Raw genomic sequence first — 49,192 nt, forward strand, 5'->3', positions numbered from 1 at the left:
CCCATCTGGGGCATCACGACTTCAACCTTTGCCATGTTGATTTTTACTTAATTTCTGATTGTGAATATGTTTTTTACGCAATAAAATTACGACCTGAAAGATCAGAATAATCACTATCAGATCAAAATTGAGACCGTAACTTCTGTCAGTTTTATTCTCCGGAAAAACGCTTTTTTAAAAAGTATCTCCGCGATTATTAAATTCTCGGTTGCAATAAGAGTTATGACATCAATCCGGTTATTTCGGTTTATCCTGCAAACTCCTATACTCCAACGTTGCATATTCTAACCCGATCTGTTTACATGCTGCCATTTTTTATCATCTTTGCTATTACCTGGTTTTTAAATCTTTTCTTTCCCTGGTGGATTGGAGTTGCACCGGCGCTCATTATTGGAGCCCTCATGCTGGATCGATGGGTCCACGCATTTCTGATCGGTTTTGCCGGAGTAGGCTCAGCCTGGTTTGTTCAGGCATTCTATATCCATGTATTAAATGAGGGAATACTTACCGGCCGAATTGCTGAGATGCTGCAGGTTCACACTTCAGAAAATGTCTTAATCCTCACATTTGTGATTGGGGGACTGATGGGTGCCGTAGCAGCCACTACGGGATATTTTTTCAAATCAGCCTTCAAACCTGATTTAATTCTCGGCACAAAACATGCCAAACATTTGAAATAAAAAGCCTTTCAATTTTATGAGTGAATATCCAAAAACTGATGATCCCAATGTGCCTGAGCAGGGCACCGAGAAAAAGTCGTTATTCACAAGGTTTCTCGATTTTGTAGAGTGGCTTGGAAACCTGCTGCCTCACCCTGTAACACTTTTCGCTCTTTTTGCTTTTGGTGTAGTGTTACTCAGCGGATTTGCAGAATGGATGGAATGGAGTGCTGCCGATCCACGACCCGAAGGTTCCGGCGGAAGAGCTCCGGACGGCATCATCCGGCCGGTTAGCCTGCTAAATGCGGAAGGACTTCGAATGATTGTCACAAATATGGTCTCCAACTTCACCGGTTTTGCACCGCTCGGGGTGGTTCTGGTAGCCTTGCTGGGTGTGGGTGTTGCTGAGCATTCAGGCTTGATCAGTGCCGTTATACGGGGCATTGTGTTGAAAGCAGCAGCATTCAAACCTGAAGGTGAAATCGGATCAGGAATTACAGCTATACCAAAAAAGATTTTCCGGTTCATTGTAACCCCCAAAAACCTGGTTACCATTGCGATCTGTTTTTCGGCGGTCATTTCAAACACGGCCTCAGAGATGGGATATGTTGTGCTCGTTCCTCTCTCCGCAGTTATTTTTCACTCTATGGGGCGCCACCCGATGGCGGGTCTTGCGTGTGCTTTTGCCTGTGTTTCAGGTGGATATAGCGCCAATCTTCTATTGGGAACCATCGATCCGCTGCTGGCCGGACTTACCCAGGAAGCAGCCAACCTGATCGATCCCGACTATGTAGTAGTTGCCACCGCAAACTACTACTTCATGTTTGTAAGCACCTTTATGATTACAGCTCTCGGCGCGTTTGTTACACTCCGTATTGTTGAGCCAAAACTTGGAGAATATGACGAAAGCATGGCGATGGAAGATCTTTCTGAGGAAGCTTCTATGGATCCGTTGACTGAAAAGGAGATCCGGGCGCTTAAATGGACCGGCGTCTCCATCGTTATTATGTTTGGAATTTTAGCACTCACAATTGTTCCTGAAAACGGAATTTTAAGAAACCCCGAAACCGGCGACTGGAAAGATTCCCCATTCCTTCGCGGCGTGGTGACATTTATTTTCATCTGCTTCCTTATACCCGGATTTGTCTACGGAAAACTTGTGGGCACCATGGAGTCGGACCGCGACATCATTAAGGGAATGTCGAATGCGATGTCTACACTCGGCCTTTATATTGTGATTGTTTTCTTTGCTGCACAGTTTGTCGCCTATTTTGGATGGAGTAATCTAGGGCAGATTTTTGCTGTAAAGGGGGCTGAATTCCTGCAGAGTATGGGAGCCACAGGGCCCATTATTTTCATCGGATTTATTCTGGTCTCGGGTTCCGTGAACCTGATGCTCGGTTCCGCCTCTGCTCAGTGGGCCGTTACCGCACCCATCTTCGTCCCCATGCTGATGCTGATCGGATACACGCCCGAAGTGATTCAGGCTGCCTATCGAATTGGCGACTCTGTAACAAACATCATCACCCCGATGATGAGCTACTTCGGTTTGATCCTCGCTTTTGCCAATAAGTACGACAAAGACCTGGGAATCGGAACCATTATCGCGATGATGCTTCCATACAGTATTTTCTTCCTCATAGGATGGATTATTCTATTTTATATCATGGTCTTTGGCCTGGGAATTCCTGTCGGGCCGGGAGAGGAGATCTACTACATGATTGATGGAGCTTCAGGAGGAAATTGAGACGAGCAGCTCAAATCAAATTTATTAAAATCTCAATGAACGTTGAATCGAAACTCTCGACTGCTTATCTTTGTCAAACTTCAAAAAAGCTCGTAGAAAAATCTTTCAGACAGCAATCCATAGATTAGAAACTTTGCCAACGCACACCCAAAAATGGAGGTCGTGCAATTAATGGCATTCCTCATAGTTAATACAGTTTCATTAATCCGACGCGGTTTCCGTAGTCGGATTTTTTTTGAGCAAAATTTTGAAGTTACAGCTCTAAAATCCTTCCAACCTACCACACAAAAACCCAGAAACAGAACTGATTCATGTCTCTAAATCCAAGAAAAAAAGCCATATTAGCACTTAGCGACGGAACTGTTGTTCACGGCCGGGCCATTGGCCATGACGGCATCACCGGTGGCGAACTCTGCTTTAACACGAGTATGACCGGCTACCAGGAAATTTTCACCGACCCCAGCTATTTCGGGCAGCTGATGATGATGACCTACCCGCACATTGGAAACTACGGAACCCAGCCACGCGACGATGAAGCCCGAAAAGTGATGGTGGCAGGAGTCATCTGCCGAGCTTTTTCTGATGAGTATAGCAACCCGATGGCTGACCGAAGTCTTCAGGAGTATCTTGAGGACAATGAAATTACGGGTATCTCCGGGGTTGATACACGAATGCTGGTTCGTCACATCCGCGAACAGGGAGTGATGAATGCAGTCATATCCAGTACAGAGCTCGACGAGAAAAAGCTTGTTGAAATGGCCAAAAACTGGGACGACATGGAGGGGCTTGAGCTCGCCACGAAAGTAACTCGTTCCGAAGCCCAAACCGTAAATGGAAAGGACGAATTTCGCGTAGCTGCATTTGACTACGGCATTAAGCAAAACATCATCAACAACTTGAACAAACGCGGATGCACACTCCGGATCTTTCCGGCCAAAACATCAGCAGATGAGATCAAAGAGTGGGAAGCCGACGGCTACTTTTTCAGCAACGGCCCGGGCGACCCCACAGCAACGGCAGAATATGCCCTTGAAGCTGTGAATTATGCAAAAAGTACCGGCAAGCCGATGTTCGGGATCTGCCTCGGCCATCAGTTAATGGCGCTCAGCGAAGGACTCAAAACCACCAAGATGTTTGTTGGTCACCGCGGAGCCAATCAACCCGTAAAAAATTTGGCTACCGGTCTGGTGGAAATTTCTACACAAAACCACGGATTTGCCGTGGATGAGGATTCGCTGGATGAAAAGATCGCCGATGTGACTCACATCAACCTGAACGACGGCACGATTGAAGGATTAAAGTTTAAGAACTTTCCGGGCTTTTCGGTGCAATATCACCCCGAAGCTTCTCCCGGCCCGCATGATTCAGCGTACCTGTTCGATCAGTTTATCGACATGATGAAGGAGCAAAAATAGATGTAAGATTTGAGTCTTGAGATTTAAAGGCTCTTTACAGCTATACAAACAACGATCCAACTTTTTAAAACGACTACAAAAAACCTCGAAAAATGCCCAGACGCGACGATATCAACAAAATTTTGATCATTGGTTCAGGACCTATTGTAATTGGCCAGGCTTGCGAATTTGACTACTCCGGCTCTCAGGCTTGCCGATCCCTGCAGGAGGAGGGATATAAGATTGTGCTCATCAACTCGAACCCGGCAACAATTATGACGGATCCGATTATGGCCGATGCCGTTTATATGCTTCCTATGACCACCGATTCCATCCGGGAAATTGTAGCGAAAGAAAAACCGGATGCCGTGCTTCCAACCATGGGCGGACAAACCGGTTTAAATCTCTGCCGAGATCTCGAGAAAGAGAATTTCTGGAAAGAAAATGATATTAAGATCATCGGGGTAGATATAGACGCTGTTGAACTGACTGAAGATCGACAGCTATTCCGAGATAAGATGGAGGAGATTGGGATCGAGCAGTGTAAAAGCCGCACTGCCCAATCGCTGCTTGACGCCAAAGAGATTAAGGAAGAGCTGGGCGGCTTACCGATTGTTATACGTCCGTCATTTACAATGGGCGGAGCCGGCGGCGGTATCGTATGGAACGAAGATGAATTTGAACGAAAAGTACTCCGTGGGCTGGAACTGAGTCCCGTTCACCAGGTACTAATCGAGGAGTCTATTTTTGGATGGAAAGAGTACGAGCTGGAGCTTCTGCGGGATGCAAACGACAATGTGATCATCATCTGCTCCATCGAAAATATGGATCCGATGGGGGTTCACACCGGGGATTCGGTAACCGTAGCACCAACACAAACGCTGTCTGACAAACAGTTGCAACACATGCGTGATGCAGCGATCAAGATGATGCGGAGTATCGGAACCTTTGCGGGTGGCTGTAATGTGCAGTTTGCCATGGAACCGGGAAGTGACCGATTAGTAGCCATCGAAATCAACCCGCGGGTGAGCCGCTCTTCAGCACTTGCCTCCAAAGCTACCGGCTACCCAATCGCGAAAGTGGCCACGAAGCTGGCCGTTGGTTACACACTGGATGAACTCAAAAATCAGATTACCGGAACCACATCGGCCTGCTTTGAGCCAAGTATCGATTATGTAGTCTGCAAAATTCCGAGATTTAACTTCGACAAATTCCCCGGCGTGGATGAAGAGCTGACTACACAGATGAAAGCGGTGGGAGAGGTGATGTCGATCGGGCGAAACTTCCCCGAAGCCTTAAACAAAGCGTGGCAGTCACTGGAAGTTGGCCGCGATGGCTTAGGAGCCGATGGCTACGAAGAGTTCGACCGAAAGACAGTGCGCGATCGACTCCTTAAGCCCTATTGGGATCGCTCCATGCAAATCCGAAATGCATTCAAACTGGGCGCTTCCGTCGAAGAAATTGCCGACATCACCAAAGTAGATCCTTGGTTTTTGCAACAGATCCGATACATGGTCTCGTTGGAAAACCGGACTGAAGGTCAAACTCTCAAAGAGATCTCCAAAGACGATTTCTTTGAGCTGAAACAGGCCGGTTTTTCTGATTCACAGATCGCGTATTTACTGAGCAAGAGCGGTGAAAAAGTGGACGACAAGAAAGTCCGTGACCGACGAAAAGAACTTGGCCTCACCCCATCCTTCAAGATGGTGGATACTTGTGCTGCGGAATTCCCGGCGCAAACCCCATACTACTATTCTGCTTACGAAGGGGAAAACGAAAGTGAAATGACTGACAAGAAGAAAGTCCTGATTCTGGGAAGCGGCCCGAACCGAATTGGACAGGGAATTGAATTTGATTATTCCTGCACGCACGCCGTTTTGGCTGCCAAGGAAATGGGATACGAGGCTATCATGGTGAACTGTAATCCCGAAACGGTATCCACCGACTTCGATTTTGCTGACAAGCTTTACTTTGAGCCGGTATACTGGGAGCGGGTTTTGGATATCATCGACCACGAAAAACCGGAAGGAGTCATTCTTCAGGTGGGGGGACAAACGGCCCTTAAGCTTGGCAAGCGATTTGTGGAAGAAGGCATCAAGATCTTTGGAACTGATTTTGCCATGATAGATTTTGCCGAAGACCGGGGCGAGTTCTCCAAATTCCTCAAGAAGCTGGACATCCCATTCCCGGAGTATGGAACCGCAAGAGAAGTGGAAGAGGCGGTTAAAATTGCCGGCAGAATTGGGTATCCGGTTCTCATCCGCCCAAGTTATGTACTCGGCGGACAGGGAATGCGAATCGCGGTAAAAGAAGAAGAGCTACGAAAATATGTTGCAAACATCCTGAAAACCCATCCCGAAAATGCCTTCCTGATCGATAAATACCTGGAGCACGCCATTGAGGTGGATGTAGATTCGGTATATGATGGCGGTCAGCTACACATTGCAGGCATCATGCAGCATATTGAGCCGGCCGGGGTTCACTCCGGAGATTCGACAGCAGTCGTACCACCATACTCGCTAAGCGATGAGGTCATTAAAACGATTGAGGAGTACCAGAAGAAAATTGCTGAAAATATGGAGATCCTCGGATTCCTGAATGTGCAGTATGCGGTCAAGGATGAGAAAGTATATGTATTGGAAGCCAATCCCCGAACCACCCGAACCATCCCGTTCCTGGCCAAAGCCACACAGCGACCGGAAGCCGCGATTGGGGTGAAGGTGATGCTTGGTGCTAAACTCAAAGAGTTTGATCTGGAATCGAAGCTGGTGAACTGGGCAATTAAAGAGCCGGTGTTCCCATTTGATAAATTCCCGGAAGTGAAGAAGGAGCTGGGTCCCGAGATGAAATCAACCGGAGAAAGTATTTACTTCGCAAAGGATTTCAATGATGAACACTTTAAGAAGCCGTATGAGTTTAAGAGCTTGTACCTCTCAAAATAGAATCATCACGGCTCAAGCTTAAGGGACTGAATAGTTCATCATAGTTGTGCGGTTGTGGATAGTTCAGGATTGGGACTCCATCGAATGATTATTCTGTCAATTAAAAGGTGAACTTTGTATCATCAAATAAATTGACAAGACTCTATGATGGAAAAAAATCTCATTGTTGCTTTCGGCGGCGCCTCCCCGGAACACGAAGTATCCGTTCTGACAGCCATGCAGGCTATTCATGCCCTTGAAGGTTCAGATTATAATATTATCCCGCTCTACATTGCAAAGAGCGGAAAGTGGTTTACCGGAGCTCCTCTGCTCGATTTAAAACAGTATGAGGATCTCGGTAAACTGACTGAAAACGCGACCCCTTGCCATTTTACTCATAATGAACTGGGGCAAACCGTTCTTGAGGAAAAGAAGGGAGGACTCTTTTCGAGAGCCGCTCAGCATATCGTGTATGCAGTACTGACGTCATTTCACGGTTCTGCAGGCGAAAACGGCTCATTTCAAGGCGTTTGCGAACAGTTTAACATTCCATACACAGGCAGCGGTGTAATGGGTTCGGCCGTTGGCATGGATAAAGTCACGGCTAAGTCTCTCTGCAGATCTGCCGGAATTCCTGTTGTGGAAGGCATTCATTTTACTGAATCGAACTGGATAGAAAATCAGGGAAAGATTTTAAATAAAGTTGAAACGCTGAACTATCCGTGTGTGGTGAAGCCTGTTCACCTAGGCAGCAGTATCGGGGTTGAAGTTGTAAACGACAAAGAAAAATTGATTGAAGCTGTTGAAACAGCTTTTCGATATGATAATCACTTATTGATAGAAAAGGCTATATCTCCACTAACAGAAATTAATTGTTCTGTAAAGGGCACGGCCGAAAAACCGGTTGCAAGCGTATGTGAACGTCCGCTCGGTACCGAAGAACTGCTTTCTTTTGCAGATAAATATATGAGAGATGATGCTTCAAAAGGGATGGCATCCGCTGATCGTGAAATTCCTGCAAACATTTCCGAATCTCTCTCAAATTCAATTCAGGAAACATCTAAAAAAATCTTCCGGTTATTTAACTGCAGCGGGCTGGCACGTCTCGACTTTCTGGTAGAGTCAGAAACCGAAAATTTCTACTTTAACGAAATTAACACCATACCCGGTTCTTTTTCGTTCTACCTTTGGAAAGAGTCAGGAATCGGGTTCGACAGCCTGCTCACTGAAATGATCGATATTGCCGTTACAAACCATCAGAAAAAAAATGGCAGGGTTTTAACATACGACACAAACTTACTGAGCCAAAAAGCTGTTAAAGGCATCAAAGGTCTAAAAGGGAATAAATAAGCTATGATCTCACGAACATTTACCTCATACTTGCTGCTCATTTCGTTGTTTTTAATCCTTCAAAGTTGCGGCACTACAGACACTGTCACAGTTGTCGACCGATCGCCTGAAAGTGCAGCGGACACAACGGACCAAGAAGCTGTTTTGCAACCTCAGGATGAATTTATGCAGCTGAGCATTGGTTTACTTGAACCGGTTACCAATCTGGATCCGCTTTTTGCTGAAAATTTAAGCTCATTGCGGGTTATTTCACTCATTTATGACGGTCTCTTTGAATTAAATGATAACGGTGAACCGGAGCCAAAACTGGTCACAAATACCGAAGTATCCGAAGACGGCAGACAGTATCTCCTTACAATCAATCGTGACCTCTATTTTCACGACAGTAATGTTTTCAGTGCAGGTGTAGGCCGGAGAATTCAAGCTCAAGATGTAAAATGGGCATTTGAACGAACAGCAAGAAATGGAGTACCACACACAGCTGCACAGCTTTTGATGAATGTTCGGGGATTTGAAAACTACTATTTGGAGCAACGGAATGTATATGATCCGGATCAACGGGTAATTTCTGGAGTATCAGGGATTGAAGTTATCAACAACGCAACAATTCGTTTTACACTAAAACATCCTGACGACCAGTTTTTACACAAACTCGCATCACCCTACCTCTCAATTTATCCGAGAGAAGCAGTTGAAAATCGTGAGCCGGGTTTAAAAAATCAGCCGGTTGGTACCGGACCGTATATATTAAACGAGAAAAGTGAAAACGCAGTCATACTGGCTCGAAATCCATCCCCGCGTTTTACCGAGCAGGTTGGAAGCTATCCAATCAACAGAATTAATTTCAGTTTTTTCAGCAGCGAGTCTGAAATTTTTCAACAGTTTGCCCGTCAAAATATCGATTGGATTCCTGAAATGAGTCCGCTAATTCAGCAGCAAGTCGTAAACACAGAAGGTCAAATCACGAGCTCTTACAGTGGACAGTTTCAGCTGATCGAGCATTCTGCTCAAAGACTTACCAACGTTTATTTGAATGGGAATAGTGAGCAGAATCTGGATGCATTTAAATATCGATTAAACAATTTAGAAAGAGATCAGCTATCACTGAGTGGAGATATCCGTTTTCAGAAGTATGAAACTCTCGATAACGAAGAAAACGAAGTGAACAGCGGTGAGTTTTATATCGTGTTTACTGACAATCCATTTGCACGAATCATTTTCAACGATCTAAATAACTCACTTTTTGGAGGTGACTCATCACTCACTTTCCTTGATATCCGGACTCCAACTCCCGAAACAATCCTGTATAGCCGCTCAGCAGATCATATTCACAATGAATTTCTAGGTTTTTCTAAAGAAAATCTTTGGCTCACCGCCAAAACCACGATTTTTGGAATCCATCACAACTATGTAAAAGGCTTGAGTTCTACTGCAGTACCTTGGAAACTGTCGGTTGAAAATGTAGAGGTTGATGAATCTGACAGGGACGATTCATGAAATTTTCCATTTTAGCAAATCCAGACAAATACTCAGTACAGGAACCGATAGATCAGATTTTTAAGTGGTGCGAAGAGAATAACCATTCACTTTATGTGCCTCTTTCTCTCAAATCACACTTTCCCGATCTGGACTCCTCCAAAAGCGCCACGGCTCTAAAATCTGAGACAGATGCTGTACAAGAGAGTGATATCGTCATTGCGGTTGGAGGGGACGGAACGCTTCTTCACACGGCACATCTAATTAAAAATGATAACCGGCCTGTACTTGGCATCAACTCCGGCAAGCTTGGTTTCATGGCCAACATTCAGCCTGATATGATTGATCATACACTGGAACAGGTTGTTGCCGAAAATTATAAAATAGATGAGCGGAGAATGCTCAAAGCCACATCTTCGGGTGGCAACTCCTATTATGCCCTGAACGAGTTTCTATTTACAAAGAAAGAAACTTCTTCAATGATAACCCTCCAAGCAGATTATGATGGTGAGTTCATCAACAGTTACTGGGCCGATGGGCTTTTAGTTTCCACGCCAACCGGTTCTACGGCTTATAATCTATCAGCCGGAGGCTCTATTGTTATGCCATCCACACCGGTAATGCTACTCACCCCCATCAACCCTCACACGCTCACAACCCGCCCCCTGGTTCTGCCCGATAACAAGACATTGACTATTCGAAGTGCTGAGAGCGGTAAAAATACACTTTTTGCCTATGACGGAATTATACAACCCAGCGAATCAGAGTTTGAGGTAAACATTGTGCGAAGTGATTTTTCCATTCGCTTAATTCAGCTTCCCGATCAAAATTATTTTGAAACCCTGCGAAATAAGTTAATGTGGGGAATGGATCGTAGAAAAGGATAAAACTCTCCAAAATCACTTCAATTACACTCATATTTCCGTTATTTTATAAGGAGCAATCTTCAGGGGACCAAACTTGAAATGCATTAACGTCTGCCAAAAAGTTTATTTCTAACTAAAAAACAGAAAATCATGAAAGTAACAGTAGTAGGAGCCGGTGGAAATGTTGGCTCAACCGTAGCATTTAGCATTGCAGAGCGCGATTTCGCCAAAGAAGTTGTGATGCTCGACATCGAGAAGAAAGACGGCGACAAAACGTTTTACCCTTCCAAAGGACGGGCGCTCGATCAGTGGGAAACAGCGCCCATTTCCGGTTTTGACACACGCCTGACCGGAACCGTTGATTACAAAGACACCAAAGATTCTGATGTTTGTGTGATTACGGCCGGTGTTCCGCGTCGTCCGGGAATGAGCCGGGATGACTTGCTCGAAATTAACAGTAAAATTGTAAAAGGAGTAACCGAAGAGCTGGTGAAATATTCACCGGACACCATTATTATCGTGGTTTCAAACCCGCTGGACGTGATGACCTATGTGGCACACACCGCCAGCGGCCTCGATAAAAATAAAGTAATGGGTATGGCCGGTATTCTGGACACCGCCCGATACCGCGCATTCCTGGCAAGCGAATTGGATGTATCACCTAAAGATATTCAGGCACTGCTGATGGGCGGTCATGGCGACACCATGGTTCCGCTGCCTCGTTACACAACCGTTTCGGGTATTCCGGTTACACAGTTGATCGACAATGACAAACTGGACGCCATTGTTGAGCGAACCAAGAAAGGCGGCGGCGAAATTGTTGGCCTGATGGGGACATCCGCATGGTACGCACCCGGTGCAGCGGCTGCTCAAATGGTTGAGGCAATAATGCTCGATCAAAATCGTATATTCCCATGTGCCGTGTTGCTCGAAGGCGAGTACGACATTAAAGATATCTTCCTGGGCGTACCCGTTAAACTGGGTCATGGCGGTATCAAGGAGATTATTGAGGTTGATTTAGACGAATCAGAAACCGAACTTTTAAGAGCATCAGAAAAAGCAGTCCGCTCCACGTTGGATGACTTCAAAAAGCTGATGGACAAATAAACAAACCGCAAATAAAAGAAGACTTGGCTCTTCACTACTTGCATTTAAGCCCTGATATGGCCCCGCCGTATTGGGGTTTTTTAATTACAGAAGCCTCGAATTAAGAAAACTGTAACAAAATCCGTTAGTTATTCTCTTTATACTATAGCTGGTAGGTCAGCTCGTAGAAGCTTCATGAGTTACCTACATAACTGAATACAAATTCCATTCACCATTAGGCTAGATATATGATCGGCTACAGTGAAGTTTTACAAACCATGGCAGCGATGATCATCTTTTCGGTGATTATGATGAACGCCAACCGAATGATTCACCGGAATACGGTGATGCAAATTGACGGTGAATTGGAACAGCAAGTAATTTCGATCGGTCAGGAGATTATTGAGGAGGCCAGAACCAAAGCTTACGACAGGGTAACCTACAATAGCTCTACACCGCCTACAATGATCCCAGAAGGCTTTACTCCTTCATCCGACTTTCCAAACAATAAAGAGCGCCATCAATTTATCGCTTTTGAAGATTACCATGGTTATACAGATACCATTCAAACCTCACACGGTGATTTTATCATTGATGTAGAAGTCTTCTATGTAGATGATGTTAACTACGAAGAAATTCCAAATCAGTCTACGTTTAAAAAAATTGAAGTTAATATTACAAGTGACTTTTTAAGAAGCGGTGAACAACCTCGAGGTTACAAATTGGAATTTATACGGAATTATTATGCAGAATAACATTTCAATTGTGGAGACTCTGATATGAATCTCAGCATGGTTACAAGTTTTATCATTGCCGGCATGATTATGCTGGGCATTGTGATGGTCAACATTAATGTGAGCAATAGTACTGCAGAGCTAACAATTGCGCAGATTACAAGAAGTCATGTTTCCAGTATTACAGATATGATCAATGATGATTTCTCAAATATGGGTTATGATGTCAACCAAACGACCCAGGAAACAATGGGTGCCATATTAAACTGTAAATTGGCTAACCGAATCAGTTTTTATCGAAACATACATGACGACTCAACAGTAACCCCAAAACTGATTGAATGGGAGTTTAAGAAAACTGAGGATGTACCCGGCACAAGTAATGATGATCACAGGCCGTTGGTTCGTACAGTCTATAATGATGATGGTTCTATTTTAGATCAAACAGATATCCTGCTGGGAGTAACCCGTTTCGAACTGACTTACTTTGATGACACCAATTATGGTAAGCCAAAAAGTGAAGGAACGTCTGTTGCCACCGGCTGCTCAGACATCTCTAATGTAAAGCAAATCCATGTTGAACTGGAGGTGCAAAGTGCAGAAAAAATGTATAAGCGATCAACCGGAGATGGAAGATATGTTTCTTCGGTATGGGATAAGAGATTCACTCCGATAAATTTAAATCTCGATTAAAACCAATCCACTATGGGACGAGCAATGTTAATTATCTGTGCGGGCGTTTTGATGTCAATCGGTATTATATCGATGGGAACAAACAGCACAGCACGTATGATCACTCAGCAAAATGTAGATTATGCCGAATACACGATGGCTAAAAACGCTGCTCACACGGCAGTACAAATGGCTATGCAGGAGATCAACAAAGATGACGACTGGCCAAATTCTTACAGTGAAACATCTCCCTGGGTAACCGAAGTACAGGGGTTGGAAGTCAGGTTGCATACCGTTTACGAACAAAACGACTATTGGACATCCGGAGATCATGATAATATCTGGTTCTACTCCAAAGCACAGCTCGGTAAAGAGTTTGGTAACCGTTTCGTGGAAGTTCGTAGTCGCTACGAAAAGCGACCGTTTTTTGAACTGGTACCTGATTTTACCGGAGCACTTCAATTACCCACCGACGTAGGTAACTTTAACGTTGATGGTGCAGCACATGAGATTAATGGGGTCAATTCTTCTTGCCCGGAAAACAAACCACCTATTACCACACAATCCCAAACTACCAAAGACAAATTGCTTCTTGAACCCTTGAAGAAGGATGGCGGAGATCTATTAGACGGTGACATCGTAGTCGATTCTGAACTGAATTACGAGCCGACCGATGAGCTTATTGAGCGCTTATTAAATTCCGGATATGCAGAGACTATTTATGGTGATAAATCTCAGTACGGAACTGCGACCACTCCCGGAGTTTTTCTTGTGGAGGATCAGGTTAAACTCAAAGGGAATACGGAAGGCTATGGTATTTTAATTATTCGAGATAACGGAAATATGGAAATGGAAAGTGACCCAGAACTAAGTGTTGCCGGTAACTTTACATTTAACGGTTTGGTTATTTTTGAAAATGCCAAGCTATTTGACGGCAAGGGTACACCCACAATCAATGGCTCTGTTCTAATTGGAAATACAGGGGATAATTTATTGGATCCCATCGACATTGATTTGGGTGGAAATATTGAAATCAATTACGATTGTAAGGGCGAGAACTATGCAAAAATGGCTGCTGCCAATGCTGTTGAGCAGAATAAATACACGATTTTGGTTGCAACAGAAAATATCCGCCGAAACTAATATAATCCCTGATTGAGTCAAATTAAATTGATATCAATCCCCAACCCATCAATTTCTATACCAAAACTCCGCAAGCTAATTGCGGAGTTTTGTAGTTTTTGGCCGGTGTTATCACCATTCGGACCATAAATCGGATCATCAAAAATTGGATATCCGACGTGTTTCAGGTGTAAACGTATCTGATGGGTTCTGCCGGTCACCGGCTCACACCGTACTACGGTTTTTCCGTCATTAATCTCTTCAGGAAAAAATTTCGTAACTGCAGATTTAGCTCCTGTCAGTCCTTCACCGCACTCAAACACAAATCCTCTTTTCCTTCGGATGGGCGCCTGAACGGTAACCGGCTCCGACATCTCTCCGTGCACAACCGCGTGATATACTTTCCGAACAGTGCCAGACTCAAACGCAACTCTCAATGTTTTGGCTGACTCTTTATGTTTGGCCAGCAGAACCACGCCTGAGGTCACGGCATCCAATCTATGAACCATTTTCAGGTTTTTGTAACCCACCTCATCAAGCATGTAGAGTAGCGTGTTTTTGTAGTATCGTCCGCCCTGGTGCATAGGCAGGGGCGCCGGCTTATAGACTGCCAGCCAGTCATCGGTCTCATCCAAAATACGGACATCCGAAGCCACTGCCGGCTCTTTAACTTTCGGAGAGTAGTGATGCAGCCTGAGGTGAGGTTTTACGGTAAAGTCAGCAGCAACAGGTTGATTCTCCCTCAAAACCCACCCTCTATGGATACGGTCTGCCCAATGATCCCGACCCAAATACGGAAACCGCTCATCAAAAAAGTCGAGAACAGTTTTTCCGGAATCAGCGGGTTTAACGCGAATGGTGCGGGTCAGCTCATACGGAGCAACCACCCGAACCGGGCACGCTGACTTCTCTCTCTTTAAACTCATCATCAAAGTAGTTGTACCATTTTCTGAACGGACGAAATGCATTGTCGGGATCGAAAGGGCGCTTGAATTCACTCTGCTTACACTCTTCACTACAGCAACCTTCCATCAATCTTGCACCCTCTTCGGAGCAGACAAACAGTTTATTGCACTCCATATTTGCGCAGTTGATGTAATTATCCGCCGGTTTCCCGGTAATTTCGCAGTGCGCCACCGGCTCCAGGTTGTCCTTATTGACCGGAACCACAAGGCGGTCATCAAACACAAAGCACTTCCCCTTAAAGTGTTCGCCTCCCTCTTCCTTGGCGTAGTTCAAAATTCCGCCATGCAGCTGATTCACATCTTCCCAGCCCTTCTTCTTCATCAGAACGGAAAACTTCTCGCAACGGATGCCGCCGGTGCAGTACATCAGCACTTTTTTATCTTTCGGAATCTCCTGCTCTTTTTCTTCAAGCCACTTTGGGAAATCGAAAAAATTTTCAACTTGAGGTTTTACGGCTCCCTCAAAATGGCCCACTTTTGATTCGTAGTCGTTCCGAACGTCGATCATCACATAATCCTCGCCGGACTCCATTGTCTTTCTCCACTCATTCGGAGGCATATGATATCCGCCATCCTCGGGGTTCACCCCGTCCATATGCAGAGCTACAATCTCTTCACGGACCTTGCACTTCAGCTTGGCGAAAGGTATGGTATCGTGCATGTCTGTTTTAAACTCCGTGTCTTCAAATCCAGGCAGATTCCAAACATACTCTTTATACGCCTGCATCTGCTCAGGCGTACCGCCAAGAGTTCCATTAAGGCCCTCATCACTAATATACACGCGGCCTTTTACCCCAAGATCTTTTAAAAAGGCTTTATGATCCTCACAAAACTGTTCCGGATTTTCGATATGTTTGAAGTTGTAATAGAGAATCACTTCGTACTTCATGGAAATAGACGTTTTATTAGCGTAGGTCGTTGTACTTCTGTTTATGTGATGACTCCTTGGAGCCGATGAATATTTTGAGTTTGATTCTCAAAAATGAATGAAAAAGTCTCCCCTAATAAGGGGAGATTTAGAGGGGTGTTCATTAAATTTTATAATTATATGATGAACATTCCCCTTACTCCCCCTTTTTTAAGGGGAATTTTACCAATCAAACCCAAACTACCACCTGTTTTTTCACAACCTTAAAATTACGAAATTTTTGACACTATATTATCCTGTAACAACAAAAAATGTCGCTCTCTAAATACCTGACTATACTTATTCTGATGATTGCTCTCCTGTTCTCAGGAAAAATCGCCTATGCTCAGACGGTTCAGAATCCGGTGTTCAGAGAACTGGATGAAGCTCTTAGCCGGGGAGAAATATCTAGAGAAAAAGCACTGATCGAAAAGATTCGGGTAAGCTACAATTCAAGAGTATCTCAATTAGATTCAGATAATGATGTGGCCGGGCACGCAGTCATCAAATGCACTGTACCTCTTCATGCTGAATTTCTGCATCTCAAAGATCAGCTTCCGGCAAGCTCCGTTGCTGAAATTGAACCCTATTTTGAGCGGCCTGAAAGTTCGCACCTTGAACAGTATCTATCCGATTCAGGCAATTTTATGCTCTTTTACGAGACTGAAGGACAAAATGCAGTTCCTTCAGAGAGTACCATCGAACCGGGAATACCGGATTATATTTATCTGGCTGCCCAGGCTGCAGATTCATCCTACAGATATCAAGTTGAGCAATTAGGGTTTGTCGATTTTCTTCGTGGTGAACCGTACGAGATCTACTTTGAGGATATCATTTTCTATGGAACCACTACTTCATCCGGTTCTTCCTCCTACATCACCATCAACAATAATTTTTCTGGATTTCCGGAAAATTCACACCCTGACGGAGATGTAATTGGAGCCCTCTATGTAACCATCGCCCATGAAATTAAACACGCCATTCAGTATGCAACCAACCGATGGGACGGAAGCGCCGGGAGCTTTGACTGGATTGAGATGGATGCCACCCTGATGGAAGAGATCGTCTATCCGGATGTGAATGACTATTATAACTACATCAAAGAGGATTTTGACTCCACCATCCCAAGCAGTCAATCCATCTTCGGGTCGCCCGGCACGCCTACTCCCGGAGCCTATTCGCACATCACCTGGATGCTCTATTTTGCCGAACAGTATGGAATGGAGTTCTGGGTAGATGTTTGGGAGCAGTTTATTGAAAACCGAACCAAACCCTTTTTTAATGCCGTCCAGCAATCGCTTACACAGCGCGACCGAAACCTTGAACGGGAGCATTTAAACAATCTGCTCTGGCATATTGCATCCGGGCCGATCTACTCCGGATACTCCTTCGGTTTTGAAGATCGGGAGAACTATCCAACACCGAATTTCACCAACAATCTTGGGCTTGTCCCCGGGCAGACCAACGGTTTTATTCTTCGCCCCATGGCCGCTCACTTTATTGAGGCATCCCCCTCAAATGTTGCTCTGGGACAACCGCTATTTACACTTGAGTCTGACCGGGAAGGCATTGGACTTGGAGTGATCGGCTATTTCAGTGACGGTTCGACAGATATTCAGCTTGCCCTTAACAGTTCGTCAGAAATCCAATCACTTCAAACCTCCTGGGATTGGAGTGAATTGACCGATTTAGCCATCGCCGTGGTAAACACCAACCGATCGGGAAATGCAAACTACTTGCTCGTTGTTTCGTCAGCGCTGCCCGAAGAAGATTTGATTGCACAGAATTATCCCAATCCATTTAATCCGAGCACAAAAATTGAATATGCCATCACAGAGACTCAACCTGTAAAAATTGAGGTTTTTGATGCCATCGGCCGCAAAATTCAAACCTTGGTGGATGGGGACCATTCAGCCGGCTTTTACTCGGTCGATTTTGATGGAGCCGGTCTCGCTTCCGGACTCTATATTTACAGAATTACGACCAATCAAACGGTAATGGACAAAAAAATGCTATTGATTAAATAGTCCCGTCAGGCCGTTCTGGCCAATCAGACGGGGTAAGTGTTCAAAACACTCGTGGCACGACTTTGAGGCGTGCCACGAGTACACCTTTGCAATAACCATTGGTACAATTACCGCCTCTATTTCGCCATGAGATCCAAACCACACTCTCTATTCGGCGGGAATTTGGTTACAACTTTTAATTCTATAAACAGGCCACTCCTCCGGAGTGACTCCCAGATTAAACATTCATTATTAAATCCGCCTACATGCTGGCGGGTTCTACTGAGTGTAATTAAACCGTTCAAATCATTCGATTCAAACCCGTCTGACCGCTTGAAGCGTTTTGACGGGGAAGTGTTCAAAACACTCGTGGCACGACTTTGAGGCGTGCCACAAGTACTCCTTCCCAATAATCCACCTGATCGACTTTAGCGGTCTGATGAGGATCAATAATTTTCCTTGATAAACTCCAGGACGTTCTGCATTTCCAGCCTCATCCGGTTGTTGCTGATCACATAATTGTTATTCAAAAAACTGAAATTTAATCTACGTCCTGAGTCGGTGTAGATATATCCGCTGAGTGCCGTGGTATTGCTGAGCGTTCCGGTTTTGGCATAGACGTATGGATCTTCACCCTCCGGTGCACGATACAGCCCGCTGATGGTTCCACTCACACCACCGACCGGGAAGTAGCCGAGCGTTCGCTCTTCCCCGAATTCATCGATCAGTTTTTCCAGCAAAATCACCAGGGAATGAGGAGTAACCAGATTGTATTTCGTCAGTCCGGAACCGTCCCGCCAATTTGGCCGCTGAGGCAAATCTCCAAAATACTCGTCCAGCACATGATTGATTGCCCGTGATGTATTCATCTCTCCAAACTCCTGCTCAGAGATCATCAGCATAAGCTGCTCGGCAATAAAATTGTCGCTAACCACCATAAACCGCTCATACAGAGAGTCGGCCGGTGAGCCATAGAACGTCTCATCAAATTCCAGATCAATGGATTCAGCATAGTGTACATTTCGGCCAAGTGTATCGGAGAGCATTTCAACCAAGAGCTCGCTGTCATACACAAAGGGTACATTGCGTTCCTGCCTTGCCGTGTCAGCCTTTGGTGTATAAAGCATATCGTTTGATCGGTGTGACCGTTTCACCAGCTGAATCTCCTCACCGTTCCACTCATCCCGTTCGATGTAGCGTTCAAAAAATCCGGGCTTAACAGGAGTCTCCTCATTCAGCTGAACCAATGCGACCTGCTCGGTCTGAAGCCTCATCATGTTGCCATAAATTGGGAGCGGAGATTTTTCAGGAGCGTAGGCAGCCGGATACCAATCCCACGCCCAGCCTGAGCCAAAGTGTTCGTCCGTATAGTTTTGATCCGTAAAGACAAGCACCTCATCCCTCTCGGACAGAAAATTATACGTTTCGGTAAAATCGAAGTTAGGGTTCAGAAAACCCGGATCACCCGTTCCCTGAAAATAGAGAGTATCATTCTGAACCGTATATCGGAGAGAAGGAAGCGTTTCCGGCAGGCTTTTCAAAGATGCATATAACGTCAGAATTTTGGTGTTGGACGCCGGCACATAATAGCGATCGGAATCTCGTTCATAAATCATCACTTCCGCCTCCGGATCATACAGTGCAAAACCTGTCATACTTTGTGAGAATGCATCAGATTGCTCAAAAAGATCGTGAATGGCCGGGGAATCAGCAGGGGGGATATCGCCGTTAATTGTAGTTTCTGAAGTTTGACATGACAGAACAATCAGTGGAATCAGAACGAGGACAAAAAGCTTTGGGAAGATCGAATGCTTCATTAAAAAGTTAATTAATAAGGTTAGAGTGAGTTAAAAAAGCACGCTCCATGCGGAACAAAACTAAAACAAAAATTTGTAAAAAAATCACTCAATACAAATCGTTAAGTTTTCAAACTCACACAATGAATAGATGTGTATGTTATTCAAACACAACATCTTAACCCTATATTTGATGTAGAATTAAAGTCACAAATACCGTTTAAGCCATAACTATTTCTCAGGCAAAAAAAAGCGCTTTTTCCATTGAATCTTAATGAGATAATGGTGAATATTCAGGGTGTTATTTTCAGTAAAAACCCAACCTTACTGAATTTGCTCAAAAAATGGTGGGATCCAATCGGGATGATAGCTCAATACCGGGTATCGGATCTCATCCATCAACCAAATCTTAATATTAAGAAGGAGAATTATGCAAAAAGTGCTACGATTTAGATTACTCTCTTTGCTTGGTTTTATGCTTCTGTTCGGTACTGCTCAGGCCTTTGCACAAGGTTCTGTATCAGGTACTGTTACGGACGCTGAAACCGGTGAAGAACTGATTGGTGTGAATGTGGTAATACCCGCACTCAGCATCGGCGACGCAACAGGCCCTGACGGAACCTATTTGCTGTCTAATGTACCGGAAGGTGAATATCGTATTGAAGCCCGTTATGTTGGATTCAATACCGCCCGCCGCACAATCACCGTAGAAGACGGACAGGAAACCATTGTTAATTTTGAAATGAATCCGGCAGTTGATGAGCTTGGTGAAGTTGTCGTAACAGCATTTGGTGTGGAGAGAGAAAGCCGGTCTATTGGTTACTCAATCCAGGATGTAAGTGCCGAGGATATTGGACGAGCAGGTTCAAATAATTTACTTGGAGCCCTGCAAGGACAAGTTTCAGGAGTTCAAATTAACCAAGGTGGCGGTGGAGCCGGCCAGGGGATGCAAATCTTTATTCGAGGTTTCAACTCACTGGATCCCGGGGCTGATAACCAGCCACTATTTGTTGTAGATGGTGTACCTATCGACAACTCCACAAATGAAGCAGCTATTGGTGTTCGTGGTATGTCGAACAGAGCGATGGACCTTAATCCTAACGACATAGAATCAATTTCAATTCTGAAAAGTGCTCCCGCTACTGCGCTTTATGGTGTAAGAGCTGCGAATGGCGCTGTCATTATCACAACTAAGAAAGGACAAGCCGGAGATCTACAAATTGATTTTGCTCACAGTATTAGTAGAGAGGATGTAATTAATCGTCCCGATTATCAGGATGTATATGGTCCGGGTTTTGGTTTTAATTCAGATCCTGATGGGTTTTGGCCTTCCTGGGGAGCACCTTACAGTGAAACTCCCGACTTGACTTACTATAACAACTGGGAAAACTCCATGAGAACTGGGATTGGTATTAACAACTCGGTCAGCGTTTCGGGAGGCACAGATAATGTTACATTCTTTACCTCTGTATCAAATTCTAATAACAGGGGAATTCTTCCGAATAATGATTGGGACCGAACTTCTATCCGAGTTTCAGGTGAACTCTTTCAGGGGCCATTGACCGTTGCTGCAAGTGCCAACTATATCAACTCAGGCGGTAGCCGTGTGCCATTTATTAACTTTATGGCACGACTCGCATACTGGAATACAAGCGCTGATGTAACCGATTGGAGACATGAAGACGGCACCATGAAATCTGACAGTCGAGACGGTAGGGGTTCAGGACGTAATCCTATCTACGATGCTGAAGTTAACACTTACGAAGATGACGTAAACCGTTTGATTGGTAACCTCAGAACTTCTTATGAGTTTGCAGATTGGATTACCCTTGAGTATATGCTAGGCCTTGACACATATACCGATGAACGAACTGACATTGAGCCCGGACCACGTGGGTTGGAGAATGAGTTTGTCTGGAGTAGTGTTGGAGGGTATAGACAGGAAGAACGAATTTCCAGAACGGATTTAACTTCCAACCTTGCTTTAAGCATCAATGCTGACCTGAGTCAGGATATCGGGATGAACTTGCGCGTAGGTAATGACATCTTTGATCGATCATCCAACACTGTGCGTGCCTACGGATCAGGATTTGTCGTTCCTGAATTCAACCACTTTAGTAATGCAACGAATGTGGATATCTATCAGAGACTTTCTGAAAGACGCCTCATTGGTGTGTATGGTGACCTGAATCTTGACTGGAATGACATCCTATACCTGAATGTAACCGGTCGGAATGACTGGACATCCACACTTCCTGAAGACAACCGTTCTTTCTTCTATCCTTCTGTTAGTTTAGGATATGTTTTCAGCGACATGTTTGAGATGCCTGAATGGATGACATACGGTAAATTCCGTGCTTCTTATGCAGAGGTGGGTAAAGATGCCCCTCCTTACTCCACTCAGAGTGTTTTCATATCGCCTTCGATATTCCCACTCGGCGGTCAAACAGGATTCACACGTGGAGCAACCATTGCCTCCAACGACTTGAGGCCTGAGCGAACAGAGTCCATCGAATTCGGACTGGATATGCGTTTTCTGAATAACCGTTTAGGATTCGATCTTACATGGTATAAGGCGAACAGTAAGGACATGATTATTCCCGTACCTGTTTCAAACGCTACCGGATCATCCAGGTTTATCACCAATGCCGGAGAAATTGAAAACAGAGGTATTGAGCTTACTGCCCGAGCAACTCCTGTAACAACCCAGGATTTTCAGTGGAATATTACTTCCAATTTCACTCGAAACAGAAACGAGGTAGTTGGTATTCGGGACGGTGTAGATGCGATTTTCTTAGGTGATATCGCAGCTTATGTTTATCGTCCGTTTATGCAACTAATCCCGGGTGAGTCCTATGGAGCCATTTGGGGCAGCAGTTATGCCCGATATGGAGCCGATCCTGAATCGAATAAAATCGATACCAGTCTCCCGATTATTATCGGCGATGACGGTTTCCCGGTTGTAAATAACGATCCGAAGATTGTAGGAGATGCAACACCGGACTGGACCATGAATGTGTTTAACCAGTTCAACTATAAGTCTTGGGATTTTTCTTTCAACATCGATGTTGTTTACGGAGTTGACAAGTACAACAAACTGGACAACTGGGATGCTGCTTTTGGTCATACCACCAAAACACTGAACAGAGAAGATTATGTTGTGTTTGAAGGCGTACTGGCTGACGGATCTCAGAATACTCAGGAAGTATGGTTAGGACAGGGTTATGACCCGGTTACTGACAGGAATTACGGAGCAGGTTACCACAGAAACACCTATCGAGGTGTTGTAGAAGAGTCAGTTGAAGATGCTTCTTACATCAAACTTCGAAGTGTAGCACTCGGGTACTCCTTGCCTCAATCAATTCTTGAGCAAGTACCTTTTACAAGAGTTCGTGCAGGGGTGAATGCCAACAACATTCTGCTTTGGACGCCCTTCTCGCAATATGATCCAGAGGCTTTTGTGAGTTCCGGAAGTAACCTGATCGGCCTGGTTGACCTGGCTTATCCCGGTACGCGCAGCCTTACGTTCTCTCTTAATTTCTCCTTTTAATCCATGAGGTCTTACACAATGAAACAATCAATAAAACTACTTTCTGTATTTGTATTGACTACGCTCATGGCATTAGGGTGTAGTGACTACTTAGATATTAACGAAGACCCGAACAATCCTACATCTGCTCCTATTGAGGGTTTGATGTATCAGACAACGTTCGAAACCACTCGTAACACACAGCGAGTCGGATCTACTACTTCATTCTTTGTACAGCACTTTGCTTCGCCGAATACTGCCACAAGTACGGATATTCACGAACCTGTATCGTATGGTGGAACATGGTCTAACCTTTATTTTAACATAGGTGATCTTGTTACACTTATAGGGCAGGCCGATGAAATTGGCGCACCGCACTATTCAGGTGTTGCTAAAGTACTCAAGGCATACAACCTTAGTCTCTTGGTAAACATGTTCGGTGATGTTCCTTATTCAGAAGCATTCAATTCAGAAACATTGCAACCTGCATATGATAGTTCAGAAAGCATCTATAATGTTATCCTTCAGGATATCAACGATGCAATTACTGAGTTGGGAGCCGCTGAATCTGCTGCATCTCCTGCCGGAGACGACATGATTTTCGGTGGTGATCTTGCAGCATGGACTCGCACAGCTTATTCACTTCAAGCTCGTTTTCTGAATCACTACAGTAAACTCGGCAACTATGATCCAGGAGCGGTATTAGACGCAGTGGACAACGGGTTTACCAGTAATGACGATGACTTTGAGATGGGCTTTTTTGACGAAAGCAATGCCAGCAACAATCCATGGTATCGTGTTGCCGTAAATAACGCCGGCCTGTTACTGGGCGGATGGTTGTCTGAGCAAACAGTCAATCAGCTGAATGGAGACACCTACGGAGTATTTGACCCGCGAATCGAGTTCATAACCGAGCCGGTATCCGATGAGGATGATCCACGATTTGGTGAGTATGTTGGAACCAGAAACGGTGCCGGACGTGGCGATGATCCTGAACAGGGAGTCAGAGCGGTACTTGCTGTAGGTTCATACTATGCATCAGGACCTACCGATCCGCTTGAAAATATGACCTACGCAGAACTGAAGTTCATCGAAGCTGAAGCTGCATTAGCAGACAACCAACCAGTTCGTGCCTATGAAGCATACGAAGAAGGCATCCGTTCACATATGGAAAAACTTGGTGTAGACCAGGCTGCCATTGATGATTACTGGAATGAGCCCGAAGTATCTGACGTAACTCAGTTCGGAATCGACAAAATCATGAAGGAAAAGTACATTGCTACTTTTCTCAACCCTGAAACATGGAATGATGCGCGCCGTTACGACTACCAATATGCTGATTTCGAAGCACCTGTTAACTCAGCATTGGGCGGAGAAATGATCCGATTGGTACGCTACCCTGACTCTGAACTACAGAGAAACGAAGCCAACGTGCCAAACCGATCTATGACAGATCGAGTATTCTGGGATGCTCAATGAACCATTGAGTAATACTTAGCTTATTAAATTAAATGCCCGGCATCTTCACTGAAGCCGGGCATTTTTTATTTTATTCGACTTTAGAAAACTCTATTCAATCAAAGTCCTCAACAATTTCGAAGACAAGTTTTTTGCAACTCTCTCTTTTTCAATATTCACAAAAAGCTACTTTTATTAATCCTTAAAAAGCGTTCTTAACTCAAACGAGAGTGGTTTTTAAGTGCCCAAAATCCCCTTCCTCAGTTAATCCTAAGAGCCACATTAACTTAATGTTTGAATATTGTCAGGATTTTGACCAATATAGTGAGTGGTAAACCAACATATTTCATATGCGGGATATTGATACAGATAAATTATTAATTCGACTACGCTTGGGTGACGAGCAGGCATATGAGAAAATTTACCACCTCTACCATAAGCGAATCTACTGTTTTGCATTTTCCTATCTAAAAAGTCGTGCGTTATCAGAGGATGCCGTCCAGGTTGTGTTCATCAAACTTTGGGAAAATAGAAGTTCGATCTCCTCAAACATAAAAGCTTTTCTCTTTACTACAACCCGCAATCATGTGTTAAATATGATTCGAAACCGGAAAGGGAAAGTGTTGAAATCCATCAAATACGAGCAACAAAAAACTCCCAGCTCTAATCAACCGGATTATATTATTCTTTACTCACAGTATCAGGCCATCCTGGATAAAGGGTTGAATCAACTTCCTGAGGGAAAAAGAGAAATATTCAATATGAAATCGAATCTTGGTCTTACCAACAGTGAAATTGCGAATAAGCTGGGAATCACGATTCATACTGTGAAATCACAGTATTACCAAGCTTCAAAATTCATAAGAGAGTACCTCAGCCGCCATGCGGGGATTAATACCAATAAAGCCAAACACAGTTAGCTTGGTAAATTCAATTCGATAAAAAGGTATTCAATTATTTGGCATTAAGTCTCTCCTGCCAAGGGCTCCGAGCCGCAAGCGATCCCCGGCGATGCGAAAATTTGAGGTCATAATTAAACACTCCTCCCTTTGGTGTCTCGTTGATTAAGTTGTCTTGCCAATTATATAAGCACTCTCCTTACGGGCATGATAAGCCCACGCTTTCAGGCTAAAGAAAATTAATTTTAAAATCTCACCATACTTTTGCCTTCGGCGTGTGTCTTACTTATAAATCACACCTAAATTACTACTTGTTGAATAAACAACTACTTAAAAAGTTTTTTAGAAATCAGTGCAATCCTGAAGAGTTGGAGCAGGTTTACGATTGGTTTAAGACGGAGGAAGGTGCCGAGTATCTTGAAATGAAACTAGAACAGGATATGCATCATTATGCAGAAGAGGAGAATCTGCTGCTCTTTACGGATGTCCCTACGGATCAGATGCTTCAAAATATTCGAAAAAAAAGGTCCAAGAGCACAAATAAACAGGACAATTATCAATGGCTCATACGTGCTGCAGTTGTGCTATTGGTCTTTTCCGTTCTGGGCGGCAGTTATTTAATCCTGCAGCATTCAAATCCTGTGAGTGAGCAAACAGCTGAGCAGGTGTACAAAACCATTTCAACCCAAGAAGATCAGCACAGGCTAATAACCCTGTCTGATGGTACACAAGTTAGGTTGAATTCAAACTCTTCAATCGTACTGCCAGAGATGTTTTCTGATAACGTGAGAGAAGTAGAACTTAAAGGAGAGGCTTGGTTTCAGGTCACAGAAGATAGTTCCAAACCATTTATTATCCGGGCTGAAAAAGCTCAGGTGAGGGTTTTAGGAACGGAGTTTAATGTGAAAGTAGACACTCTCGCCCGTAATGTTCAGGTAGCTGTGGCTGAAGGAAAAGTATCGCTCAATAATCTCGAGCGAAGCGAAAACAGAGCCATACTTACTAAAGATACGTTTGCACTTTACAACCTTGATAATGATGAAATACTGATTGAGCAAACGCCGGTTATTAACTATTTAAGCTGGATGAATGGCAGGCTCACATTTTACAATGATCCCTTATGGCAGGTAAGTCGTTTTCTTGAAAGAAAGTACAACGTTCGAATCCGTTATGATCAACAGCACATAGGCCAGCTTGCATTAAGTCTGGATATTGCTGTACAAGACCTTGAATCTATACTCGACATCATCGCCAGTACACTGAATCTCCAGTTCAGCTATAATCAAGATAGGAATGATGTTTTATGGACAAAACCTAACAACCCAATCAACTCTTAATCTCAGATATGATGAAAAAAGCTACACTTCTAAGAATTGAGTGGCTGCATATAGGATTGTGCTCCATCATAATCGGGCTGATGTTTTCATTTACTTCAAATGCAAACTCTCTGACCTCGGCTATGAATATGGAAGACAATTTCATGTTGCAGCAACAGAAAACTGAATTGTTATCTCAATTGTATGTCTCAAAATCAGACAGTGAAAATCTTCGGGTTTCTATAAACGTCGACAATAAGCCGTTAATTGACATATTACACAAACTCGCTGAAGAACTGAATGTTGGTATATCCATTAATACACAAGTTATTGATGACACATTCATCACATACAATGAACAGGATGTATTAATTTACGACGCTCTGCATGACCTTCTGGAAGGCACAGGTTTGAATGTGATGCTAAGTGAAGATCAAAAGACTCTCATCCTTTTTGAAGAGGAAAAGAAGATTTCGGATGAAGAGGAAGTGTTTCAAGGTTCTATCTCAGGACAGGTAACAGACTCTGAAAATGGTGACCCTCTCATTGGGGTAAATGTTGTTATCCCTTCTTTAAACATCGGTGATGCAACAGGTTCTGATGGTACTTATCTCTTATCTGATATCCCGGAAGGAGAGTATAGAATTGAAGCCAGATATATCGGGTATGATACCGTACGGCGTATCATAACGGTTACCTCGGGTGAAGAAACGATTGTAAATTTTGAAATGACTGCTTCTACCAGCGAACTTGATGAACTTGTGGTTACGGCACTCGGTATTACCAGAGATGAACGATCCATTGGATACTCTACTCAGTCTGTTTCAAGTGAAAACCTATCCTACGCTAACGAAAAAAACGTAATCGGGTCATTAGCAGGTAAAATTGCCGGAGTTCAGGTTGTCGGGGCATCGGGTGCGAGTATGGGTGGAACGCAAAAAATTAAGATTCGGGGTGTAAACTCCATCGGGGCAGGTGATGAACCGTTAATCGTAGTTGACGGAACTCCTATTTCCAATGCAAACTACTCCGGAAGTACCGGACGGGATTATGGAAACTTAGCTCAGGATATTAACCCGGATGATGTGGAGTCGATTAACGTCTTAAAAGGTCCTGCCGCCTCAGCGCTGTATGGTATACGCGGTCAGTACGGTGTAATTATGATTACTACCAAAAAAGGAAGCAAAGGCAGCGATCGATTTACAGTGGATCTTAGTACGAGCTTCACCATGGACAGAGTAGGTAATATCATGCCATATCAAAACTTATATGGTGCCGGAAGCATGTCAACATTCCCGACTCTGCCAAATGGAGATCCATACGTACAAACCAACTATGATGAAAGCTGGGGGCCTCGAATGGACGGGACACCCGTGCGTCATTTTGATAGTTTTTACCCACAGGATCCTGAATATGGACAATTGAGACCGTTTATACCCCAACCTGATAACATTAAAGACTTTTTTGAAACCGGTTCAAATTTAAGCCAGGGTGTGGTTATCTCAGGTGGAAGTGACAATACCCGGTTACGAATTAGCTTTAACAACACCAACATATCCGGGGTTGAGCCTAATACATATCTGAACAGAAATAATGTTGGGGTAAGTGCGGGTGTTGACCTTTCAGAAAAATGGAATGTATCCACAAATCTAACCTTTGCGACCAACAGTGCCCGAAGACCAGCACAGGGTGTACAAGCCGGCTCACGATATTTTGGACAGTGGTTCCAGCGAAACCTTGATATCAATCGGCTGAAGGACTATCAATATGATGACGGAACCATAAAACATTGGAACCTGACAAGCATTCGCGATGCCAATGGAGATGTGGGGCATTTCAGACCTCTTTACTTCAACAATCCGTACTTCGATGCTTACGAAAATACATATGAAGATGGACGAGACAGGCTGTTTGGTGATATTGGATTTAGCTACAATGCTCTCCCAAGTCTTGCTATCAGTGGATTTATCCGGGGGGATATGTTTACACAGAACCTTGAAAGCCGACGTGCATTTGGCGGTACCGGAACCCCATTCTACTCTGTGGGTAAATACCAAAACAAAGAGATGAATTACGAACTCCTTGCTCAATACGAACAGAGATGGAGTGAGTTTTCCGTGGATGCCACTGTCGGCGCTAACTTTTATGACAGAAATTATACATATGTCTCCCAGTCAACCTCGGGAGGTTTAACAACACCCGGTTTCTATAACATAGATGCATCTGTTGATCGGCCCAACACAAACTCTTACATGCTTGAAAAACAGGTACTCAGTGCATATGGTTTAGTTTCCTTAGGTTATTTGGACACCTATTATGTTGACCTTTCAATCAGAAATGACAAATCGTCTGCGCTTCCAGAAAGCGATAATTCATATTGGTATCCTTCAGTATCCTCAAGTATTGTATTTAGTGAACTGGTAGACTGGGATCAGCTTACACTCGGAAAAGTTCGTGCAAGTTACGCTCAGGCCGGTTCCGATCTATCACCCTACAGAACCACTCCTTACTTTATTGTTGGAACAGAGTATGGCTCAATTAACACATTGGCCATCCCCTCCACTTTAAACAATCCGAACATAAAACCTGCATTTGCACACTCATACGAGGCCGGGTTTGATTTGAGGTTTTTTGACAGAATAGGGGTTGCATTTACCTACTATCACCAAAAAAATGAAAATCAAATCATCAACCTTGATGTCTCCGGAACCAGCGGTTATGGAGCTGCAGCTATTAACGCGGGTCTGATTGAGAACAAGGGAATTGAGCTAAGCCTCAACGGACAGCCGATACAAACGCAAACATTTAGCTGGGATGCCACCATCAACTTCAACCGAAACAGAAACCAGGTTGTTGAACTTTATGAGGGAATTGATGTTTATGGATATAGCTCCACAACATACTCCGGCGTAACAACATACCTCAACTCTTATGAAGGTGAGCCATTTGGAAGTATCGTAGGCCGTGGCTATCAACGAGATGAGGCAACCGGGCAAATACTTCTGGATGATAATAATCTTCCCCTTTATACAGATGGAACAACGAACTTCGGGAGTGCACTGCCTGACTTTACGGGTGGATTCCAGAATGTGTTCAACTATCGAAATTTTGAATTTGCTGCAATGATTGACTTCCAGGTAGGCGGTCAGTTTTTCAGCAGATCTCAATCACTGGCTGACAGAACCGGATTATCCAAGAAAACTGCCGAAATGAATGATCGAGGCAGTAATGTTCGAGATCCAATTGCTGAAGGCGGTGGAGTTAAAGTGACAGGGATTTCCGCATCAACCGGTCAAGAAGTGGAAGCGTATGTTAACCCAAGAAGCTACTACGGCAGATTAGGCCGCTATATTGCAGAAGAGTACATCTATGATTCATCTTACATTAAGATGAGGGAGATGAGATTAGGGTATAATCTCGGTTCTGAAATATTAGAACGACTTCCATTCTCTCGTGTAAATGTTTCATTAACAGCTAAAAATCCTTTCATGATTTGGCAGGATGCTCCAAAAGGATTGGATCCATCTGAGCTCTCTACAGGAAGTATGGCAATCAGCTGGTACGAATCCGGACAGTTAAACACCGTTCGGTCGTATGGTATCGACATCAACCTATCATTTTAATACACTATGACTATGAAACGAATAATCTTATTAGCACTCACTATATTCTTAGTCAGCGGCTGTGATATTTTGGAGTTTGATGATGACATCAATAACAATCCAAACTCCCCGAGTGAAGCGTCTGCTCCTCAGCTACTTGCTGGAACAATGCGATATTTGCCAAATCTGAGCTCCAATACTACAGGGCAATTTTTAGCACAGTATTTGGCAGAAACTCAATACTTAACAGGATCTGTGTATCCGGATGGAGGCACAAGTTTCTACGGACTCTACCAAAGTCCGCTCATTAGTCTTGAGACTGTTATTAACAACTCAACTGTAGATAATCAACTGGCGGTTGCCAAAATTCTGAAGGCGTATGTATTCTGGCACACAACTGACAGATGGGGGGATGTTCCATTTTCTGAAGCACTGCAAGGCTCAGAAAATTTCACCCCTGCATATGATACTCAGGAATCGATCTACAACAATCTTTTAAGTTTATTGGAAGAGGGTGTTAACCAAATAAATCACTCGCTATCTTTAGAGAATGACATCATGTATGGTGGAGATATGGAGCGGTGGGAAAAGTTTGGCAATACACTGCGGATGCTCATTTCACTTCGCCTCTCAGAGGTAAATCCTCAATTAGCCGAAAGTGAATTTGTTGACGCATATAACTCCGGAATTTTCACTTCGAATGATGACAGTTTTGTTTATCAGCATCTTGATGATCAAAACAATGAGAATTACTGGCACAGCCAAATAGAGAGGAGTGGCCGTGAGTGGTGGGCTCTTTCTGAAACGTTAGTTGACATCATGGGCCCAACGAATGACCCCAGACTGCCGGTCTATGGAGATCCCGCAAGAACCGATGGTGAGTACAGAGGATTGCCAATGGGGTCTGAAATTGATTCGGATAACACCGAAAACTTCTCCCTGCTTGGTGAAGAAGTTCGTCAGCAAACATCTCCGGTCAACCTTGTTACGTATCCGCAGGCACTTTTTGCCATAGCTGAAGCGGCTGAACGTGGTTGGATTACGGATAGTGCCGAAGATGCTTACTACAGTGCAATTGAAAACTCCATCCTTCAATGGACAGGCTCTACTGATGATGTTGCAGATTTCATTACTGAGCCGGATGTTGTATATAATGCGGCCAATGCACTCGAGCAAATTGCAACACAGCGCTATGTCCATCTATTCTTAAATGGATATGAAGCCTGGGCAGAGTGGAGAAGAACCGGTTATCCAAATTTTGTCCAGTCTGATGGAAAAGACGTACCGACCAGACAAGGATATCCTGCTGATGAAGCCTTCAATAACACTGATAATTATAATGAGGCGATCAACAGACAATTCGGCGGTAACAATTCCATCTATGGCGTAATCTGGTGGGACGCCAATTAATCTCAAACTTTCTTAAACCAAAACCCGATTTCTTCACAGAAGTCGGGTTTTTTTATTTTGCGCAACCTCTCTTCCAAACATGGCTATTTTCCGGTCACTTCCCCACCTGTAATTACCTATCACACCGGTTGAGGCAATCACCCTGTGGCAGGGAATAATAAAGGCGATCGGATTTTTTCCTACAGCTGAGCCCACAGCACGGTATGCTTTCGGTTTCCCTATATTTTCAGCCAGATTTCCGTACGTTTTTGCTTCACCCGCCGGTATTTCAAGAAGAGCCTTCCAAACCTTTAGCTGAAATGGGGTCCCTCTCAAATACAATTGAATCGAATGTTTCTCTTGTGAATTTTCATGAAAGAGCCCCAAAACATTCTTATGCATTTCATTTCCGGACTGAACCAGCTTCGCTTTTGGAAATTGTTCAGATAAAATGGCTTCGGATCGTTCGCGGTCATTAATGAAGGATACATGACAAACGCCTTTTACCGTTGATGCAATAAGAACGTTTCCATAGGGTGTTTCACCGAGGCTGTAGTGAATCGTTAAGCCATTGCCACCATTTTTATACTCGCCCGGCGTCATCGCTTCAATATTTACAAAAAGATCGTGCAGCCTGCCGGTTCCCGACAGACCGGCCTGATCGCTTACATCAAACAGAGTTCGGTCTTTTTTTAGAAGCTGTTTTGCATACTCCAAACTTATAAACTGTAAAAATTTTTTCGGACTGACACCGGCCCACTTTGTAAACATCTTCTGGAAATGGTATGAGCTCAACCCAACATGGGCTGCAACTTCATCGAGCCGGGGCTGGCTTTTGAAGTTCTCACGAAGAAATCTGATCGCTTTTTCTATACGGTCATAATCGGTATGCATGATGTGAATGTAGAAATGTTAACCCGGATGGGAAACCCGATTCTTGCGGTTTTTTAAAAAAAAATTGGAGGCTTAATGTAACGTGAGTTCGATATAAAATGAATTTATAGGTATAGAAAAAGTCCCCTCCTTTTTCAAGAAGGGGATTTAGGGGTGGTTGAAATGAATATTAGATTTAAAGCCTGAAATCATTAGAGCTACCTTCCCGAATGCCTTCGGAAAGGGGGGAATCATTTTCAAGTTTCTTAATTCGAACTCACATTAAAACAAAAACCTTGAAGGTTTATAAAATCTCCAAGGTTTAATGATGGATTATTTCCTACCCGTCTGACCGCGCGAAGCGGTCTGACGGATGTTATCTATTTCACACCCGGCCTGTACTCCCGAATCATCTGCTCTTCAACATCTTCATCCGTAAAAGCAACAGGTGTCATTCTGTTATTGACAAAATTCTGAAGCTGGTCGTTATAGTGCGGGGAATCCTCTTTATTGCTTTGTCCGTATGCCAGTATGGTATAAGCTCGTGGAATATCTCCAAACTCGACGGCAAACACCCAGCCGTCGCCGCCCCGGACCTGAAGTTTCTGATCATCCTCTTCATGGTCTGTATACCAGATCACTCTGTAGCAACCAAGCAAGCCTGTACATCCGCCCACGGCCAGATCCAGATCGCCAATCACAGCCCGGTGAACTTCGCCCCAGGGGAGGTTCCAGTGACCGTACCGATCCTTGGCTTCATCTATTGCCCATATAAATGACTCTACAGCGCGGTCATAGTCAGCAAGGCCATAGGGGGTGGATATAGGATTATCATACGACCAAGGCTCTTTAAATAGTTTTTCGGGTGTAGCTGAATAACCTACCGACTCAGGCGAACCCTGCACCCGTTCACTGTCGGCCGTTGCCGAATATCGGTTCCACCAGGTTTTAAAGAGCACACCTCCGCGGCTGTCTTTAGCAACCGTATTATCCCAATCTTTTATTAATTGAAGCGCCTCGGCAACTTCACCTTCCGGATTATTCTGTTCAACAGCTCTAATCAGATCATCTTTCACACGGTCGGCCATCAGCATCCGCTCACTGTGCTTCAGCTCTACAATATCTTCAAGCGAAAACTTCTCATCATTATGGACCAGTTCCAGGGAGTGCTGACTACGGAGCCGCAAAATCGGTTCAGGATAAAATGAAGGGAACATATCGGGAGTCAGCACCTCATTCAGATTGGTAAAATGGTAGGTGTCGTTCTCATTCCGCAGGTAACCGCCTTCAGGATTCTCGAGCTGCGGAAGCATCTCCCAATCGGTAAAATCTTGCCACATTTCATCAGACGACGTCACGTGAAAAGCAGTCGTGTCTCCACCGGCTTCATGGGGCCGATCGGGCATACTCGCATTCCAAACATAGAAAATATTCCCATCCGCATCGGCGTAGGTTAGATTTGATGAAACCCGGGCCCGCATCTGCATCGCCTCTTTCCACTCATCGAGGTTTTGGGCCTTCATCATTTTGAAGAACTGCTCTCCGGTTCTGAATTCACCGTCACCGGCCGACTTTATCACATAAACCTTGCCATCTTCCCGAAGGATGACCGGGCCGTAAGGTGTAGACCAAAACTCACGGGTCTCCGTACCGATTGCCTCCCCAAATTTATATTCTACAGTTACTAATTCTTTTTCAAGCGGGACAGATGCTCCATCCAGTATATAATGATCCGGCTTGTTCGGATCTGCATCAAACGAATAGACTTCATCCAGATCAGGACTGTTATTTGTGGTTGACCATCCCAGCTTCTCATTAAATCCGCCGATAATTCCCACAGCCTGACCAATTCTGAAATCCCCGTAAAAATTGAATTTACCCGGCACTTTTACCTGAGCCTCATAATATCCTGCATCCCACGAGAGGTGAGGATTTCTCACTAATATCGCATTTCCGGAGGTTGTCCGTTCCGGTGCAAACGCCCATACGTTAGACCCTACATCGGGGTGAGGCTCTTCAGCGCGGGCGGCTAGCCTGGCCCAGATTGTCTGATCCTCAAGCTGCAGGATTTCATTTTCAGATTGCATCAATGCCAGTTCATTATCACGCTCTTTTTGGCGTTGAAACGCTGACAAGAAGGAGCGGACTGACCCGCTGCTTGGAGACACGATGTTTCTGGCATGAACATCATATGCGGTGTAGTGCGGCTTCACCCAGTCATCAAACTCATCCGGATGCAGTTCGATATATCGATTGACCCCTTTGGCGAAACCCTGAATAAAATCGCGTGTATCCTTTTCCAGATCCTGCCAGGTTTCTACAGCTCTTTTGTATTCAAGCTTGCTCGACGCATCACTGTCAATTGCCGATGATCTCTCCGAACCGCTCAGATCATTAAACTTTGCCCACTCCCCTCTGGCCTTCAATAGCAATTCGGCTACTCTTTCTCCGTAATCCTCCATTTGAAGATAACCAAGGGCAAATCCCGCTGCCTCGAGATTGTCGGCATTGACGTGTGGAACGCCATATTCTGTCCGGCGGATGATAACCTGATGAGACAGATCGTCGGGATCCTTTTGTTGTTGAAGATTAGGTTCATTCTCCGTTGCAGAAGAAGTAGCTCCGCACGAAAAGAGACTAATTGAGAGAAGTATAAGTGGTATTAAATATCGCATGTGAATGGTTTGATTTTATTTGAGAACTAAGATGAAAAGCTCCCCTCCTTTTCAAGGAGGGGATTTAGGGGTGGTTGAAACCAAAAATCGGAACAGGTTCGAAGTCTAACCTGATCAAGACTAACTACCCATCCCCCTATGAAGGGGGATTTTTAAACTTTGGAAGTTTTTGAAACCTCCAAGGTGTATTTAATCAATTTGATTGCGGAGTACTTTACCAACCAGATCAGACGAAAACTCTCCGCCTTTCACCGCAAACTTTCCGCTAATCAATACGTACTCAACTCCTTCCGATAGCTGGTGTGGATCATCAAATGTGGCTTTGTCCTGAATCCGGTCCAGATCAAAAATGGTGATGTCTGCAATTTGTCCGGTTTTAATCACACCGCGATCATGAAGATTAAACACCGATGCGGGCAGACTGGTCATACTTCGGATTGCAAAAGCCAAATCAACAGTTCTGTTTTCTTTCACATATTTTGAAATTTTTCTGGGGAAAGAGCCATAATTTCGCGGATGCACCACGCCTTCACCCATCTCAACCAAACCGCCATCCGAGCTGGTCATCATCCACGGCTGTTTCATAAATCGGGCCACATCATCTTCGTGCATATTGAATGAGACTATCTGTGGATTTCTTTCCTTAATCAGGTTCAGAGCTGCATCAATCGGGTTTTCACCCATCTGATCGGCGATAGCACTCAATCTAAGACCTTCGTATGATCGGTCAGGTGAATACGATGCAATCTGAATACTCTCAGCACCACCGCGCCTGGCAAGGTTTGCCTCCATCTCAACTTTAATATCGTCAATCAGTTCAGCATCGTCGAGCCGGTTCAGCATTTCGGCTCGGCCACCTTCACGTGCCCAGGATGGGATCAGCACAGCCGTCAGGTTTGTTGATGACGCCGGATAAGGGTATTGGTCGGCAAACACCTCGACCCCTCGATCACGGGCGCGTTCTACCCGGCTTACAACCGCTGCTGAATATCCCCACACTCCGGTTCCCAAAGCTTTAATGTGAGTAACAATTCCCGGAAGTTCTGCCTCTTCTGCAATTCGGATCACCTCATCCACAGAGTAGATCAATCCAACATTATAGTCCGATTCATCCCGGATATGACTGCTGTAGACTCCATTATATTTTGATGCCACCTTTGCCAATTCAATCACCTCTTCCGTTTCCGCATAGGCGGCGGGTGTATAAAATAGTCCGCTAGACAGGCCAAATGCACCTGCTTTCATACCCTCTTCCACAATAGATTTCATCCGCTCCAATTCGCCTGCATTAGGTGCACGATTTTCTTGGCCTAACACCTCCCTTCTTACACTGCCATGCGGAACAAACTGAACGACATTTAAACCCAGTCCATGCTCTTCGAGAGCTTCGCGTTGTCCTGCAATATCGATGCTGCCTCCACCATCCGGATTGATCATAACCGTCGTCAATCCCTGGGCCAGCAGCGGTTGACCATGACTCAATGACTCATCGGCAAGTCCGGGACCTGAATGAGAATGGACATCAATAAATCCGGGCGAAACATATAGGCCGGAGGCGTCAATCACTTCATCGGCCGTTACGTTATCTGATTTTCCAATCCAAACAATCCGGTCGCCATTTATTCCAATATCTGCATAGTACCAAGGGTTACCGGTACCGTCCAGCACTTTCCCGTTTTTGATGAGGATGTCGAAGGTATCAGTTAATTGTTGGGCTTTTAAATTAACTGGCTGAGCAAACCAACTGATCAGAAGTAGAAGAAGAGTAATCGTTTTCATAACAAAACTTTATCAATGGAAATTTTACAGAAATTGAGCTTAATATCTATAGAGCAAATCAAAAAAGCCTGGCGGAACTACCAGGCTTTTTAATATCAGAGTTCATTACTTCACATGAACATCCAGCCAGTCAACCCATCGAGTCCACATATCGAGAAGGGTCTCTTCTGCAGCCGGTCCGTGTGCTTCATGCGGATACATATACATGGCCGCCGTTTTTCCGATTCCGTTCAGCGCGTGGAACATTCTGCGCGAGTTCGTCGGCCAGGTTCCAACATTTTGGTCTTCAGCACCATGATACATCAGCAGGGCTCCATCCAGCCTGTCTGCCCAGAAGATAGGTGACATCTGCATATATCGATCCATTCCTCTCCACAGATCGCTGCGTTCCCGCTGGAATCCAAGTGGAGTAAGTGTTCGGTTGTAGTTACCGGCGCCGGCAATTCCGGCTTTGAAGAAAGAGGTATGAATCATCGCATTGGATGTACCAAATGCACCGTAACTGTGTCCGCCAATCGCCATTCGATGACGATCAACATATCCGCGAGCTTCACTGCTGTCAATTACAGCCGTACTGTTCTGAACAATACTCCATACAAAATTATCATTCGACGTGCCGCTATCACCTACTATCGGCCAATCCGGTTTCAATACCGCATACCCGGCTTTTGCCATAATATCGGCCGTCCGGGTTCCGATTCTCGGATAGCTGTTTTTGTTGTGCCGCCGTAGACTTTCATTATAATCTTCCTGATCATTATACTCGCGAGGGTAGTGCCAGATAAATCCGGGGAGGGGTTCGCCATCCCATTCAGGCGGCATAACCACTTCCATCCAGAATTCAATGCCGTCAGCTCTTGTCACTTTAAAACGATCGCGGGGTGCTTTGGCAAGAGCTTCATTATAGTCCCGGTTTTCCGTCAGCTGAGTTCGATCATTTGAATTCAGATCAACAATCCAGAAGTTCGGATACTCATCTGATGACTGACGCTCGATAATAATCTGGTCAGAATTGGATGTCAGAATCGACTCTACAGATTCGTAATAATCCTCCGAGCTTTGGAAAATTCGTTCGCTTTCCCCCGTCTCAATCTCCACACGGTCAATAAACGGGCGGGGAGCCTTTTCTTCTACATTTTCAAAGTATTCTGTTCCGGTAAGAAATACGTGAGAGCCTTCATCATTCAGCCGAACTGCCCACCGGCCTGCAGGTGATGTTTGATAAGAAAGGTTTCCGGGGTTCGCGTAAAAATCATTTGTGTCGTATCGGTAGATTCTGAACGTCTCCTCTGTATTATCAGCGTAAACGGCAAAGAGCTCTTCGTTCCCGCCTCTTCGCTGGGTAATAAACAGAATATCACTATCAGCAGAGTAAGCGACAGATCGCATTTCACGCTCCGACTCATAAATCACATTCTGATCATTCTCACCAAATGGCGGCAGCCATTGGATCACACGATCTGCAATTTTTGACTCTTCAGAGTCTTCTTCCTCTTCAGATTGATCTTCTGTCTCTTCTTCATCTTTTTCTTCGGGTTTAACCAATAAACTCAAACCTTCTCCGTCCGGACGCCACTGGATATTTCTTCGGCCATTATCCTCCATGTACTCCTCATCCGAATCGCCCTCATTCGCTTCACTTGTCCGAAGGGTGACAAGAGCCTCTCCATCCAAATCCCAGATCTCTTCCGTCCAGCCAAACCGGCTTACCGGCACGATATAGGAAAATGGTTTTTGAATGGTTTGTACGATGACATGATCGCCGGAAGGCGCAGCATCTACATTTCGAATCATAGCCGGCGAACCGATATTTCTGGCTCTGCGGTTTTGCGTGTCAATTTTCACCAGCTGTCCGGTGATGTAGTACTCAAGCAGTTCACCTTCAAACCGGTCTTCAAGTAGTGATTGATAGGTTCTGAGACTGTTATTGCCATCTGTGGTCGATCGAACAATCAACTCGGATGGGGTTTCCGGCCGAACAGGCTCACTGCCCCGACGTTCAGGAATAAGAACCGCAAAAAGAGATCGGCTGTCGGCAGCCCACTGAATGGAGTTATGCATTGTTGCCAAAAGCGGTCTTCGGGTGATCTGCCTTGAATTCCCTGAACTTAAATCCGTTACGTAGATGTGTGTGGCATCTTCCGTATGACCGAGCCAAGCAATCTTTGAAGCATCCGGTGCCCACTCCACATTACTGATAGTGATATTATTCGGAGTTCGAAGCTCTCTGATTTCACCCGTTCGGGTATCCACCAGTTCGAGTCCGGTTGTGGCTCGCTGAGTCGTAAGAGATCGACCTCGATTAGCTTTTTTATCAATCTGCAGACCGGCAATATTGTAGTACGGTTTGGCAAAACTTGAAAGCGGAGTAATTCCCGATCGCTTTCGATTCACAACAAAATTTCCATCGGGGCTAAAGTGATCAAACGAAACGTTTAAATGACTCGGTGCCAGAATTTCTTCAGAAATTTCTTCCGGTGGCGTGAGGTAGCTGTCGCTGAAATTTGGAGATTCCTGAGCTTTTCCAACCGTAACGATTAAAAAAAAGATCAGAGATGCAAAACAAAATTTCAATAAATGGTTAAAATTAATCATGTTATGGCGTTCATTATGGTTTATGTATATGGTATCAACACTCTACAAACATTCTCGAAGACAGACAATTCACATTTACATAATTTTGCCAAACTATTCTCATTTCCATTTCTTTCAAAAAAAGGGTACAATTTCAATGAGTTATGCAAGCTAATTGAGACTCAATCATGCAAAAGATTTCTGACTTCGTTTTTTCTTATCCGCCCAATTTACAGGAGCTCGATCTTGCCACAATGGTGAGCATGTATCGTGACCGGGGAGAACCACGCCGCGCTGCCCCCGGAAAATATCTGGCTTGCGCCATTACAAAAAAACTAATTAAGGAGGCAAAGTGGTGGTTTGGACTCTACTACAGCCAATCGGCATGGGATGATCTGCTCACAAAAGGCTCGAACGGATATCCATTAACGGAGGCTGAGCTGAATGCGCTTGGATTGATCGTTACTTCCGAAGAACCCCCTCATAGAGAGTACGTCGAGAAAAATATTGGCATTCTCCCAAAGCTGGCCTACCTAATTGTCAACGACATTAAACAGTTTGGGCTGATTGAGGAGGATGGCCAGGGTTTTCTGAACATTACATCGCACGGAGAGCAGGCTCTCCAGGGAATTTCTCGCCGTATCTACGGAAAGAGATTTGTCCCGGAAATGCTTCATGCATACCATCAAGATCCATCCCTCTCAAAAGATGACCGGACCGGGAGCGATCAGCCCTCACTTTTTTAATTCGGTTTCTGCCAAGAAATCAGCGTCAAAAAATCATATCTTCCATGCTGATTGCGGCAAACATTTTAGCCTTGCCATGAACAATTTTCAGCAATAACAGCACCTGAAGTAACCGGTATACGATGGATCAATATCTGCAAGAAGCAATTCGAAAGGCTCTTTTGAACATGAATCTGGATGAGGATCAGATTCCCAAAATTGTGATTGAAACCCCTCGGGACCCCTCTCACGGAGATTCTGCAACCAACATTGCCATGCAGCTCGCTAAACCGCTTCGCAATAATCCGAGAAAAATTGCAGAGCAGCTTATTGACGAGATGAACCTGGACTCAAAAAAAGTCTCTTCGGTTGAAATTGCAGGGCCCGGCTTCATCAACTTCCGATATGCCACTGATTACCTCTACGACGAGCTGGAACACATATTGAGCAGCGGGGACTATTTTGGACGTTCCGATCAAAATAGTGGCAAGCGCATTTTGGTAGAGTTTGTCAGTGCAAATCCAACCGGGCCGCTAACGGTTGGTCACGGCCGAAATGCTGTTCTGGGGGATACGGTTGCCCGGCTTTTTGAATGGACAGGTGCTGAGGTACAGCGCGAATATTACTTCAACAATGCCGGGCGGCAAATGCGCGTGCTGGGACAGAGCGTTCAGGCACGCTACCTCGAAGAACTTGGAAAAGATGCCGAGCTGCCGGAGGGCGGTTACGAGGGTGAATACATCAAAGAGATTGCTAAAACATTGGTCGAAAAGCATGGCGATTCACTTCTAAATGAGGTTGATGAGTCGATCTTTAAAGCTGAAGCAGAGTCGGCAATTTTTGATGAGATCCGTAAAACTCTGGAGCGAATGAACATTGTAATGGACTCCTTTTTCAATGAAAACACTCTCTATGAAAACGGCTCCATCGACAAAACCATCGAAGAGTTTAGAAAAAAGGGTGTAGCGTACGACAAAGACGGGGCCGTTTGGTTTAAAACCACAAAGTTTGGCAAGGATAAGGATACTGTGCTGGTAAAAAGCACCGGAGAACCCACCTATCGTCTGCCGGACATAGCCTATCACGCCAACAAACTGGATCGTGGATTTGACCTCTGCCTGGATGTATTTGGCGCCGATCACATCGACACCTATCCCGATGTGTTAAACGGCATCTCGGTGCTGGGTTACGACAAACAGAGAGTCGATGTACTGGTCTATCAGTTTGTGACACTGGTCAAAGATGGCAAACCGTTCAAAATGAGTACACGAAAAGCCAACTTCGTAACGCTTGATGAATTGATGGATGAAGTTGGAGAAGATGTTACCCGTTTCTTCTTTTTGATGCGTTCGCCCAATACCCACCTCGAGTTTGATGTGGCTCAGGCTAAAGAAGCAGGGGAGAAAAACCCGGTTTTTTATCTGCAATATGCTCACGCCCGCATTCAGTCGATTTTGAGAAAAGCGGCTGATGTTGCTGACTTTTCAGAAAATGCTGATTTATCACAGCTCGTTCATGATGCTGAAGTAGCCCTGATCAAAAAGCTGCTTGGATTTCCCGAGGCGATTGAGCTTGCTACCAAGCACCGAGAACCTCATCGCGTCATTACCTATTTGAACGAACTGGCCTCCGGCTTCACAACCTTTTATCACGATTGCAGAATCTTGACGGATGATAAAAAACTGATGCAGGCCAGAACAGAATTAGCCAGGGCAACCGCTCAGGTATTGGCAAACGGTCTTTCAATTCTGGGAATTTCCGCTCCGGATCGGATGTAATATCAGACCTGTCAGGTTTCAAAAACCTGACAGGTCTTGGTTAATTCAATTAGGTTTTAATTTCGTAAAACAAACAATCCCTTTTGTAAACTGCTCTTCAACCTTAAAGCCGGCTCTTCTGAATAGTAAATTGCTTTCATCAACAGACCAGAACTGCAGGCCTCCCCACTCAGCTGACTCCTGAAACAGCCGGCCATACCACGATCCCGCTTTGATCAGATGCATCATAAATAGTGTACCGTCACTTTTTAAAACCCGCCTGCACTCATAAAGAACTTTCAATTCGTCCGTCAGTTCATTCAGGGTGCCTCCCATACTGAGGCCATCAAACGTACCGGCAAAAAAGGGCAGATTCCGGCCATCTGCTTTCACCAGATAGAGATCAACCTGTTCAGCTTCCGCTTTTAGCCGGGCCTCCTGCAGCATCACATCAGAAAAATCAACGGCTACCTGTTCGCTTTTTGGCTCATGCTTCTTCAGCGTACGTGCATAGAGCGCCGTCGAACAGCCTACATCCAGATACCATTTCTGTGGCTGCGGGTTCATCCATTCTATCAAAAGCTCCTGCTCTTTTTCAATCGGAAACTCTTCACCTGTGAGAAGGGACAAGGATCGTTTTCTCCACAAATCTTCATAAACCGATGCAGTCAGTTTCCAGTGGTTGGTACTCTGTGCAATCGAATACTCCAGCTCATCCGGCAGCAGGTCAATCACATTGTTTGTGATTTTATACTCATCTCCCTTGGCAGATGCAATGGACCCGTTAAACGGCGTAGCAAGTTTCGATACTTTGGAAGGGATTTCGATAACCTCCCGATCGTGACGTGGTGACCGGACTTGTAGTTTCATATTGAGCAATACTGAATTTTCAGGATGAACAGTTAGCTGCACTACCCGCAACCCTTCCATAGTACGTCAGGGCGTTGTCAGAGTTGCAGCCGTGACAAATCTCTCTATTTCTGTATGATGATGGAGATCTGTGCACCTTTCTGAACACCTAACATCTCCTGTGCGTTGCCTTTGTTGATGGCAATTTCCAATGTATCTGAACTCCCGATATATGCCGCCGGCTCGCCATCCTCCACACTGTTGAAGGTGGGCACAATCTTATCCAAAATAGTATTGCCGGCATAAATTCTGAACCGTGATGAGTTCACGGACTCCCTGATCATCTCAGATGTGATATTGGTAACCAAATTTCCGTACCGGTCGATATGAATCACCCAGCCCTGAATTCCATCCCGGTCTGAAATAGGTACCGCCCAGCGATAGGTCACCAACTCTTCAACAGGTTCCCCCAGATCACTTAAAGACACACCGTTAGCCAAATGTGCCGCTACAGGAGCAAATATATCTCGTCCGTGAAAAGTGTTTGATGGTTTTTTTTTCCAGAATTTTGAATTACTGAGCCGATAGGCTTCGTACTCGTATTCATCCCCGATCAAAGAAAAGATACCGTTGTCGGGCCCTACAAAAAGCTGGTCTTGAATTTTTACTGCAACGGCATGCCGCTCTGTACCAACACCCGGATCAACTACCACCAGATGAACGGTTCCCGGAGGAAATTCCATACTGGCATTTTTTAACACCCAGGCGCCGGCCATAATATCCTGTGGCGGAATTTGGTGGGAAATATCAATAAAGCGAAGATCCGGGCTAACCTCCAGCATCACCGCCTTCATTACACTTACGTAGTGATCTTGCAGCCCAAAGTCTGTAGTAAGTGTAACAATATTCGACATGACAGCCTATGCATAGTTGTTGAGCATCACCGGCATTACAAGCATCAGCATCTCTTCACCTTCGTCCTCTTCCACCGGCTTTACAATTCCTGCACGATTTGGTGTCGAAAATTCAAATTTAGCTTCATCTCCATCTACATTAGAGAGAACATCAGCCAGATACTTAGCGTTGAACCCGATTTCCATATCATCAAAACTGTAATCGCACGCAATTGTTTCCTTCGCCTCGCTGCTCATGTCGATATCTTCGGCACGAATGGTGAGTTTGTCGGCTCCCAGTTGCAGGCGGATTTGTCGGGTTGTGGAGCTTGAAAAAACAGAGACTCGCTTAACGGTAGCCAGCATCTGATTTTTATCAACGCTTAGCTCTTTGTCATTGTCACGCGGAATCACAGACTCGTAATTTGGATACTGCTCATTGATCAGTCGGGTGATAATAATTGTGTTGCCGCTCTTGAATTGTGCGTGATCATCGGAAACCGTCAGCTCACAATCTGCGCCATCCAGAGCTTTTGATACCAGGCTCAGTGCTTTGTCCGGCACGATAAATGAGACGGGTTTATCGGATGTCAGATTTCGGTTTACGAATCGAACCAGCCGGTGCCCGTCTGTAGCCACAAACTTACTTTCAGCCTCTCCGATATCAAAATAAACCCCCATCATAGCCGGGCGAAGATCATCGGTCGAGACAGCAAACATCGTTTTGCCGATAGCGTTCTGAATCAACTCCGTCTCAGTATTCAGGGTCTGTCCCTCGTTCATATTGGGAATTTCCGGAAACTCATCGGCCTCTTCGCCCATCAGCTTATAATTTCCCTTGTCGGTTTTGAACTTCACATTGTGCGAAGCATCCACTTCAAAGAAAACCGATATATCCGGCAGCTGTCTCAATGTTTCCAGAAGACGCTTGGCGGGAATTGCCACAGCACCTTCTTCTTCAATTTCGGCATCAATATATTCAATGATGGAAATCTCCAGGTCGGTTGCCGTCAACTTCAGCCGTCCGTCTTCCGATTCGAACAGAACAGTCTCTAAAATAGGAAGTGTTGCTTTGCTTGGAACCGCACCGAAAACTGCTGAGAGTCCCTGGTTTAAATCACTGCTGGATACATTAAATTTCATAATCAGATATCAATCTATTTTAAAGGTCTGATGAGTCTCTTTTTTTTGAAAATTGCAGGCTCTTTCAAAAAGCCCATACTAACAAATCCTGCCCCTTCCTGCAACTGTAAAGTAAGGTCTTTGGCAGACAATTTCATCGGTTAAACTGCTTTAGCTACAGGATTTCTATCTGTAGAGTTCCGTGATATCCGGTATCTTACATCACCATGAAAAAACGAATCATTATTGCCGGCCCCACAGCTTCGGGCAAAAGCTCGCTGGCCATTGCACTTGCTTTAAGAAACAACTCAGAAATCATCTCTGTAGATTCACGCCAGTGCTATAAAAAAATTGATATCGGCACAGCAAAGCCAACACCTGACGAGCTCCGGCTGGTTCCACACCACAACATCTCCGAACTGGATTTGAATGAAGAGGACAGTGTTGCAAAATTCAGAGAACGTGCGCTGGCAACCGCCGATAAGATTGAATCGGGTGGAAAAAATGTGATATTTTGTGGCGGCAGCACACTTCACCTTAAGTCGCTGATTCAGCCCCTCGATGACATTCCCGCTTCGGATAAGAAAAATATTGAATCTTTAAATTTGCAGGCAGACCGGGAGGGAGTAGAAAATCTCTACAATAGATTGAAGGAAGTTGACCCCGATTATGCAGAACGAATGGATGGCATGAACCGCCAACGAATCATTCGTGCGCTCGATGTTTGGCAGCAAACAGGGAAACCGTTTAGCAGCTTTCACTCAAATAATGAGATTGAACTTCCCGAACATGTTTACTTTTTTGCACTGCATCATCCGCGCAAGATTCTGCACAAACGAATTGAAAAGCGTACCGATGAGATGATACGACGGGGATTGGCAGAAGAGACAAAATCTTTGCTTGAACAAGGATATAGCCCGGATCTCCAGGCACTTCAAACCGTTGGGTACCGGCAGGCAATTCAATTTCTAAATGGTGAAATTTCAGAACAGCAAATGATCGCCGACATAAAAACAGCAACCCGAAGATATGCCAAGCGGCAGATCACATGGCTGCGGCGGTGGCCATTTGTCGAGTGGATCAACCGCCATGAAAAATCTGAGGAAGAGTGTGTTCAATACATCCAACAACGGGTAGCAGCTAAGTCGCAGAAAGGTTAACTTATACACATTCCTAAAACCGCCAAAAACCACTTATGTACAAAGCAATAGTTAACGTTACGCTGAGAAAATCGATCCTCGATCCAAAAGGAAAAGCTACCCACCATGCGCTTCAGAATTTGGGATTGACGGACATCAATAATGTACGGATCGGCAAACTGATTGAGCTCGATATTGATGCAAGCTCTAAAGATGAAGCGCAAAAAATTGCCGATACTGCCTGCTCTCAACTTCTGGCTAATGAGGTAATGGAAGATTACACCATTCAGATCGAAAAACAGTAATACAGCTATGTTCTCAATCACAAACGTATGGATGACTCAATGTTCGGCAGACAAACCTGCCGAAACTCCCGATGCGGATGTGCTTGAGAAAACGGAAGAGGATGAATCGATCGACACTCCCTGGCGTGTCATCTTATATGATGATGATGTTCACACATTTGATGAAGTGATCAATCAATTAATTAAAGCGCTTGGGTGCAGTGTTCAACAGGCCGAAAATTACACCTTACAGGTTCATAACGAAGGAAAGGCCACTGTTTTTGAAGGCAGCTTTGAAGAGTGTCTGAAGGTCAATTCCGTTTTACAGGAAATTCAACTTATCACAGAAATTAAAGGGTAATACCGTGTCAAAAAAAATTGGAGTGATCGTTTTCCCGGGATCTAATTGCGATCACGATGCATACCACGCAATGAAACATGTAATGAACGCAGAAACCAAATTTCTGTGGCATAAAGATACCGACCTGTCAGACATCGATCTGCTGATTGTTCCCGGCGGCTTCTCCTATGGCGATTACCTCCGGTCCGGTGCCATTGCCCGCTTCTCTCCGATTATGAACTCTGTTGTGGAGTACGCTCAAAAAGGGAATCCGGTTCTCGGAATTTGTAACGGCTTCCAGATTTTACTTGAATCGAGCCTGCTGCCGGGTGCCATGCTTCATAATGAAAAGCTCCGCTTTGTTTGCAAGAATGTACATATTCGAGTTGAAAGCACCCGATCACTCTTTACCGGGGCTATGCAGAAAGGGCAGGTAATCAATATTCCCGTCTCGCACGGCGAAGGAAATTATTTTATTGACGAGGATGGACTTGCTTCACTCGAAGAGAACGATCAGATTGCGTTCCGGTATTGCGATGAAGAAGGAAATTTGACAGTTGAATCCAATTTTAACGGTTCTGTCTCCGCGATTGCAGGAGTCACCAACAAGCCGGGGAATGTACTCGGTATGATGCCGCACCCTGAAAGAGCTATGGAAAAAGTGCTCGGCTCTGATGACGGAAAACTCTTCTTCGATTCTGTTTTTGACCGATTGGAAATCGCTTAATTGATGAGCCTCAACGTCGACTTACTCAACGAGATTATTGCCGCACCCGGTGCACCGGGACATGAATCGGGTATTCGGGATACCATTGTGAAGCATGTTAAACCCCATGTGGATGAGTATCAAACCGATCGCATGGGCAATCTGATTGTTCGTTTAAAAGGAGACGGGCCAAAAGTGATGGCCTCGGCCCACATGGACGAAATCTCACTTATTTCAACCCATGTTGACAATAACGGGTTTATCCGGTTTTCTACGTTGGGCGGGTTTGATCCTGAAACGCTCATCACCCAACGGGTATTAATTCACGGAAAGGAGACAATCCCAGGAGTGATTGGATCAAAACCGATTCACATTCAAACCGAGAGTGAGAAAAAGTCCAAATCAAATCTCAAGAACCTATTTATTGATACCGGGCTACCTGCAGACAAGGTAAAAGAACTCATTCCCAACGGCACACCCATCACCAGAGACAGGGATCTTCTCAAACTCGGTGACTGTTTCTCATCAAAATCCCTTGATAACCGCATTTCTGTTTACATTCTGATTGAAGCCATTCGTCGGGCATCCAATACAAATTGTGATTTTTACGGTGTATTTACCGTTCAGGAAGAGGTTGGGATTCGCGGAGCACGGGTGGCGGCACAGTCAATTCAACCCGATATCGGGCTGAATCTTGATGTGACCCTGGCCAACGACCTGCCCGGTGTTGGCGATCATGAAGTGTGTACAAAACTGGGGGAGGGAATCGGTATTAAGATTATGGATAAGAGCGTAATCTGCACACCTTCACTTGTAAATTTTATCGAGCAATTAGCTGATGATCATAACGTTTCGTATCAGCGAGAGGTATTAACAGCAGGCGGAACCGACACCTCAGCCATGCAGTACCTGGTTGGAATTGGAAGTCATGTCACCTCAATCTCATGCCCGGTTCGCTATATCCATAGCACGGCAGAGACCTGCTCCATCAAAGATGTGGAGGCCGGTATCGAACTGACTGCACTCTGTATTGAGAATATTGGTTCATACAAATTTACAGATGAATAGAACAGATCAACATACCGACCCCATGAAGCTTCACAGCCATGATCTGGTCAAAAGTTATCGCAAGCGTGTGGTTGTGGATAATGTGTCGATCAATGTAAATCAGGGTGAAATTGTAGGGCTTCTCGGCCCGAATGGAGCCGGTAAAACAACCACCTTCAATATGTTTACCGGCATTGTCAAACCCAATTCCGGCAGTGTCTATCTCAATGAAAAAAACATTACACGCAAGCCGATGTATCAGCGGGCACGAATGGGAGTGGGGTACCTGGCACAGGAGGCGAGTGTCTTTAGAAATTTATCGGTTCGGGATAATCTGCGATCGATTCTCGAATTTCATAAATATTCTAAAAAAGAGATCAAGCAACGTGTGGATGAACTTGTAGAAGAGTTCGGCTTACAAAAAGTTGTAAACAACAAGGGCTACAGTCTCTCAGGTGGCGAACGGCGACGTACAGAAATTGCCCGTGCGTTAGTAACTGACCCAAAATTTATTCTGTTGGATGAGCCGTTTGCC

Annotated in this window: 36 protein-coding genes; 26 read left to right on the forward strand and 10 right to left on the reverse strand. The window is 44.8% G+C overall.

What is annotated here, in order from left to right:
* Positions 1–302 precede the first annotated feature (302 nt).
* The 11 genes from BG260_RS06320 to BG260_RS06370 all read left to right on the forward strand — a co-directional run bounded on the left by BG260_RS06320 (position 303) and on the right by BG260_RS06370 (position 14,048).
* A complete protein-coding gene (locus tag BG260_RS06320) occupies positions 303–680 on the forward strand; it encodes a hypothetical protein (protein ID WP_069131121.1) in 378 nt (125 codons plus the stop codon).
* Positions 681–696: 16 nt separating this feature from the next.
* Positions 697–2,406, forward strand: coding sequence for an AbgT family transporter (locus tag BG260_RS06325; protein WP_069131122.1), 1,710 nt, complete (start codon positions 697–699; stop codon positions 2,404–2,406).
* Positions 2,407–2,717: 311 nt separating this feature from the next.
* Complete coding sequence (gene carA / locus BG260_RS06330; protein ID WP_069131123.1) at positions 2,718–3,821, forward strand: glutamine-hydrolyzing carbamoyl-phosphate synthase small subunit; 1,104 nt, start codon at positions 2,718–2,720, stop codon at positions 3,819–3,821.
* A gap of 92 nt (positions 3,822–3,913) precedes the next feature.
* Positions 3,914–6,742: a carbamoyl-phosphate synthase large subunit gene (gene carB, locus BG260_RS06335; RefSeq protein WP_069131124.1), complete on the forward strand. Its 2,829-nt coding sequence runs from the start codon at positions 3,914–3,916 to the stop codon at positions 6,740–6,742.
* 144 nt (positions 6,743–6,886) lie between these two features.
* A complete protein-coding gene (locus BG260_RS06340; RefSeq protein WP_083750137.1) occupies positions 6,887–8,071 on the forward strand; it encodes a D-alanine--D-alanine ligase family protein in 1,185 nt (394 codons plus the stop codon).
* 3 nt (positions 8,072–8,074) lie between these two features.
* On the forward strand, positions 8,075–9,568 hold the full coding sequence (locus BG260_RS06345; protein ID WP_069131125.1) for an ABC transporter substrate-binding protein: 1,494 nt from the start codon (positions 8,075–8,077) through the stop codon (positions 9,566–9,568).
* Positions 9,565–10,434, forward strand: coding sequence for an NAD(+)/NADH kinase (locus tag BG260_RS06350; protein WP_069131126.1), 870 nt, complete (start codon positions 9,565–9,567; stop codon positions 10,432–10,434). Before BG260_RS06345 ends, BG260_RS06350 begins: the two co-directional genes overlap by 4 nt.
* A gap of 129 nt (positions 10,435–10,563) precedes the next feature.
* Positions 10,564–11,520 (forward strand): malate dehydrogenase, encoded by a 957-nt coding sequence (gene mdh, locus BG260_RS06355; protein ID WP_069131127.1) that lies wholly within the window; start codon positions 10,564–10,566, stop codon positions 11,518–11,520.
* A 227-nt stretch (positions 11,521–11,747) separates the two neighbouring features.
* Complete coding sequence (locus BG260_RS06360; protein WP_069131128.1) at positions 11,748–12,254, forward strand: hypothetical protein; 507 nt, start codon at positions 11,748–11,750, stop codon at positions 12,252–12,254.
* A gap of 24 nt (positions 12,255–12,278) precedes the next feature.
* Positions 12,279–12,926, forward strand: a complete 648-nt coding sequence (locus BG260_RS06365) for a hypothetical protein (RefSeq protein ID WP_069131129.1) — start codon at positions 12,279–12,281, stop codon at positions 12,924–12,926.
* A 12-nt stretch (positions 12,927–12,938) separates the two neighbouring features.
* The gene (locus BG260_RS06370) at positions 12,939–14,048 is read left to right on the forward strand and encodes a hypothetical protein (protein WP_069131130.1); all 1,110 of its coding nucleotides are present in this window, start codon (positions 12,939–12,941) and stop codon (positions 14,046–14,048) included.
* 17 nt (positions 14,049–14,065) lie between these two features.
* Here BG260_RS06370 and BG260_RS06375 read toward each other — a convergent pair whose 3' ends face one another.
* A complete protein-coding gene (locus BG260_RS06375; protein WP_069131131.1) occupies positions 14,066–14,956 on the reverse strand; it encodes a pseudouridine synthase in 891 nt (296 codons plus the stop codon).
* Positions 14,898–15,881, reverse strand: a complete 984-nt coding sequence (gene trhO / locus BG260_RS06380) for an oxygen-dependent tRNA uridine(34) hydroxylase TrhO (RefSeq protein ID WP_069131132.1) — start codon at positions 15,879–15,881, stop codon at positions 14,898–14,900. Before trhO ends, BG260_RS06375 begins: the two co-directional genes overlap by 59 nt.
* 290 nt (positions 15,882–16,171) lie before the next feature.
* Between trhO and BG260_RS06385 the strand changes: the two genes are divergently transcribed.
* Complete coding sequence (locus BG260_RS06385; protein WP_069131133.1) at positions 16,172–17,926, forward strand: T9SS type A sorting domain-containing protein; 1,755 nt, start codon at positions 16,172–16,174, stop codon at positions 17,924–17,926.
* 425 nt (positions 17,927–18,351) lie between these two features.
* Here BG260_RS06385 and BG260_RS06390 read toward each other — a convergent pair whose 3' ends face one another.
* Positions 18,352–19,722: a D-alanyl-D-alanine carboxypeptidase gene (locus BG260_RS06390; RefSeq protein WP_069131134.1), complete on the reverse strand. Its 1,371-nt coding sequence runs from the start codon at positions 19,720–19,722 to the stop codon at positions 18,352–18,354.
* Between the two features lie 409 nt (positions 19,723–20,131).
* On the opposite strand from BG260_RS06390, the gene BG260_RS06395 reads away from it, so the two are divergent.
* From BG260_RS06395 to BG260_RS06420, 6 genes are all read left to right on the forward strand, one after another.
* On the forward strand, positions 20,132–23,251 hold the full coding sequence (locus BG260_RS06395) for a SusC/RagA family TonB-linked outer membrane protein (protein ID WP_069131135.1): 3,120 nt from the start codon (positions 20,132–20,134) through the stop codon (positions 23,249–23,251).
* 18 nt (positions 23,252–23,269) lie between these two features.
* Positions 23,270–24,709: a SusD/RagB family nutrient-binding outer membrane lipoprotein gene (locus BG260_RS06400; RefSeq protein WP_069131136.1), complete on the forward strand. Its 1,440-nt coding sequence runs from the start codon at positions 23,270–23,272 to the stop codon at positions 24,707–24,709.
* 329 nt (positions 24,710–25,038) lie between these two features.
* The gene (locus tag BG260_RS06405) at positions 25,039–25,608 is read left to right on the forward strand and encodes an RNA polymerase sigma factor (protein WP_069131137.1); all 570 of its coding nucleotides are present in this window, start codon (positions 25,039–25,041) and stop codon (positions 25,606–25,608) included.
* 293 nt (positions 25,609–25,901) lie between these two features.
* Positions 25,902–26,924, forward strand: coding sequence for a FecR family protein (locus tag BG260_RS06410; protein ID WP_141691533.1), 1,023 nt, complete (start codon positions 25,902–25,904; stop codon positions 26,922–26,924).
* Positions 26,925–26,932: 8 nt separating this feature from the next.
* Positions 26,933–30,526, forward strand: coding sequence for a SusC/RagA family TonB-linked outer membrane protein (locus BG260_RS06415; RefSeq protein WP_245683911.1), 3,594 nt, complete (start codon positions 26,933–26,935; stop codon positions 30,524–30,526).
* 12 nt (positions 30,527–30,538) lie between these two features.
* Positions 30,539–31,915 (forward strand): SusD/RagB family nutrient-binding outer membrane lipoprotein, encoded by a 1,377-nt coding sequence (locus BG260_RS06420; RefSeq protein ID WP_069131139.1) that lies wholly within the window; start codon positions 30,539–30,541, stop codon positions 31,913–31,915.
* 33 nt (positions 31,916–31,948) lie between these two features.
* Here the strand turns inward: BG260_RS06420 and BG260_RS06425 are convergent, their stop codons facing one another.
* The 4 genes from BG260_RS06425 to BG260_RS06440 form a co-directional block, all read right to left on the reverse strand.
* The gene (locus BG260_RS06425) at positions 31,949–32,788 is read right to left on the reverse strand and encodes a methylated-DNA--[protein]-cysteine S-methyltransferase (protein ID WP_069131140.1); all 840 of its coding nucleotides are present in this window, start codon (positions 32,786–32,788) and stop codon (positions 31,949–31,951) included.
* A gap of 359 nt (positions 32,789–33,147) precedes the next feature.
* On the reverse strand, positions 33,148–35,442 hold the full coding sequence (locus tag BG260_RS06430; protein WP_069131141.1) for a penicillin acylase family protein: 2,295 nt from the start codon (positions 35,440–35,442) through the stop codon (positions 33,148–33,150).
* Positions 35,443–35,631: 189 nt separating this feature from the next.
* On the reverse strand, positions 35,632–37,221 hold the full coding sequence (locus BG260_RS06435; protein WP_069131142.1) for an N-acyl-D-amino-acid deacylase family protein: 1,590 nt from the start codon (positions 37,219–37,221) through the stop codon (positions 35,632–35,634).
* 105 nt (positions 37,222–37,326) lie between these two features.
* On the reverse strand, positions 37,327–39,816 hold the full coding sequence (locus BG260_RS06440; protein ID WP_069131143.1) for a S9 family peptidase: 2,490 nt from the start codon (positions 39,814–39,816) through the stop codon (positions 37,327–37,329).
* 167 nt (positions 39,817–39,983) lie between these two features.
* Here BG260_RS06440 and BG260_RS06445 point away from each other — a divergent pair, with 167 nt between their 5' ends.
* Both BG260_RS06445 and argS read left to right on the forward strand, forming a co-directional pair.
* Positions 39,984–40,541 (forward strand): hypothetical protein, encoded by a 558-nt coding sequence (locus BG260_RS06445; RefSeq protein ID WP_069131144.1) that lies wholly within the window; start codon positions 39,984–39,986, stop codon positions 40,539–40,541.
* Between the two features lie 122 nt (positions 40,542–40,663).
* Positions 40,664–42,298 (forward strand): arginine--tRNA ligase, encoded by a 1,635-nt coding sequence (gene argS, locus BG260_RS06450; protein ID WP_069131145.1) that lies wholly within the window; start codon positions 40,664–40,666, stop codon positions 42,296–42,298.
* Positions 42,299–42,343: 45 nt separating this feature from the next.
* Here the strand turns inward: argS and BG260_RS06455 are convergent, their stop codons facing one another.
* The 3 genes from BG260_RS06455 to dnaN all read right to left on the reverse strand — a co-directional run bounded on the left by BG260_RS06455 (position 42,344) and on the right by dnaN (position 45,162).
* Complete coding sequence (locus tag BG260_RS06455) at positions 42,344–43,147, reverse strand: class I SAM-dependent methyltransferase (protein ID WP_069131146.1); 804 nt, start codon at positions 43,145–43,147, stop codon at positions 42,344–42,346.
* A 104-nt stretch (positions 43,148–43,251) separates the two neighbouring features.
* Positions 43,252–44,040: an SAM hydrolase/SAM-dependent halogenase family protein gene (locus BG260_RS06460; protein ID WP_069131147.1), complete on the reverse strand. Its 789-nt coding sequence runs from the start codon at positions 44,038–44,040 to the stop codon at positions 43,252–43,254.
* 6 nt (positions 44,041–44,046) lie between these two features.
* The gene (dnaN, locus tag BG260_RS06465; RefSeq protein WP_069131148.1) at positions 44,047–45,162 is read right to left on the reverse strand and encodes a DNA polymerase III subunit beta; all 1,116 of its coding nucleotides are present in this window, start codon (positions 45,160–45,162) and stop codon (positions 44,047–44,049) included.
* Positions 45,163–45,368: 206 nt separating this feature from the next.
* On the opposite strand from dnaN, the gene miaA reads away from it, so the two are divergent.
* From miaA to lptB, 6 genes are all read left to right on the forward strand, one after another.
* Entirely contained in the window at positions 45,369–46,301 is a 933-nt protein-coding gene (gene miaA / locus BG260_RS06470; RefSeq protein ID WP_069131149.1) for a tRNA (adenosine(37)-N6)-dimethylallyltransferase MiaA, read from the forward strand.
* Positions 46,302–46,336: 35 nt separating this feature from the next.
* On the forward strand, positions 46,337–46,585 hold the full coding sequence (gene purS, locus BG260_RS06475) for a phosphoribosylformylglycinamidine synthase subunit PurS (RefSeq protein WP_069131150.1): 249 nt from the start codon (positions 46,337–46,339) through the stop codon (positions 46,583–46,585).
* A 7-nt stretch (positions 46,586–46,592) separates the two neighbouring features.
* Complete coding sequence (locus BG260_RS06480; protein ID WP_245683912.1) at positions 46,593–46,925, forward strand: ATP-dependent Clp protease adaptor ClpS; 333 nt, start codon at positions 46,593–46,595, stop codon at positions 46,923–46,925.
* A gap of 4 nt (positions 46,926–46,929) precedes the next feature.
* A complete protein-coding gene (purQ, locus tag BG260_RS06485; RefSeq protein ID WP_069131152.1) occupies positions 46,930–47,631 on the forward strand; it encodes a phosphoribosylformylglycinamidine synthase subunit PurQ in 702 nt (233 codons plus the stop codon).
* 3 nt (positions 47,632–47,634) lie between these two features.
* Entirely contained in the window at positions 47,635–48,678 is a 1,044-nt protein-coding gene (locus BG260_RS06490) for a M42 family metallopeptidase (protein WP_069131153.1), read from the forward strand.
* 22 nt (positions 48,679–48,700) lie between these two features.
* Positions 48,701–49,192, forward strand: a 492-nt coding sequence (gene lptB / locus BG260_RS06495) for an LPS export ABC transporter ATP-binding protein (RefSeq protein WP_083750141.1), incomplete at its 3' end; no start/stop codon positions are given.

This window comes from Rhodohalobacter halophilus, assembly GCF_001715195.1.
GTDB classification, from domain to species: domain Bacteria; phylum Bacteroidota; class Rhodothermia; order Balneolales; family Balneolaceae; genus Rhodohalobacter; species Rhodohalobacter halophilus.

Bases quoted from the DNA above. Each gene is read 5' to 3' on its own strand.
- BG260_RS06320 (WP_069131121.1), top strand. From the start codon at position 303: ATGCTGCCATTTTTTATCATCTTTGCTATTACCTGGTTTTTAAATCTT.
- BG260_RS06325 (WP_069131122.1), top strand. From the start codon at position 697: ATGAGTGAATATCCAAAAACTGATGATCCCAATGTGCCTGAGCAGGGC.
- carA (WP_069131123.1), top strand. From the start codon at position 2,718: ATGTCTCTAAATCCAAGAAAAAAAGCCATATTAGCACTTAGCGACGGA.
- carB (WP_069131124.1), top strand. From the start codon at position 3,914: ATGCCCAGACGCGACGATATCAACAAAATTTTGATCATTGGTTCAGGA.
- BG260_RS06340 (WP_083750137.1), top strand. From the start codon at position 6,887: ATGATGGAAAAAAATCTCATTGTTGCTTTCGGCGGCGCCTCCCCGGAA.
- BG260_RS06345 (WP_069131125.1), top strand. From the start codon at position 8,075: ATGATCTCACGAACATTTACCTCATACTTGCTGCTCATTTCGTTGTTT.
- BG260_RS06350 (WP_069131126.1), top strand. From the start codon at position 9,565: ATGAAATTTTCCATTTTAGCAAATCCAGACAAATACTCAGTACAGGAA.
- mdh (WP_069131127.1), top strand. From the start codon at position 10,564: ATGAAAGTAACAGTAGTAGGAGCCGGTGGAAATGTTGGCTCAACCGTA.
- BG260_RS06360 (WP_069131128.1), top strand. From the start codon at position 11,748: ATGATCGGCTACAGTGAAGTTTTACAAACCATGGCAGCGATGATCATC.
- BG260_RS06365 (WP_069131129.1), top strand. From the start codon at position 12,279: ATGAATCTCAGCATGGTTACAAGTTTTATCATTGCCGGCATGATTATG.
- BG260_RS06370 (WP_069131130.1), top strand. From the start codon at position 12,939: ATGGGACGAGCAATGTTAATTATCTGTGCGGGCGTTTTGATGTCAATC.
- BG260_RS06375 (WP_069131131.1), bottom strand. From the start codon at position 14,956: ATGATGAGTTTAAAGAGAGAGAAGTCAGCGTGCCCGGTTCGGGTGGTT.
- trhO (WP_069131132.1), bottom strand. From the start codon at position 15,881: ATGAAGTACGAAGTGATTCTCTATTACAACTTCAAACATATCGAAAAT.
- BG260_RS06385 (WP_069131133.1), top strand. From the start codon at position 16,172: ATGTCGCTCTCTAAATACCTGACTATACTTATTCTGATGATTGCTCTC.
- BG260_RS06390 (WP_069131134.1), bottom strand. From the start codon at position 19,722: ATGAAGCATTCGATCTTCCCAAAGCTTTTTGTCCTCGTTCTGATTCCA.
- BG260_RS06395 (WP_069131135.1), top strand. From the start codon at position 20,132: ATGCAAAAAGTGCTACGATTTAGATTACTCTCTTTGCTTGGTTTTATG.
- BG260_RS06400 (WP_069131136.1), top strand. From the start codon at position 23,270: ATGAAACAATCAATAAAACTACTTTCTGTATTTGTATTGACTACGCTC.
- BG260_RS06405 (WP_069131137.1), top strand. From the start codon at position 25,039: ATGCGGGATATTGATACAGATAAATTATTAATTCGACTACGCTTGGGT.
- BG260_RS06415 (WP_245683911.1), top strand. From the start codon at position 26,933: ATGATGAAAAAAGCTACACTTCTAAGAATTGAGTGGCTGCATATAGGA.
- BG260_RS06420 (WP_069131139.1), top strand. From the start codon at position 30,539: ATGAAACGAATAATCTTATTAGCACTCACTATATTCTTAGTCAGCGGC.
- BG260_RS06425 (WP_069131140.1), bottom strand. From the start codon at position 32,788: ATGCATACCGATTATGACCGTATAGAAAAAGCGATCAGATTTCTTCGT.
- BG260_RS06430 (WP_069131141.1), bottom strand. From the start codon at position 35,442: ATGCGATATTTAATACCACTTATACTTCTCTCAATTAGTCTCTTTTCG.
- BG260_RS06435 (WP_069131142.1), bottom strand. From the start codon at position 37,221: ATGAAAACGATTACTCTTCTTCTACTTCTGATCAGTTGGTTTGCTCAG.
- BG260_RS06440 (WP_069131143.1), bottom strand. From the start codon at position 39,816: ATGATTAATTTTAACCATTTATTGAAATTTTGTTTTGCATCTCTGATC.
- BG260_RS06445 (WP_069131144.1), top strand. From the start codon at position 39,984: ATGCAAAAGATTTCTGACTTCGTTTTTTCTTATCCGCCCAATTTACAG.
- argS (WP_069131145.1), top strand. From the start codon at position 40,664: ATGGATCAATATCTGCAAGAAGCAATTCGAAAGGCTCTTTTGAACATG.
- BG260_RS06455 (WP_069131146.1), bottom strand. From the start codon at position 43,147: ATGAAACTACAAGTCCGGTCACCACGTCACGATCGGGAGGTTATCGAA.
- BG260_RS06460 (WP_069131147.1), bottom strand. From the start codon at position 44,040: ATGTCGAATATTGTTACACTTACTACAGACTTTGGGCTGCAAGATCAC.
- dnaN (WP_069131148.1), bottom strand. From the start codon at position 45,162: ATGAAATTTAATGTATCCAGCAGTGATTTAAACCAGGGACTCTCAGCA.
- miaA (WP_069131149.1), top strand. From the start codon at position 45,369: ATGAAAAAACGAATCATTATTGCCGGCCCCACAGCTTCGGGCAAAAGC.
- purS (WP_069131150.1), top strand. From the start codon at position 46,337: ATGTACAAAGCAATAGTTAACGTTACGCTGAGAAAATCGATCCTCGAT.
- BG260_RS06480 (WP_245683912.1), top strand. From the start codon at position 46,593: ATGTTCTCAATCACAAACGTATGGATGACTCAATGTTCGGCAGACAAA.
- BG260_RS06490 (WP_069131153.1), top strand. From the start codon at position 47,635: ATGAGCCTCAACGTCGACTTACTCAACGAGATTATTGCCGCACCCGGT.